The sequence below is a fragment of the Ferrovum myxofaciens genome, from assembly GCF_000735045.1.
GTDB lineage: Bacteria > Pseudomonadota > Gammaproteobacteria > Burkholderiales > Ferrovaceae > Ferrovum > Ferrovum myxofaciens.
This window is the reverse complement of the sequence record NZ_JPOQ01000044.1, coordinates 1-46,874: the sequence shown is the minus strand read 5'-3', so window position 1 is coordinate 46,874 and position 46,874 is coordinate 1. Positions and strand designations below refer to the sequence as shown.

Sequence of the window (46,874 nt, the reverse complement as noted above, 5' to 3'; positions counted from 1 at the left end):
GGTGCTCGATCCGTCTTTCGTCCCATTATCTCCCCCCGTCCTTTATGGTTTTGACCAAAATTTCTCTCGATCATTGTACGGGAGGGAATTGTATTACGTAAACCTTTTAATGATATTTACTACTAGAGATTCAATTTTTTGGTTGATATTTTGCCACGCTGGATTGGCGCGGGCCATATGGCCTTGCAAAGTGCCAAAGGGAGTTGGTTCAGGCGTGAGATGGAAGGGGATATGATTGGCCTCCATCCCTGAAGTCGAAAATGTTACCAAAATCCCCAAAGAGTGGGAACGGATCAGTTGATGCAAAACTTCGACGCGGGATTCTTCGAATTGGGATGGGATATACACGATATTTCCTCACGGGGATCAACCAAGACTATAACCCCAACTCGCTCAATCCGGGGTGCCCATCAGGGCGACGCCCCAGGGGCCAGAAGAATTTTCTGTCATTGATCTGGATGGGCAGATCGTTGATGCTGGCCAAGCGGCGCACCATGAACCCCTGCTCATTGAATTGCCAGTTTTCGTTGCCATAGGAACGAAACCAATGACCCGAGTCATCGTGCCACTCATAGGCAAAACGCACAGCCAAGCGATTCCCCGAAAAGGCCCAGAGTTCCTTGATCAAGCGATAGTCCAATTCCCGGGCCCATTTTTGTGTCAGAAACTCGCGCACCTGATCACGCCCGACCGGAAATTCTGCCCGGTTTCGCCATTGCGTATCTTCGGTATACACCAGCGCAACCCTTTCAGGATCACGACTATTCCAGGCATCCTCCGCCAGGCGAACTTTTTGTCTGGCAGACTCTTCCGTGAAGGGAGAAAGGGGTGGTTTTGTTTCCATCAGAGGGCTCCAGTTTTGATATAGACAGGCGAAAGTCTAGTCAATGTAGACAGACTTGTCTACAATCATGGTCATGAAGCCAAAAAACGATAAGCAATCAAAGCCTCCTTTGGGGGCTCGCGACCGCATACTGCAAACCGCACATAGCCTGTTTTATCAGGAAGGCATCCGGGCTACGGGGATCGATCGCATCATTGCCACAGCCGGTGTTACCAAAGTCACTTTCTACCGGCATTTCCCCAGCAAGAACGATCTCATTCTCGCTTTTCTGGAATTCCGGCATCAACTTTGGATGGAATGGTTTTCAGCGGAATTGCAGCGTCATGGTGGGCATCTGGAGGCGCTGATTCCAACTTTAAAAAGCTGGTTTGAGAGTGATGGCTTTCGCGGATGTGCCTTTATCAACAGCACGGGGGAACTGGGAACGGTACTTCCTCAGGTGTTGGAAATGACATGTCATCACAAGCGCGACATGACCGAACTCATTCAAGGATTGTTGCCGCCATCCCCCAACACAGACAGGGATGCACAAGCCATCGCCCTGGCCGTGGATGGGGCCATCATTCATGCGCAGTTTGAGCCATCGCCCGAGACTGCTTTGCAGAATTTTGGTCGAATTCTGGAATTACTCGGAAATGCAGGAAACAACCAGTCTCAGAAACTCTCAAAAGTGGAAAGTATTGGGCGCTGATTGCGCTACTCATGCCTCAAATTTCCCGTCCGGTTTTTTTCGATGAAGTTCCCCCCCTACCGAGTCTCTTCGTAGACCTGCAAGTTGCAGGCTTTATAACGGGAGACAAAAATGGCGTCGGACGCAAAACCCTCAAGCCCATCGAACCCCTACCTGAATGCCAGAAGGGAATGGGATGAACGATACGGAGACCAGATTGCCAGGGCAAAGTCTTGGCGCATGGCAGCATTCTCCAGTCTGGCCGTAGCTGGCATCGCCGTGGTGGGAATCACCATCATTGGCTCACAGAGCAAGATCAAACCCTTTGTGGTGGCCATAGACAAACTGGGTGATCCCATTGCCATGGCACAGCCAGTGACCGGAAGCGCCATTGACCAGCGCATCATCGAGGCCCAGTTGGCCAACTGGGTATGGAATGCCCGAACTGTCATCCCGGATCCGGTTGCACAAAAGAACTTGATCGATAAGGTCTACGCTATGACGAGCTCATCGGCAGCGGCCTATCTGAACCAGTACTACTCCCAGCATTCACCCTTCGGCGACTTCACCGTAAACGCCCAGGTCAACAGCATCCTGCCCATTAGCAAAGACACCTGGCAGATCTCCTGGGAAGAGTCTCGTTATCAAAACGGACAGCCTCAACCAGTCCAGCACTGGAAGGCCAACATTACCACCGGGATCGACCCAAAACTGGGGGAAACCCCACAAGTAAAAATCAACAACCCACTGGGATTATTCATCAGGTCGGTTTCGTGGACACAGGTTATCTAAGGAGAATTCGTATGTCACTCAAGATCAAATCATTCGCCATTCTGGCGATGCTGGCAACCGGTGGAGCCCTTGCCGGACAGACCCCCATGATCACCAGTCAGGATATTTATGAAACTCAGGATCCTGTCCCACTGTCAGATCGGGCGACGCACGAGGCAGCCGATACCTGGCTAAAGTCAGGGACCGCACCGAACCTAGTGGGGACCAACGGAAAGGTCATGTACCCCTATGGTCAGAGTCGCCCCACCATCACCTGTGCTCCCCTCCATGTTTGCGTGATCAACCTCCAGCAGGGCGAACACATCACCAACATCAGTATTGGGGATAGTGTCCGGTGGCTGGTGCAACCCGCCGATGCCGGTGGGCAGCCTGTTCTTGTGGTAAAGCCCACGGTGGCCGGTCTGGTGACCAATCTGGTCGTAACTACCAAAGAAGGTCGGGTGTATTACCTCGGTCTGGTCAGTGATAAAAAATATTATGTCCCGGAAGTGGGGTTCTACGATCCGCAGCAACTGGTGATCACCATACAATCTCAGGCGGTGCAGGATGCCGATGCCAAAAAGAATGTGGTGGCCACGCTCGGGACTGTGGATCCGTCCAAACTGGATTTTGACTACTCATGCAAGTCTGACGATGAGAAAGGAATCAAACCCATACGGGTTTTCGCGGGCAGCGGACACACCTATCTGCAAATGCCCTCTGACATGAAGTACGGTGATGCCCCGGCGGTGTTCAACATGGTCGATGGCAAAAAGACTGAACTGATCAATAGCCGTCTCGTCAACGGATACTTCATCATTGACGGGATGCCCAGACAGTTCAAATTGGCCACCGGAGTTGGGGATGATGCAACCACCACCTGTGAACATAACACCCACAGCGGATTCTGGAATTAAGGGGCGATCATGGGGAACGAACAATTCGACGAAAAACTTCTGAAAGAGGATGTCGCCAAACAGAAGATGACGACTCGCACAGAGCCGAGACCGGCCAGCAAGGGACTGAGTAAATCACTGAAAAAGGTTGCGGTCGGGGCTGCGGCCGCAATTACCGGAGCAATTGTTTTCGGGATCATGACTGCGGGAAATAAAGGATCAAAATCAGAACAGGCAGACACCTTGCAAGCGTCTGATGCAGGTCAGACGAAACCGGCAATCACAACATTTATGCATAATGGATCACGAAAACAAGCCGCCGAGTCTGGCATTCAGACTGTCGATGGAAGCGGTTCGGCAACAGCAGTCCCCAGTCCCGGACCAGATCACATTGCCACTGGGCTCGGGAAGGGTCCCTCCGATCGGGGGTTGGGTAATAGAAACCGGAAAGAACTGACCGAAACTGAAAAGTACCGGAAATGGAAGCAGGAGCGGTATTTCAAATCTCTGGAAGACGCAGACATGGTCGCCCAAAAGGCGCAGGAAGCCAAACCGGTGGCCAGCAACGACAATATGCGCGGGAACGAAGGGAGTGCTGCGGGAGTCCCAGCTGCGGGGCAACAGCCCGGCTTCCTGAGTGTTTCCGATGGGCTGAACAAGTTGCAGGACATGGCGATAGCCAAGGCTGGGGCTCAGGAAACTGGCGCGAATAGCCCCCAAGGGGAAAACAAGGCTTTCATGAAGGACCAGTCGAAAGAGCAGACCGGGTATCTGGCGGATACCGTACACGCGGCGGCTGGCCAGCACGAAATCTTTGCGGGGTCAGTCATCCCAGCGATTATGCTCACCGGTATTGACAGCGATTTGCCGGGGACAATCTCCGCTCAGGTTCGCCAAACCGTCTACGACAGTCTGAACCCTGACATCGTCCTCATCCCGCAGGGGGCTCACCTTGTCGGTCAATACAGTAGCGGTGTCCAGTATGGACAAAAGCGGGTACTGGTGGCCTGGTCACAGTTGATTTTTCCGAATGGATCCACCATTGACCTGCGTGGAATGTCAGGCACTGATGGAGAGGGGCAGGCAGGATTTAATGACCTGGTGGATAACCACTTCCTCAGAATATTCGGTAGCGCTTTTTTGCTCAGTATACTTGGGGTTGGAGCCCAACTGTCCCAACCACAAAATTCGAGCATTCTGATGGCACCGACCGTGGGTCAGCAGGCAGCGGGAGCCATGGCCCAGGAATTGAACATTGTGGGGACTAATCTGATGAACCAGAATCTGAGCATCCAACCCACTCTACAGATCCGGCCTGGCTATGCCTTCAATGTCCTCGTGAACAAAACGATGATCATGCCGAGTTATGAGTGAATAGTGTGGAATTCTCGTGTCCAAAAAACGGTCGTTTACTGGACACGCGCCTTGTGCGCGCTCAATGGCTGCCAAAAGCGCGTCAGTCTGTTAAAATTCTCGTTAATTTTTCAACGTCCGGTAACTGTTCATGAATCAACGAATCGGCTATGCCCGTGTTTCGACCGATGACCAGAACCTGGACTTACAGCGCGATGCTTTGCGCTTGTCGGGGGTTGAGTCCGTTTACGAAGAGGCGGCGAGCGGCAAGACAGCGGCTCGGCAGGAGCTTGGTCATTGTCTGAAGGCGCTGCGAGCGGGCGACACCCTCGTGGTGTGGCGGTTGGATAGGCTAGGGCGTAGTTTGCCGGACCTTGTGCACATCATCGCCGGGTTGGATGAGAAGGGGATTGGCTTCGAGAGCATCACCGAGAAGATCGAGACCTCCAGTGCGGCCGGGAAGTTGATTTTCCATGTGTTTGCAGCGCTGGCAGAGTTCGAGCGCAACCTGATTCGGGAACGCACTCGTGCCGGCTTGGCCGCCGCACGTGCGCGAGGTCGTTCCGGTGGACGCAAACCGAAGCTGGATGCGCGACAGATCAGGGAGATCAAGCGTCTAATGTCTGATCCGACCATCCCTGTTGGCCAGATCGCGGAACGCTACAAAGTCTCACGAACAACCATTTATAAGGTGGCTCCCCGTATTGGCGTTTCGGCTGGTGAGTCTCAGCAGGACGCAAGCGGGATGAAGTCACACAGGCAAGATGCTCCATGAATGCAGTAGAAATCGAAGAAGCAATATCGGATCTGGCCTTTCAGCCCTTTGATGCGGCTGAGTTCCCGTTCGCATTCCTAGCCGCTTTCGGCAATAAGGACACGGCACTCAAGCGCCTGCGTACTGGCAACAACAATGCCTCGGATGTGCCTGGCGGCGTACTCCAGCGCAACAATATCCATATCGCCGTGTGCGATGAAGGCACAGTGGGTGTTTGTCTCAAAGCGTTGCGTGCCAGCCCAGCCACTACGAAAGCCAAGTCCAAGTTCATCCTCGCCACCGACGGGCAGACCCTTGAGGCCGAAGATCTGGCTGGTGGCGAAACCATTGCCTGCGCCTTCCCGGACTTCCCCAACCATTTTGGCTTCTTTCTGCCGCTGGCCGGTATCTCCACCATCAAGGAGATCAAAGACAACCCCGTCGACGTGCGCGCCACCGGGCGCCTGAATAAGTTGTACGTCGAATTGTTGCGCGAAAACCCCGACTGGGCACAGGACTTCCGCCGCGCCGACATGAACCACTTCATGGCCCGGCTGGTGTTCTGCTTTTTTGCCGAGGACACCGACATCTTCAGTGGCGAAGGGCTGTTTACTCACACCATTGAGCAGATGAGCGAACGCGATGGCTCCAACACCCATGAAGTGTTACAAGCCATTTTCCGCGCCATGAACATTAAGGTTGCCGAGCGCGCCAATGCCCAGCCTCGGTTGCCAAACTGGGCCAATGGCTTCCCCTATGTCAATGGCGGCCTATTCTCCGGCAGTACCGATGTGCCGCGCTTTACGCGCATGGCACGCACATATCTGCTGCACACTGGCGGCTTGAACTGGAAACAGATCAACCCGGACATCTTCGGCAGCATGATCCAGGCCGTGGCCGATGACGAAGAACGCGGCGCATTGGGCATGCATTACACCAGCGTGCCCAACATCTTGAAAGTGTTGAACCCATTGTTTTTGGAAGAGCTGCGCGCGCAGTTGACTGAGGCGGCTGATAACGAGCGCAAGCTGCTAAACCTGCGCCGCCGCATGGCGCGCATCCGCGTGTTCGACCCGGCCTGCGGTTCGGGCAACTTCCTGGTCATCGCCTACAAGCAAATGCGCGAGATCGAGGCAGAAATCAACCTCCGCCGAAGAGAATCGCATCTGGGCAGCGAGATTCCGTTGACTAATTTCCGGGGCATCGAACTGCGCGACTTTCCGGCGGAGATTGCCCGCTTAGCACTTATCATTGCCGAATTCCAGTGCGATGTGCTGTATCGCGGGCAAAAGGATGCACTGGCGGAGTTCTTGCCGCTGAATGCGCAGAACTGGATCGTCTGCGGTAATGCGCTGCGGCTAGATTGGTTGAGCATCTGCCCGCCCACGGGTACGGGCGTGAGATTTCTTGCCGATGATTTATTCAGCACACCACTTGATCAGACGGAAATCGACTTCGCGAATGAAGGTGGCGAGACGTTCATTTGCGGCAATCCGCCATATATTGGGGACAAGAAGCAAAATGAAGAACAAAGAGACGATTTGCATAGCATCTTTGGCCATCGCTGTAGTCAATGGAAGTCACTCGACTATGTATCAGGCTGGTTCATAAAGGCCAATGATTACGCCAAAAAAACAGAATCCGCTAGTGCTTTTGTTTCGACAAATAGCATCTGTCAAGGGCAGCAGGTTTCAATTTTATGGCCGTTAATATTTGCTGCCGGAAGAGCCATCCGTTTTGCTTACACAAGCTTCAAATGGTCTAATTTGGCCAGTCATAATGCTGGTGTCACGGTTGTAGTTATCGGGCTGGCAGATCAATCGATAAAAAATAAGAAGATTTTCCAAGAAGGAACAGATGGTCAGATTTCTGTTAGAGATTGCGAAAATATAAACGCATATCTGCTTGCCGGTCAAAATATCGAAGTTGTTAAATCGAGGCAGCCAATATCTTGTATATCCACAATGACGTTAGGAAACGTTCCGTACGATGGCGGTAATCTATTAATCGATTCATGTGATCTTGATAAGCTGGGATTAAATCAATACCAAAGAAATAAATTCGTAAAACGATTTTATGGTTCTGCTGAATTTATTCGTGGCATAGAACGCTATTGTTTATGGATCGAAGATAGCGACCTCGAAGAAGCATTGCGTATTCCAACAATTGCAGAGCGCATAAACGGTGTTCGCCAGATGCGTTTAGCATCAACGGATGCTGGAACAAATGCGTTAGCTGCTAAGCCTCATCAAATGCGCGAGATGAACATAGGCCAAGTTCAAACCATCGTTGTGCCGCGCGTAAGTTCTGAAAACAGGCCCTACCTGCCTGTTGGATTAGCAGATCGAAATACGGTTATCGGCGATAAAAATTATGCAATTTATGACGGCCCACTTTGGAATATGGTGCTTATTGCATCACGTTTGCACTGGGTTTGGATTGGGACAGTTTGCGTTCGATTAAGGACAGACTTTTCCTACGCAAGCACTATAGGCTGGAACACCTTTCCCGTGCCGCTGCTTACCGAGCAAAACAAGGCTGACCTGACCACCTGCGCCGAGAACATCCTGCTGGCGCGCGAGGCGCATTTCCCCGCCACCATCGCCGACCTGTACGACCCGGACAACATGCCGGACAACCTGCGCCACGCCCACGAGCGCAACGACGAAGTGCTGGAGTGCATCTACATTGGTCGCCGTTTCAAGAACGACACCGAGCGGCTGGAAAAACTGTTTGATCTGTATACCAAGATGACGGCGGCAGTTAAGGCTGCGCCGGAAGCAAAACAGAGAAAAACGAAGTGAGAGTTTTGGGATTTCAGATGTGGGAGCCTTTTCGCAAAAATCTGATAGCGGAACATCGATTTTATATTGAGCAAGCACGCAAACGCCTGTTGTCCCAGTTTGAAAACATAGGCGCTGAAGCCGACAGAGCCGCCGAAGAACATTTGGCCAAGATGTCGGTTCGTTTTAACCCCAATATTCATGATGGCTCGGAATTCTACGAGACAGCGCATGATAAGGTTATCGAATTCTATCAGCTGTTGAGTGACATGCATGAGACTACTCGCCTGAGTGTGATTGCTGGAATGTTCCACCAGTGGGACAAAAAACTTAGGGATTGGATCGTGCGAGAGATGCATCACTGGCATCATGGAGAAAATGCAGCTAGGTCTATCTGGAAAGCTGAGGTCCCAGAGATTATGAGGCTTCTTGTGGCGTTTGGCTTCAATGTGAAGTCGCTTCCTTCCTATGAGCGGCTGGACGCAATGCGTCTTGTGGTCAATGTATTCAAACACGGCAATGGTCGATCATTCGATGAACTGAAAGAATCGTTTCCGGAGTTCATCTCTAATCCGCTTGGCGGAGATGGTGATTGTCAGTTCTTATTTCATTATTTGGACCATACCGACATGAAGGTAACGGATGCGCATCTGGATCAGTTTTCTGAAGCAATTTTGGATTTCTGGAAAGATGTTCCGAAAGAAATCTTTTTATCCGAAGAGTTGAATACTCCGAAGTGGTTTGAGAAAGAGTTCCAAAAAGATTTGGGCTGAGGCGTGACCCAGACAATAATTAACGAAGTCACCATGTCGTTGGTGATTTTCACCAAGAGAGCGTAGATCATGAGTGATAGTCCCATCAGTCTGAACCAACCCCCCGAGGGCTATGCCGATTGGTTGGTTGACCTAAAAACCCGCATCCACACCGCTCAGCAGAGTGCCACGCTGGCGGTCAACCGTGAACTGGTACTGTTGTACTGGCACATCGGGTGCGATATTCTGGCGCGGCAGGCTGCACAGGGATGGGGGGCAAAGGTGACCGAGCGTCTGGCGCATGATTTGCGCGCTGCTTTTCCCGAAATGAAAGGATTTTCGCCGCGCAATCTTAAGTACATGCGGGCATTTGCCGAAGCGTGGACTGATGCCGAATTTGTGCAACAGGCTGTTGCACAATTGCCATGGGGCCACAATTTGGTCCTGCTGGACAGGTTAAACACAGAGGCAGAACGCCGCTGGTACATCGCAAGGACCCTTGAGCACAACTGGTCGCGCAATATCCTGGGGATGCAGATCGAAACCCGCCTGCTGGAGCGTAGTGGAAAGGCGGTTACCAACTTCTCGGCCAGTTTGCCTAAACCGCAATCTGATCTAGCCCGAGAGTCGGTGAAAGACCCATATCGTTTCGACTTTCTGGGTCTGACCAACGAGGCGCAGGAGCGCGAGATCGAAAACGCCTTAGTGAAGCATGTCACCGAGTTCCTGCTGGAGTTGGGCGCGGGCTTTGCGTTCGTCGGGCGGCAGGTGCTGCTGGATGTGGGCGGTGACGAGTTTTTCATCGATCTGCTGTTCTATCACCTGAAATTGCGCTGCTATGTGGTCATTGAACTCAAGGGAGGCAAGTTCAAACCCGAACACTTGGGCCAGTTGGGTTTTTACCTGACTTCCGTGGATCGTCAGGTAAAAAGCGAGCAGGACAACCCAACCATTGGGCTATTGCTCTGCAAGAGCAAAAACAAGATCGTGGCCGAATATGCCTTGGGCGATAAGACCCAGCCCATGGGGATTGCCGAATATAAGTTGCTCGAATCCCTGCCTGCCGAACTACAAACCAGCCTGCCCAGCATCGAACAGATTGAGCGCGAACTGGCGGACAGCAGCGCATTCACGGAGAACGATCCAGAATGATGAACCCTACCAACGTCTATACCGTGCCTTCGGTGTCCATCACTACGGCACGCACCGGTGCATCCAGCAAGGCCAACGAACTTGGGATGCGCGCCATGCAGGAACGCGCTTACGCCAAGCGCGGCGAACAGTATTTGCTGATCAAATCGCCACCTGCATCGGGCAAATCCCGCGCATTGATGTTCATCGCGCTGGACAAGCTCAATAATCAGGGTTTGCGGCAGGCCATTATCGTGGTGCCGGAGCGTTCCATTGGTGGTAGTTTTGCCGGTGAACCTCTGAGTCAGTATGGTTTCTATTGGGATTGGCAGGTAGCCCCGCAGTGGAACCTGTGCAATGCCCCTGGCGTGGACGAGCCACGCGTGGCCAAATCCAAGGTGGACGCAGTGCGCAAATTTTTAACAAGTACCGACAAGGTGCTGGTCTGCACCCACGCCACCTTTCGCTTTGCAGTGGAAGAGTTGGGCATCGAAGCGTTCGACAACTGCCTGATCGCTATTGACGAGTTCCATCATGTCTCCAGTAGCCCGGATAACAAGCTGGGTAGTCAGTTGGGCGCGTTTATCGCCCGCGACAAGGTGCATATGGTAGCCATGACCGGCTCCTACTTCCGTGGCGACAGTGAAGCTGTGTTGGCCCCGGCTGATGAAGCCAGATTCGATACGGTCACTTACACCTACTACGAGCAACTCAACGGCTATGTCTGGCTCAAGTCGCTGGACATCGGCTATTTCTTCTACACGGGTCGTTATGTTGATGCCATCGCCAAGGTGTTGAACCCGGAGTTGAAAACTATCGTCCACATTCCCAGTGTCAATTCGCGCGAAAGCTTGCAAGACAAGGAGCGCGAAGTCAATGAGATCATGAGCGCACTGGGAGATTGGTATGGGGTTGACCCGGCCACAGGCTTCCATCTGGTAAAGGCAAAGGATGGACGTATCTTGAAGTTGGCCGATCTCGTTGATGACAGCGATGCAGTCAGGCGTTCCCGCGTGTTGGCTGCGCTGAAAGACCCGGCGCATAAAGACAACCGCGACCACGTCGATGTCATCATCGCTCTGGGCATGGCGAAGGAAGGCTTTGACTGGATCTGGTGCGAACACGCACTGACCGTTGGCTATCGTAGCAGCTTGACTGAGATCGTTCAGATTATTGGCCGTGCCACCCGTGATGCCGTGGGCAAGGAACGGGCGCGCTTCACTAACCTGATCGCCGAACCAGCGGCCGAGCAAATCGCTGTGGCCGAGGCTGTAAACGATATGCTCAAGGCCATATCCGCCAGCTTATTGATGGAACAGGTGCTGGCTCCGCGCTATGAATTCACCCCGAAGGACGCCGGACCGAAGGAAGGCTTTGACTATGGTCCCGAAGGCTATCAACTAGGCCGCACTAACATGGGCGTGAATGAACGCACTGGCCAGTACCACGTGGAAATCAACGGCCTGACAGCACCGCAAAGCCCAGAGGCTACGCGCATCTGCAAAGAAGACTTGAACGAGGTGGTCACGAGTTTTCTACAGGACAAATCCGTGCTGGAGCGCGGCCTGTTCGACAAGGAAAACACCTTGCCAGAAGAGCTGACCCAGTTACACATGGGCAAGATCGTGCGCGAGCGTTACCCAGGCCTGAGCGAAGCCGACCAAGAGGCCATTCGTCAGCACGCCATCGCCGCCATGAACATTACCCAACAGGCCAAACTGGCGTTAGCCCAAGTTGATGCCAACGGTAGCGATTCTACGCAAGGCAGTACGGCTTTATTGGATGGGGTGCGCAAATTCGTCAATGTGCGTGACTTGGACATCGACCTGATAGACCGCATCAACCCTTTCGATGCCGCCTACGCGGTACTGGCGAAAACGATGGATGAAAAATCATTGCGCCAGGTACAGGCTAGCATTGCAGCCAAGAAGGTGAGCATTCCCGAAGACGAAGCCCGCGAGCTGGCAAAACGTGCCTTGCAGTTCAAGAACGAGCGTGGCCGCCTACCCGACATCAATTCTGCCGATGCATGGGAAAAGCGCATGGCTGAAGGCGTGGCCGCATTGGCGCGTTACCGTGCACAGGCCAAGGCGGCACAGGCTCAGGGGGTGTCCGGCAATGGCTGAGATGAACGATGACGAACTGCTGGATGCGCTGGGGGTAGAAGTAGTTTCTCTCAACCTCTCCAGCCACACCCCGCGCGAGGAACGTATCATCGCTGGTTTCGAAGACATCCTGCGCTTCCATCAAACCTATGATCGCGTCCCGCTGCATGGCGAAGGCCGTGACATCTTCGAACGCTTGTATGCCGTGCGCCTGGACCAACTGCGTAAGTTGCCTGAAGCACACACCCTGCTGGCCGGACTGGATGGCCCCGGTCTGTTATCTGGCACGGCAACGACTCCGACAGATGTGAATGACATGGACGAAGACGCTCTGCTGGCCGAACTCGGTATTGGTGATGAACCTGCCGACCAGAACGACATCACTGTGTTGCGTCATGTCCGCTCTACCATTGATAAGCGTGCGGCGGAAGAAATCGCCGACCGCACGCCTTGTGCAGATTTTGACAAATTCCAACCACTGTTTGAACAGGTGGAGCGTGAGTTAAAGGCGGGCCTGCGCAAAACATTGCGCTTTGGGCGCGATGCAAGCATTGCCAATGGAAACTACTTTATCGTTGGTGGACAACTCGCTTATGTGGCTGAAATAGGTGAAATGATCAAGACCCAGAGTGGACATGACGATGCGCGCTTGCGAGTGATTTATAGCAATGGCACGGAAAGCAATTTGTTACTCCGTTCGCTACAGCGTGCGCTATACAAGGACGACACAGGCCGCCGCCTGACCGATCCAAACTTGGGGCCACTGTTTGGTGATGCGCCAGAACCAGACGACATCGAAACCGGAACCATCTATGTGCTGCGCAGCCTGTCCAGCCACCCATTCGTCGCCGAACACCGTGAACTGATCCACAAAATCGGTGTGACCGGCGGCAAGGTGGAAATCCGCATCGCAAGCGCGGAAAAGGATGCTACCTATCTGTTGGCTGATGTGGAGGTAGTCGCTACCTACAAACTGCACAACATAAACCGCATCAAGTTGGAAAATATTTTCCACCGATTATTTAGTGCAGTACAACTCGACTTGACCATCGAAGATCGCTTTGGGCAACCGGTCAAGCCAAGGGAGTGGTTTCTGGTACCGCTCCACGTGATTGACGAAGCGGTTCAGCGCATTCGGAATGGGTCGATCACCGATGTGGTCTACGACCTAAAGAGTGCACGACTGACCGGGTCGGCCAAACTCGGCAGCGGGGGACAGATCGAAAATATAAACAAAAAGTAAGCGATAACTGAGCAGCGTTATATTTTCACAGAAGGATTTTCTCCATACCCCCCGGTTTTGACAGGGGAGAAAGGGTGGTGAATCATTCCGAGAGATCAGGCTCATTACCGCGCGGATTATTGTGGGATTTGGTCGATGGAATAATCAGGGTCCTAACAGATGGTCTGCCGCATGGGGAGAAATTCGTCCCAAATGCAAAAAAACAGCGATTGATCACCGACCGGGCACCAGAATAACGGCGAATAGCCGGAATCATGGATTCGGTAATTGGCAGCTACCGCCTCTTTGCTGCTGGATGAACTGTCTTTGGTACAGAGGCGGGTTTCTGAGTTGAGCGGTTACTTGGCACGCCCATCCACCGACAGGAGGTCGGCCATTTCGCCAGTTCGCTTGCCAACGTCTTTCGGTCAGCAACGCATCGGCTACCAGACGCTCAATCGCCAACTAAGACGAAAAGCAGTGTGATATATTATCAAAGCGTAGATGGCTATATCAATGGGAGCGGCGTGGTTGAGCACACCTATCAAATACTTGCCTTTTGAATATCTGACCGATTTGCGCACTATTCCAAAACGTACTGAAGCTTTTCAAGGAAAGGATAATTGCCATGATGGTTACCAAGAATGTTTGTGCCCAGGACATTGCTACTCAAAATATGGCCATGGCGGACACGATATGGCAGCGTGTCGATAAAATCGATCTGACAGACGTCAGAAAAAAGTTGATGTTGGATGGTTCGGCACAATGGACGTTGGAAGCGGTGAAGCAGGCAGAGTCCTTTTATCGCCACTTTTTGGTGTTACATGCCTTGCATCCGAATGAAGACCTTGTTCCCACCAAACAGATTGATGAGTTTTGGCATCAGCACATTCTGGATACCCGCAGCTATGAGCAAGACTGCGAATTTTTGTTTGGACGTTTTCTCCATCACGATCCGTATTTTGGCATCAACGGCGACGATGATCGTCTGCGCAACAAACAGGCTTTCACTTGGACGCAGGCGCTTTGGCAATCCACCTTTGGCGAGCCTTTGCTCGGTGAGGCTAATCCCTGCAAATCCACTGACTGCCGTTAACATTGAGCAGGGTGGCGCATCACAGGATGGTTTTACTTGATGTGCCGTTATAAATGCGCAGGGCAAGAAGTGTTTGCCCTATCCAAATTGTAAAATTGGCACAGCCTACCACCTGACAGGGAGAATGTCATGGAGTTGTATGAGGCTAGTCAGCGTGGCTATAAACACAAAAACCTCATTTTCTGGATGGCGATGATCAAATCGCTGTCACGTCCTCTTGATAAACAAGACATTGTTCTGGACTTTGGTTGTGGCAGCGGCCTGTTTCTACAGTTGCTTTATGAATGCAGTCCGTATGGTAGTGGTTATGGAATTGATCTTGATGCAGCCGCCATTTCTCAGGCCAATCAATATTTGCAACAACGCACCGAATTCCCGATAGCCTATCTACAAACAAGTGCTGAAAAATTATTGCAAACACTGCCGCAGTTGAGATTTGATGTGATTTTTTCCCAAGAGGTCTTCTGGATGAATGAAGACCTTCTGTCCATCGCCGAATCTTTGTTAGCTTTGTTAAAACCTGGCGGTCGGTGCTATTGCACCATTGGTTGTCATGCAGTAAATCCCGTTTGGCCTTTCCGGCAGAACCGGATTCTGGACGAAGGCTTGAAATCCCATACCCATCATCTGGATGACATTGCGCGTATCTTTTCCAATGTCGGGTTTGCTGTGGGCATGAGGCGTTTGCCGCTGGATGGGTTCGTGATGTTTCATCCGCAGGCCACGACGTTGAATGCAGGATCTTTTACGCAACTGGTTTCGAGTATATACGACCACAAGATGCTATTTTACTTTGGTAAAACAGGACAGGTGGCAGAACCCGAAAACATTCACGACTGATATGACCGTTTTAATTCTTGAACCCGATGTGCAGGATGATTTAAGACACGCATTGTCCCTCTTGCCCGAAACGCGTGTGGATACCAAAGACGATGCTGACTTGAAGCGTGCATTGAACACGCTACCAACAGCGCTGTTGACACAGCTTAATCCTGTTTTTGAATCCACCATGCAGGTTTTGCGGGACAACGCTTACGTGCAGCTTCGGGGCTTCCCTCTTGGCGCGGATGCCCGTTCGATTCTGCTGATTGGCCATGCACTGGGTACGGTATTTTCTGATTTGAGCCACCAATTCGCTCTGGTGAACGAGGCAATGCCAAGTCTAAATGCGCGCTTGCAGGGTAATCAAACGGAGCCACTTTTCTTACACACTGATTTCGCCATGCTTAACCAGCCACCGGCCTGTACCATAATCCAGTGTGTGGAGCCGGATCCGTTAGGCGCACCTTTTGGCGAAAATGGCGTGGCCGTGGCACGCCACATCATCTCACAGTATTACGGAACAGAAAGGCTGGCCTTAGTATTAAATACCCTGCTGCCCTTTGCAGGGAAAAAACCGGATGGCAGCAATGTGCTGACTATGCGTCCGATTATGGAAATTCTTCCTGATGGTGAGCCTCGGGTGTGTTTTCATCCGTCACGAATCCATTATGGATTCCGTATGCGCAACGAAAAACCACTGCCACTAGAAACCGAGGCACTCATTGTTTTTCAAGAGATGGCTCAGCGTGTTCGTCTCGGTTTGCCGCAGACCAGTGGCGATATTCTTATTGTAAACAACCATGCAGCGCTTCATGACAGAGCATTATGCAGTCTCTCCTTATCAAAAAACGGCTTGCGCGCGCGAATCTCACGCATCCTTTTTGTGCAGGATTTCAAAGAGAATGTAGGTTGGTGATGAACAAAAAGGAAATTATATGGGCGGCACACAGCCGAGGACTGCATGATGGATTCATCAATTTCTGGATGGGTATGCTTGACGATGTACTCGAGGATTCTACGCAGGAGCGGCGTGTCTTTGAATACGGGGCGATGAATGCCCGGTTTCTCGAATTTCTTGAGATTGCGCTTGTTGTCAAAGAAGGAAAAGGCATTGTGATGCAAGCGGATGATCGGGAGCAACACCATGTCTGGTCTCGCGGCGTGGGACAGAATTTGTCATTCACCACTGAATCAAAAGTTGCGGCCGTACAAAACTTTGATATTGGGTTTTCGCAGGAAATTTTCAGTTTGATGCCCGATCTTACAGAACATGCACGCCGTATTTGGAATATGCTCTCACCTACAGGGGTTTATTACGCAACATTTGGTTGGCACAAAGACAACCCTTGCAGTGCTAGGCAAGCAGCGTTGCGGCAACGTAAAGACCAGCCTTTTTATTCATACACACTTGATGAGGTGGTTGAAGTCTTTCATGGCAAAGGTTTTGAAGTGGGAGTGAAGCGTCTGACGTTGCCGTATTTCATGATTTACGATCCGCAGGTCACGCCTGCGCGTTATGGCAGTGTGGGCGATATGATCAGTTGCCTTCAGGATCATAAAATTTTATTTTCCTTTCGCAAATGGGAAAATGCTCATGAATGATATGGCCATCCGTGTGAGTCACGCTGTTCAGAACAATTTGAAAGACATCTCGGTAGAGATACCTTTCGGACAACTGGTCTGCATTACTGGCGTATCCGGCTCGGGCAAATCAACATTTGTGGAGCACTGTATTGGCGAAATAGCACAGCATCGCCATCTGGCACTGTCTGGTAAAAATCTACCTCACCTATATAAAGAGACGTCCTTCAGCGCCGAAGTACCTTTTGTATCTTTAATCAAGCAGGGTGTATTGGCGACTTCCGACCGTTCTGTTGTGGGTACGGCGCTAGGCATCATACAAAAACTGAGAGAGATTATTGTTCCCTGTGCGGAAATACGTGATGTTCAAGGACGAGTAATTGGACCTTTGAACGCCCATACTCTGGTGCAGTGGTGTCAACAGCAACACCCTGAAGCCAGGCTGTCTTTGGCTGTGTGCCTAGAACACATGGTGCTTGGGGCGGCATCCCGTCACATCAAACCGGCACTGGCAATCTTTCCTGAGTGCCGGATTCAGGTGACTGATGCAGAAACTCCATATGAATATGGCGATGTGCAGACTGCAGAAAAATACCTAGGCAGTGTGTTTCGCAAACACAAGGATATTTATGCAGTTCTGCCCGACCTTTCAGCTTGCCACGGGGGGCAACTGGGAGCCGCATTCGACAGTGCTACGGAAAGCTATCCTGGTCACGACTTGATTCTGGTGGTGGAAAACCAATCGCAAATTGAAGTAATTAACCTTGCCCATGCTTTGCTTAGACCCCGAGAACTACAGGTGTATTGCAAGCCATCCGAGACCTTGCTGTCATTCAATTCACATTCGCAGATTTCTGGGCAGTGTCCTGTTTGCAAAGGCATAGGCAGACAAATTTCCATTTTGCGTGAAGCGGTTTTTTTGGAAAACGAAATGCCGATTACCGGCGGCGGTTTGGGTCTTATTTTCAATCAAAAAACTGATGAATATCTCTATTTTCCAGCATTATGTGATGAAATTCGGGGGGTGTTAAGCACAAAAGGTGAAAAGCTGAATGCGACTTGGGAGCAACTTCAGTTTGCTACACAGGAAATACTGACAATGGGTTCGGCTGAGGCTTTTCAACCACTTAATGTTGAGGGTAAGGAGAAAGGAAAAAGGAAACCTTTCTCGGGAATCACTCAGCGCATTCAGGGCAAGCTCAATGGCAGTTCGGGTGCAGCACAAGGGCTGCACCATTTGCGCCATGAACATGCTTGTTCGGCCTGTGGCGGCACCCGCCTAAACCAGGCCGCGCGGGCTGTCTATTTTGCCGGACGCTCCTACCCTGAGTTAATCAATTTAACCCTGTTCGAGATGCAGGATTGGTTGCATGGCTTGTTGGAAAAGAAGGCATTTCAAGCTGCTGACTCTGTGATTTCTGCGTTGTTGAAAGTGTGCCGCAGTTGCGTTGATGTGGGCTTGGGGCATCTACAATTGAGTCGGGCAACAAACACGCTCAGCGGGGGCGAAGGGCAGCGTTTGCGTATTGCCCGTGATTTGTGGGCTAGGCTGGATCATGCCTGCTATGTGATAGACGAACCCACACGAGGATTGCATACCCAGGATGTTCTCGGCGTATTCCGAGCCCTTGACAAACTACGCACACCGCAAAATTGCGTTTTACTGGTAGAACATAATCCAGCTTTGGTTTCCCATGCTGACCGCGTGATCGAACTGGGGCCACAAGGTGGTGCGGGCGGTGGTGAGGTGCTTTATGACGGTCCGCCAGCGGGCTGCTCATTGCTGGACAACTTTCTTGCCCCTTCGCTGCTTGCTGAAATAGGTGAGTCAACGGGCTGGATTGTGGTTAAGAAAGCCAACTTGCGCATAGTGCTTGATCAGTCGTTCAGGCTGCCATTGGGCCAGATGACTTGTTTTACCGGCGTTTCCGGCTCTGGAAAGACCACGGTGGTGGCGGGCGTGTTGCTACCTGCACTGGAATTGTTGCAAAACGGTCTGGGACGTGTGGTGTCACAAACAGGCGAAGTGGTTTGTGAGGGTGTTGAATCATTTCGGCTCGTCTATCTTTCGCAATCGCCACTTGGCGGAAGCTACCGGTCGCGTGTCTTGACTCATCTAGGTTTGGGGGACTTGTTCCGGGACTGGTTTTGCGAGACCTCCGGTGCGGTTGGAAGTGGTGTTACTGCCTCCCATTTTTCTTCCAACACCCTAGAAGGTCAGTGTGCGACCTGTGAGGGGCGCGGACGTGTGCGGCAGGGTGCCGCCAATGACGAAGTATGTCCCAGTTGTTGTGGCAGCGGCTTCAACCCGGAAGCCGGTTTTTTTCGTGCGCATGAGTGGAGCATCACGGAGTGGATGGATTGCAGTTTTTCAGAGTTGGGGCACAGACAAGAATTGCCCGCAATCATTTGTTATGCGGCGGCGCGCGCCGAAGAGCTTGGCTTGGGGCATTTGACGCTGGGAAGGCCCGTGCCAAGCCTGAGTGGCGGCGAGTGTCAGCGGTTGCGCATAGTCAAGGCACTGCTTGATGCAGGCGGCCATAGAAATACTGAAGTTCAGCAACACTTGGTGGTGGTAATGGATGAGCCTTCGGCTGGGCTGCATCGTAGGGATGTGCAGCATTTAATCATGGCTCTGAAGAATAACATCACCGATAAGGGGCATACACTTCTGCTGATTGAGCACAATTTGCAATTAACAGGCCACGCAGACTGGATAGTGGACATTGGCCCAGGTAGTGCGGCTCAGGGGGGAAAGGTAATGTTTTCAGGCAGCCTAGGGGATTTTCTGCAATCCGGACTCAAAGTCTCACCAACTTATCTGGCACTAAAGGGGCTGCTTGCCAGTGAGTTTCATCACGCCCCTCATTATGCTCAATTGTTGACCCATCCGAGTGGTGTCTTAGCGCAGCAGGAATCTGTTGCTAGATTCAGACAATATCTTCAAGGAAAAAGCGAGGATTTGGATAATGACGTTGTCATGAATCAGGTTGTTGCGCCAGCCTATTCATTTGAGGCGAGTACCTTGTCCTCCCGGACTTTCGCCCGTACCACCCAATTGGATACCGGGTTGTTCCAGATGTTTGCAGCAGAATCAGGCTGTACTCGGCATCCGATTATGCCGAGCATTGAGGAATTGAAAAACCAGGCATTGGATTTGTTACAGGCCGGGTGGCGTATTGGCTGGTTTCCATCTCCTGCCGGGTATGAAGTCGCCACTTGGTCAGACGTAGTGGAAAATATCAAAACACACATAAAGTGCAGGGAAGGGATATGGTTTGATGGTCAGCGCATATGCGCTAAACCTCCCTATGTACGGCAGTCCCTCAAATTGGATAGCCTGCGCTTGTTATTGTCATCAAATCTGGCACCTGCCGAGGCGGTGAATCAGGCGCTTGCCCTCGGTAAAGGCTGGGTGTCTCTGGTGTGTGTCGAAACGGGTGAAGTACGGGATTTATCCATGCGGGCCATTGATTACAAGAAATTGCGTCTGGGTGCACGCTGGCAAATTCCTCAAATATTTGATGCTGCTGCGCCACTTCATGCCTGTCCTCTATGTCATGGCAAAGGATTTATTGAATCCGTTGACCAAAATCTCATATTTAAGGACAAGAGGAAACCTCTGGACAGCGACGACCTGTTTCACCCCTATGCGCTCGAAGTCCTCAAGCTGGATCGTCGCCAAGTCCTGCTACCTGCTGCCAGATGGCTCAAAGAGTCGGCCTTGACAGACCTGACTGTTCCCTTGAATATTATGGAGCCTGAAGTGGCTGCTGCATTCTGGTTCGGCTACCCTTATAAGGCCTTTTTAAAAAAAGGGGGGCGCAAGCATGTGACGGGTGACTGGGTTTGCTGGCGGGGCATTAACCAATCGGTGTTGTTGAATATGTGGAAATGCTCATCCCGACAATGGGCTGAAAAAGTCAATGTCTCACGATCTGCAATACTTTGTCCTGAGTGTGAATGCAGTGGCCTAGGTTGGGAAGCGCGACAAAGGGTGCTTGCCGGTGTTTCCATGCAGGACATTTATCTTCACTATACAGCCAGACAATTACAACTATGGCTGAGGCAGTTACACCTGAAGACCGGGAAAGGCAGGAAGATTCAGCAGGCACTTGGATTGCTGATAGACCATATGATTGAAACAGTTGGATGTGATTTCAGGCTGTTTGAGCAATTAATTCACCTTCCTGAACGGGTGCAAATGGCAGCTCTGTGCCGCTACCTGCATCACAACGCCCTGATCAATACCACTATATATTTGCACGCTCCTGCCGGATTGACTGACAGTCAGATCAAAGAAATGATTGGCAAATCTGCTGTTTCAGCATTGATGAAACTTGTGTTGGTTTAGCGCCTGAATTTAACTCCGTCCGGATTTGCATGCGTACTATCAGTTTGGATTGAATCGCTGCTGCTTTCGTAAGCACGTCCGAGGGCTGCTTTGCAAGTTGGAGCGGACGGTGTTTTGAATAGAGTTGAACGTCGGCAAGGCCGAGCAGTGTGAATTGGCCTTCAGGCAGGTTCCGAAGTACAGCAGCCGTTCAAATGACAGCGCAGTTGGGTGGACGTGTGACCGCAATCAGGTTCTCTGCTGTCGGTGCCCTTCGCAATTCCACAGACGGCTACCGCCTCATTGCTGACGGATGAACAGTCATGGGTTCAAAGGCAGGTATCCGAGTTGAGCGGACGCTTGGCGCGTCAACCCACGGACTGGAGGTCGGCCATTCCGGTCTTTGGGCCTGAGCCGAACGAACGACAACGATCTGACAGTCAGCAGACCGTGGTACCGCCAAGCCGTTGAGGGTGAGTTTCCCCACCTAATGAACTCATACACTCGACCCTGCGCTGTCCGCAGATCCGATTTCTGCCGCTGTAACCTCAACGAGCAATGCGTAGTCGATAGGGGCATGCGCCAACTAACAGAACCTCTTGCTCTTCTGATAATTGCCAACTCATATTCTAGGATGGTCGAACATGACGAACGACCCCGTTGCCACGGAGTTCAGCAGTTGGCTTGAAGGCCATGTCGCGGCGGAGGCAGTGGGCAGCACGAATGACTAGGCTACTCTGGCGACGACCTCCGCTATCCGCTCCGGGTGTGTCAACTGGGGATTGTGACCGGTATCGGCAATAACCGTGACTGGGCCGTTCCAGAGATGCAACAAGGGATCCTGCGCGCCTACGATCAAATGGATCGGTATTTGTTTCAGTTCCGATAGCCATTGGCGGAAGCGTGCGCGTTCCGACTCGCCGCTCGCTTGCGCCAGGCGGGTGAACGTCTGGACACGCACGGACGGGCGTTCCAGCGACGTGAAGGCGCTGGCGATCGATACGTGGTTTAGACCATCGGGATGTATCTGGTGAGCGAAGGTCGTCTTCGGCAGAAGGCGAAAAAGCAGCCTGCCCAGTGAAGACACCCGCAGCAGCATTGGCGGTCGTGCCTGCAGGAAGAAAGGTGACACCAGCACCAAGGCCTTGACCTTGTCCGGGTGGCGGCGCGCAAATGCCAAAGCAATGCCCGCACCCAGCGAGTGGCCCACCAGAACGGCAGGCTCGGTCACCAGCCGATCCAGCCAGGCTTGACCGATGGCTTCCACCGTTCCCGAGCGTCCCATCCCCGGTAGGTCCGGGATGATGGCGGGATTGTCTAGGTGGCTGCGAACGGCATCCCAGCTGTCGCCATTAAGGGGTAGGCCGTGCAAATAGACAATGGGGGTGCCGTCGCCGGGCAGGCGCTTGACCCATTGCCCCCGTTCGAATCCTGCTTGGGCAGGTTCATGGCCTACGGGATTTGATCGATACGCGCCGGAACCGAAGTCGGCGCTGACCAATTTGGCAATCCAAGGCGCCAGGTTGCGCGTCTTGATCAGTCCATCGATTCCCATGCGCTGCGCCAAGACCTGTGCGGGAACGGTGTCGTAGCGGTCTTCCGCCAGGAAGCTCAAGGTCTCCTTGGCTCCGGGAAGCAAGGCGGCAGGCAGCCGTTTCAACACGCCGGTCGAGACAAAACGCTGTGGCACGGGCACGCCCAGAATGCTGCCCACCAGGCGCAACAAGTCGTGGAGTCGGGGGGTGTCCGGGTCCAGCAGCCAGTACTGGCGGTTGGCGGACTCCGCATAGTCGAGTATTCGGGCCGCGAATTCCGCAACATAGTCGACGTGGCACAGCGGTATGAAAGTATCGGGATTGCCGGGCAGGGCAGGCAACCGGCCGTGAAAGAGTTGCTCGACCATCTCGCCGATTCCGAGGTACTGGGTGGTTTCGCCGTCTTGGCTGTCGCCAATTACCGCCGCCGGGTTGAGGGCGGTCCATGGTAGCCGTAAGCGGGTGCATTCGGCGATTAGGTGCCGGTGAGCGATGCGCTTAGAGGCTTCATATCCGCCCAGCCGCCGGTACCATGCGGTTTCGTCGCCTGGTTCGTCGGCGGCAATTCGGTAACCGCCGATCCAGACGAAGCGCTGCAGCAAAGGAAGACGCGCAGCCCAGCGCACCAAGGACTCACTGGCGTCGACGTTGATGCGTTGTGCTTGAGTTGGCGCCAGGTTCCAGGCAAAGGCCGCCGCCAAATGGAACACGACTTCGATGCTGGACTCGGCTGGCGACAGCGCCTGTTCGAAGCGGATGATGTTCTCTAGATTGAGGTTCACGAAGCGGATGTCCGGCTCCCGCAGGCCCCGCCGAGTCAGCCAAGTGCGATAGCCGGCTTCCTGCTGTGCGACGTCGCGTAGGGCGGCGATCACCCGATGTCCGCGCCGGAGCAGAACCGGTACCAGCCACTTGCCGATAAAACCGTTGGCGCCTGTAACTAGTATTGTTTTCGGTTCGGTTTGCAAGGACAGCATAGATACCTCCTGATTTATTAACTAGACCGGTCTATATATTAGTTGGTCAAAAAAGGTCTCATTGATCGGACATCGCGGGCACCTCCTGCAGCCGCGTTACCAGCATGCGGCAGATGGTTCGGAGAGGCTGAACGCTGCGAGTAGCCCGGGCCAAAATCAGGGCGCCTTCAATCGAAGACAGGATCATCAGAGCATCCTCGCGAGCTCGTATCGCTGTCGCACCATGCCGTTTCAAGGCGGTGGCGATGGCGTCCAACCAGTCTGCGTAGGCCTGTTCGCAAGCACGACGCACTTCTGGATGCTCATCGCCCACCTCCAAGGCAACCGTGGCCACCGGGCAGCCTTTTTGGAAATCCGACGCTTGCAGCCGTCCCTCCAACTCGCGCGCGACAAATTCAATGCCCGCGGCTGCCGAGGGTGCCTGAAAGCATTGCTGCATCAGCGCCCCAATCGCCTGCGATCCCATTGCGAGCGCCTGCGCCACCAATTGGTCCTTGCCACCAGGAAAGTGGAAATACAAAGATCCCTTGGGGGTGCTGCTCTCATTGAGAATCCGTTGCAGACCGACATTGTGAAAGCCGTGCCTCTCGATCAGATTGAGCGTGGCAGCGAGCAGCCGTTCTCGAGTTTGTTCGCCCTTTCTAGCCATGACGACAATTATAGACCAGTCTATATATTATTTGCAATAGTCGATTCTAAGTACCCATCTAATTTTTGACGATTTCAGCCAATAAATCTCCCACCGCGATGGTGATCGGAGAGGGAGATGGGGCCGGGTAACCATTCGAAATCGCGTGCGACCCGAAGGCGGATTCGATTGCCCGGTCGAGGTTCAATCAACTGAAGTCGGTCAAGCCGGAGCAGACGGAGAAACCCGACCGTCAGCAAAGGGCGCGATGTGTGAGCTCGGTGGAAAACGAAACTGCCGTTCAACGGGCTCGTAGGCCGAACGGCGGGAAACCGGCGCACTGCCGACCGATCAGAAGCACGCCGTCAACATCGGCTCAGGCCGAGCAGTGTGAATTGGCCTTCCGACCGGTTTCGAAGTGCAGCAGTCGTTCAAATGACAGCATATCTGGGTGTACGTGTGACCGCAATAGGTTCAGAGTTGCCATTTCAGCAACAAACCCAACCAATTGAATTTTTTTAAGGTCTGGCTCAAAAGTCGAATTCCAACTAGGACGGGCCATGAATCAGCCTCGTTCGAGCAAAAAAAAGTCCGCCCAACCTCAGGCGGAATCGTACAGACCCGGCTCAACCTTCTGACGAACACGCACTTCTAGTTCGATGGGTAATGAGATGTTTATCGACATAGTTTTCTCCCAGGCCGCAGGGGGGGATGTGAATAACATTATGGCAGTTTCTGCCATAAATTGCCGATATCCAGAACCATGGCTGGCGAGGCCGTGAGAGATTGTCAGTGGTGTTATGCATACTTGTGGAACCAAGCTTTATCCACCCTCTACAATTCCACATAAGTCGTGTTTTGACTCCTGTTTAGGTGTTTTTCTTCCCTGTGGACTCGCTGCCGAACTGCTTCTCTCGTAATGCCCAGGAACTTTGCAGCATCCCGTCGGGACAGGACATTGCAGACGATATGGATGGATGTCTGGGGCTTGTCGGGCTTGCTCTTGCCATGACCATTGAGAGCATATTCCCTTTCCTCCCGATCCAGACGATCAATCAGTTGCTGTTCCACCGATTGAACCCGAAGATAATTCGGGGCCATGGCATCTCCTTCCACTTCATCCGGAAGCGGGTCCGATTCGCGCCAGCGGCGCACGAGACCCCATAGCCTCCCCATGATGTATTCCCGAACAGTTCCCAGGATCGGGTTGTACAGACTTTTTCCGGTCGTAACTTCAATGCACATGAGGTATAGCTCCTGCCGGATATCCTCAACCGGCAAGATGCAACACCTGGAAAACTTATGGGCCTCACCCCGCAATTCCTGAAACAGTTCATCAGCAGTGAGCATCGACCAACTCCTCAATCACCTGAACAAAGTTTTTCTGCAAATCACTCAGCCGTGATCCTTGTGCCACTTTCTCCCCAGACCCCGGAATAAGTTTCTCGCAAATCCGAACCGGCAGTTGAATGAGAAAACCCGTTTCTTCGCTGTTCACGGGAGCACGCCCGCTCCGTGCCTGGGGATTCTTCACGCCTGAAGCCATGACCATTTTCATCTCTGGAAAATCTTTTTCCGCTGTCTCCACGAATTCAACCGAAGTCTGACAATCCTGTTTGTCCACGGGTGGTAAAGGGATGCTTGACTGGCGTTTACCTGCCAATTTTTGTACCTGCTGTTTGGCAGATTCACATCGAGGCCAGGTGATCGGTTCTGTCGAATCCAGAACGATTTTCCGCGCTTCTGGCTGTAAGTTCTTGAAGCGTTCCCAGGCATCTGCGCTATTCAGCCGCCCCCCCTCGATCAACGCCCGTGCCAAGGGGTCCCGGGCAATCGACAGCAGGTTGCCTACCCATCGTTCGTTCTTCGACAAGGCCCGGCTGATACTTCCCGGTTCCATTCCAGCCTCTTTCAGACGCAGGACGACTTCGACGTACTCGTTCAGCCCAAGATCAATCCGGTGCAGGTTTTCACACGCCTGAAGCACCACGGCCATGTTATGCGCCGGGAGATTGTAGACAATCGCATTGATCATTGCCCATCCCAACCGATGGGCCGCCCGCAACCGGCGTTCGCCATAGACAATCATCCAGTCCGAACCTGAACGGCGTATCCCGATGGGCTGTAACTGGCCAACCATGTCCATCGATTTCGCCAGGTCTTCCAGGGCTTCCTCGTCAAAATTGCGACGAGGTTGTGATTTGTCCGACCGGATCCGATCAATGGGAGTTTTTTGAAATTCGCGTTCACTGTCAGCGGCTATGCGCTCGTTTTCAAAGCCAATCAGTTCCATCATGCCCTCCGTTGTGTTTGTTTTTTCAGCTTTTCGATTTCGATCTGAATCCGTGATCGAAACTCCGGCATCGATTCCCCCCGTAGCGGAATAACCCCAAGGGTCTGGCCCATGGCCAAGGTCCCGGCCTCGTTGTTCCACCAACCCGGTGGCCCTCGCTGAATGCCTGATACGCCAGGGCTGGTCATGATTTCTTCGATGATTGGGTGCAAATAGCGCGGCGGAATTGAACCTTTCGGTTTGCGTTGCCGGGCGATAGCCACTGCCCAGCGTGCAATCTGAGCTGTCACGCCTCGTTCAATCCAGTCCCTGGCAAGCGGATCGTGGGTGGTGATTTTCACGCCCAGTGCCACCAGGTTTGAGACAAGATTTTCTGTGGCAACAGACAAAAGCGCGGCGGGGTTTTCGTCGGCAGCATCCGCGACTGGAGAAAAGTTATCCACAGGTGCTTTGCTGCGCTTTTGGTTAAGTGATGGTTCAGTGATGGTTATGGGTGCATATTGTGCAGGGGTAGGGGGTGACTTATCCACAGGAAAGGGATGCATATTATGCAGGGGTGCATTAAATGCAGGGGTTGGCCAGTTGGGAGGAGCGGTAATTCGATAGACGCTACTTCTCCCCGATCTCGATAGCCGCATTAAAAAACCATCGACCTCAAGTTGTTTCAAACAGTCGTAAACGGCCCGTTCTTTCAGGGAGCACTTTGAACCAATCATGCTGATCGACGGATAACACTCCCCCTGGTCATTTGCGTTATCCGCCAGAGCCAGAAGCACCATCTTTCTTGCCAAAGGTAAAGTTGTTTTCCACACCTCAGTCATGATTGCAATGCTCATACAACCCCCCTTGAGGGAATTTTCAGTTTGTGGATCCTTGAGTTAAGGGCATTGACCAATCCTGTTTTTTTTCGGGCCATATCAAATGCCAATCGTCAGGGCGCAGATCCTTTCGTGTTACAACCCCTTGACTTATTTGCTCAATTAACACGCATCGTTCCGGACTTAGCAGTTGCCCCTTGCTACAGGCTTTACGGATATATCCTATTGATGTGTTACAAGCGTGTGCAAGTTCGTCTTTCTGAGATACTGATAGCGTGCGTAGATATGCGAGGAGGATGGGTTTCATAAAAAATCTTCCCGTGATTAGAAACAACGCGAGTTTACCTTAGGGTAAACTATAAATCAATACCCGAAGGTTATTTACCTTCCGGTACATAAAGTGGAAAATCAGCAAATGGATAAGTATGAAAGTCGTAGACTCCGTCTGATAGAACTCCGCGATACCCGATGCAACGGGAAAGCGGTGGAGCTTGCGCGCAAACTTGGTCGAGAGCCCTCCTATGTTTCCAGAATGATCTATCCCGAAGGTAAAGCCGGAAAAAAACGCATTGCTGACGAGATGGTCGATGTAATTGAACAAGCTTTCAACCTTCCGCATGGATGGCTAGACATTACTCGACTTTCCGTAGCCGAACCCGCTACCAGTTATCCCAAGATCCATAATTTTGATGAACCGGCTGTAAAGAGCGCTTGTTTCGCAGGTATAGTTCATGGCGACGAATCCGGGTATATAGAAGATTCTGAACCCCCAGGATTTGTCTGGCCGTCTGGAAAGCAACGCTATACCTTAAAAGTTCGAGGGGATTTTTTAGCCCCAAGAATCAAGAGCGGTGAGTACCTGGTCATCCACCCGGAAAATCAACCAATCCCCGGTGATGATGTGTTGGTTTTCCTGAAAGACTGCCGAAAAATGATCAAGGAATTTCTTTACATTCGCGACAGTGAGGTCTCTCTAGGCTCAATAAACAATAACCAAAAGAATGTTTGTGTGCCTCTTGATCAGATAGAGAAGATGCACCAGATTGTGGCAGTCGTTTCGCGCGGAGGCGAATTTCAGGAGTAGAAAACCGGTCGTCGTAAATTCCCATCATTACCCGGAAATGTTTACCCGAAGGTATTGACATAGAGTTTACCCGCAGGGTATTATCCTTTCACCTGTCCCCAAGGGTGCGAAGATGACTGCTGACCGCTGTGACAACACACTCGAATCACAAGTACAAGAACTCTACTCGGTCTTGTTGAAGGTATGGGTCGAAGTCATGGATTTCCCGCCCCAAAAGCCACTCAGCACTGATTCATACCTCCCCCCCGCTATTCACGATGAAATTTTCCCGGTTCTGGAGAGGGTCAATCCGGGACTGCGCTTAGAATTGCAGGGAAAATGAACTTCGTATCTGACAAACCCGCTTTTCTTGGCTCTGATGATCTCAAGGTACTGACCGGATATAGTCGCCCATCGTCCCAGGAGGGATGGTTAAAGGCTCATGGATTCAATGTGGCAAAAAATGGGGTCGGGCGTGTCGTGCTGACTTGGGAGGCCGTGATCCAGTGGCAACTTGGGAGCCGCATAAAATCCACTCCAACTCCTGAATGGAGTAACATCCGGTGATGCGACACCGCGACAGACAGAGCCAGACCGGATTGCTTCCTCGCATGGAGGCCAGACGGTGGAAGAATGGCACAATTCAATACCGCTATCGTATGTCAGATGGGCGATGGATTGCTTTGGGTAACGATAAAAACGATGCGATCCGAAAAGTATTAGATTTGTCGGGGGAGTCGCTGGACCTTGGGACAATCAACGCTATTTGGCGTGAATATCGAGAATCCAAAGGATGGCTGAGTCTGGCTGAACTCACACGCAAGGATTACGAAGGGTCATCAGTGGCACTTCTTGGCGTGTTTGGGCGTATGCAGGCATCTGAAGTCAAAGCCAGCCATGTGGCCACATATCTTGACAAGCGAAGTGCTCCAGTGCGTGCGAATCGTGAGATAGCGCTACTTTCAAATCTAATGCAACTTGCGATCAGGCGGGGAATAGTCGAAACCAATCCTTGCAGGCAGGTGAGGCGTAATCGAGAGACTCCGAGGACTCGAGAGATTCGTCCGGACGAATTGCGGGATTTTCTGGCATGGTGTCAGAAGCAGGGAGGTCAACGGGTGATAATCGCTGCCATGGCTGAGTTCTGCGCTTTAGTTGGGAGTCGTAGGGCCGAGTTCCTGAAACTGACATGGCCTCAGATTAGCGGCGGCGAGATTCGGCTTCAACGCGCAAAACAGCGTGGGAGAGTGGTAGTTGATGTTGTGACTGTCACAGGAACGCTTTCATTACTTCTGGATCGACTACGAGGGCTTGCAGCTGATTCTCGGGTTGGTTATGTTTTCCCAACCAGAGATGGGAATGCTTATACCGACCATGGATTCAAGGCGCTGTGGTCAAAGTTGGTCAAGAAAGCAATGGAAGAAAAGGTGGTTACAGAGCGTTTTACCTTTCATGACCTGCGTGCTTACCATGTAACGCAGTATCGGAAGCAATCCGGAATGCTGCCGGATTTGCATTCAAACCCGGCAACCACGGCAAGGGTTTATGACCGAGCCAAAGAGGTGAAAAGACGGGGACTCTAGCGCAAAAAATCCCGTGACGGGATTTTTTGCGGGATTTGTAACTGTAATTCTATACAGCAAAAATTTCTAACCGATTGATTTATTTGGGGTGACGGATGGGGCTCGAACCCACGACAACCGGAATCACAATCCGGGACTCTACCAACTGAGCTACCGCCACCACTGCTTGAAAAGGCAAGCCGGAATTGTAGCATGCTGTCTCGGAGTTTGCTAGTCTCTGGAGATTTCAATCGTTGTACGATAATTCAAGGAATTCTTATGACCAAGCCCCTTACTCCAGAACACTCAACTACTTCCTCCATTTTTCCCAAGACTGCTTCGAGTATCGATATTCGCGAGGGGGAGGGGGTGCGGACACTGCATTTCGGGTCCGAATGGGTGCAAGGGGCCATGCGAGTGGCCCGTCCTTGGGCTTTGGAATTGGAATATACCCGCGCTATGATTTTTCCTTTGATTTTATGCGAGGAAACGCCAACTCGAATTCTATTGATCGGATTGGGGGCCGCATCCTTGCTCAAGTATTTGTATCGTCATTGTCCCCATGCCCACCTGACGGTGGTGGAAATCGATCCGCGCGTGGTACAAGCAGCGCGTCAGTTTTTCCGTATGCCGGAGGATTCAGAGCGAATCACGTTGGTGGAAGGCGATGGTGCGGACTTCATGAGTCAGGTCAGCGAAACTTATGACCTGATTCTGGTGGATGGCTTTGATGCGCGCGCGCGTGCAGGACGGTTGCAGGGGGAAAGGTTTTATCGGGATTGTGGACGAGTCCTGAGCGCACACGGTTTTCTATGCGCCAATTTATTGACCCGTCAGCGCGGTTATCGATCGGCCTTGAGTGCCTTGAACGCCATTTTTACCGAGCGAACCCTGCATTTTCCTACGCTGGATAGCGGCAATGGTGTGGTTTTGGCCAGTGCGGAGCCGCAGGGTCCCTGGTCTTTGGTGGAGTTGCGGGCAAGGGTTCTGACCTGGAAAAAAAATCATGCCCTGGATCTGGGGCGTCTTCTCGCCCGCATCGAACAACTTCAGTCCGGTGCAAGCGGGATGCTGAGACTGGGTCAGTGATCAGAAGCCGCCGTGCTGTTGGGCCACCATGCAAAAGATTACGGGGATGGAGAGCATGGTATTGAAGCGCGAAGTCAGCAGGGCAATCCGGGCTGCTTTGGGTTTTTCAATGATTTCCACAGGGACGAGCCCGAGTGCTTTTTTCTGATTCGGCCAGATGATGAACCAGACATTGAAAGCCATGATGAACCCCATCCACATGCCCAATCCGATGGGCACGACTCCTTCGCGCAGCATCAGAGCCTGCATGACATATCCATTCATGGAGGCCAGCCCCAGACCCATGATGACGGTGGCCAACGCGGCCCAGCGAAACCAGAAAAGGGCGGCTGGTGCGATGATCTTGGAGATAGCAGGTTTCTGTTCGTCCGGGATCTTGGACATGGAAGGAATCTGGACGAAATTGAAATACCACAGCAGACCGATCCACATGATGGCCACAGTGACGTGGAGCCAGCGAAAGGCAAAAGTCCACCAATTGTGGGAAAGGAGGTCTAGGTTGCCCCCTCCAAGCATGGCCAGGATTAGAGCGAGCAGGATAAAACCCGCGCTGACGGTACGGCCCAACGATTGGAAAATGATACTCATGACCAGCTCCTGGAGTGTGAAGTTTTTATGACGGAAATCTTTTCCCGTCTGTTGGGATGGGGGAAGATACCACATCTATAGAAAATTACGTCAAGATACGGTGGTATTCGATACGGCAGGCGTCTCTCGACATGATTCAATAGTCCCTCTGCATGAAGGAGGAGGGGGATGAGAGGGAAATGGACGGGTCGCCCGAAGCATGAGGAACCGCCTGACGGCACTCCTCCTATTGTCAATCCCCGGGTGATACAAGCATGGTTTGAAGTGCAGGGGGCGGCGCTGGTAGAGCGAAACCGCTGGTTTCTGATCAGTTTGGTTCTGGGGTTGGGGTTATTTCTGAGCGGTATCGCTTTGGTGCTTCTCCTTCCCTTGAAGGCAGTGGTGCCCTTCGTTCTGGATCGCTCGGAAAATGGGGCAGTGGCTGTTTCCAATACCCATGTTCAGGTATATCACCCGGCGGAGTCTGAAAAGCGCTACTTTCTGGCGCAGTGGGTGCGTCAGTTGCTGACCCTCGATCCGCACCTGACCCCTGTGTACCTGGCGGATGCTTATCAATTGACACGAGGAAAAGCGACGGTGGAATTCACCGACTGGGTGCAGCGCAACCAGCCAATGGCCGAGTTGCGCAAAGACCCCACTTTGACCCGTACCGTAGCGGTGTCCAGTGTATCGCTTATCGAGGATGAAGCGGCTCTGTTGCGTGTCGTGACGGAACGGCGCAATGGCGGAAATCCCATGGCACAGCGCGAGAAATTCATTCTGACCTTGCACTTTTCCGTGGTGGCTCCCGAGCGCGAGGAGGAAGTTCTGAAAAACCCGGCGGGGCTATTCATCACGCACTTTTTGGTGAATACGGATTTGGAGCAATGAATGAATGACCTGCCCTTCAGGAATCTCGGTTTTTTCGCGGTGGTGAAAAAGCGTATGTTCCCATGGTCCGGCGTGATGGCGATGGGTTGGGCAAGGGCAGGGTGGTGTCTTTGCGCTTTATTATTGACTCAAGCGGCAGATTCTGATCCTGTGGGGCCGACTCGTACACAGGTACAAGTTTATGATTCGGAAGTTCCAACGGAAATCCTCACCGTCCCCGGGGTTCCTACAGACCTGCAGTTGGCTCCCCATGAAAAAATCACGGGATTGGCTCTGGGGGATACCTTGCAATGGCGCGTGGAGGAATTGCCGGGGCATCTTTTTCTCAAGCCGTTGCGTCCTGACCTTTTCACGGCGGGGACTTTGGTAACCAACTTGCGCGTCTACTCCCTGGTTCTGCGCAGTACTACCCCCCAGGGACCCTGGGTTATGCGGGTGCGGTGGATTTTGGACGAAGAAAAATCCCTGTCTTCTCCATCGGGGAAAACGATTCATCCCTTTTCTCTGATTCCACGGCGCGTGCATACCCATTACACGATCAAAGGAGATGCGGAATTTCGTCCTCTGGAAGTGTTTGACGATGGACGTTTTACTTGGATTGACATGGGACACCCCCAGGTACTTCCTGCCGTCTTCATGGTCGATGCCGAGGGTTCCCGACTGGTCAATTATCTGCTTCATCCCCCTTATTTTGTGGTGCAACGACTGATGCCGCGTTTTCTGCTCAAGTTGGGTGGAACCGAAGTTGAAGTGATCAATCCGGATTATGGCAAGTCCTCCGAAGCGCAGGGGGAGGTGCCAGAGCAAAAACCATGAGAGAAAAGGAAACCATGGGTGTGGCACAGGTGGGCGTGGAAAAAAATATCCGGCCAGAATCAGGCATCGAGTCTGCACCAGACGCAGAACAATCCGGCCTCTGGGAAGAGGCACAGGAATGGACAAAGGGAGTTCCGCCAGGCAGGGTTCGTCGCCATTTGCACTGGTGGGTGGCTGCAGGATTGGGGTTGGCGGTGGTACTGGGGTTCGGGGTTCAGGCTCTGGTCGGTCGGGTAAGGGCAGCATCATCGCCATCCCTCGATGCCCAGACTGTCGTCTTGGGACAGGCCCCGGCGGTCAGTACATTGCAGCATGAATTGGTGCGTGAGCAGATGGCCGACCCTGGACCGCCACCGCCGCTGGTGGATGATGCGGGAGAAAAAGCCCGTCAGGCTGAGCAGGAACGCCAGCATCAGATCGAGTTGGCCCGTGTCCAGCAGGCAGCCCAGATTGCTGCCAGTCCAATTTTGGCCATTGGGGGGCCAGTGGCTCAGCCGGTTCCGCTTTCAACCCCTGCACCGGGCAGTTCATCTTCCATTGCAGAGCCCGGTTCGGGGATGGGCATCCTTCCCGGGAGTGAATCCGTCCCACCCAACATCCCTTCTCTGGGCTTAGGTCTCAATGGGGTAGGGGCCTTACCTGCTCTGACAGGGATGGTGGCTTCGCCCTGGAATCCAACCCCGGCCATACCTGGAGCAGCACCCCAAACTCCTCCGGCAAAGGTGCGTTCACGCCAGAACACGACTCCTCTGGAACCGATCCAGCCATCCAATCATGCTCTTGTGCTGGAGGGAACCGTCATGCCAGCGGTTTTGATTACCCAGATTAACAGTGATTTGCCCGGATTGATCACGGCCCAGATTACCGAGGATGTATACGATTCCATTGATGGAACCCTGCTGGCCATTCCCAAGGGCAGTCGGCTGATCGGGCAGTTTGCAGCACACATCTTGCCGGGACAGGAGCGTTTGATGGCCTCTTTTCATCGCCTCATCCTGCCCAGTGGGGTGAGTTTTCAGTTGGAGGATATGGTTGCTTCTGATGACCAGGGGCAGTCAGGCATGCAGGATGAGGTAGATAATCGATTCTGGAAACGTCTGGGCGGGCAGTTCATGACGGCCGGACTGGCTCAGATCATTGCCCAGCCAACGGGAGGAGTGACCGTACTGGGGGGCATGGGCAACAACCTGACCACGGATGCGGCGGGTCAGATTCTGGTGAATACCGCCAGCATCGGTTTTGCCGGACAAGCGGCCATCGGTCCGGTGATCATTATCAAGAAAGGCTATCCTTTTACCCTGTTGGTAAACCGCGATATGGACTTTGCTTCCCTGGCTTCCGCTTCAGCAGAAATGTCCGGTGCCCCTTCTACGCCCTGAGGGAGAAAGGTTTCAATGGCGGTGTGACATCGCCATTCTGGGCACGCTGGCGCAACGCATGATCGATCAAAACAAGGGCCATCATGGCTTCCACGATGGGTGTGGCACGAATGCCGACACAGGGATCATGACGTCCGGTAGTCTGAACTTCTACGGCTTGCCCCAGGCGGTCGAGGGAACGACGGGGTAAGCGAATACTCGATGTGGGTTTGATGGCCAGGTGTGCAATGAGATCCTGTCCCGTGGATATCCCGCCCAGAATTCCGCCCGCATGATTGCTTTGAAACCCCGCTGGCGTCATTTCATCACCGTGTTCCGTGCCTCGCTGGGTCACTACGGCAAACCCGTCGCCAATTTCCACACCTTTTACGGCATTGATGGACATGAGGGCATGGGCAATGTCTGCATCCAGACGGTCAAAGACGGGTTCGCCCCACCCCGCTGGCAGACCGCTAACCACCACGCTCAGACGTGCCCCCACGGAGTCTCCCGACTTGCGCAGATCATCCATGAAGGATTCCAGTTGAGGGACGAGATCCGGGTCCGGGCAAAAAAACGGGTTTTGGTCGATGGCGGTCCAGTCTTTGGCTGTGATGGGAATGGGTCCCAATTGGGACAGGTACCCGCGAATAGTGATGCCGTAACGCTGTGTCAGCCACTTCCGGGCAACGGCGCCAGCCGCCACCCGTGCCGCTGTTTCTCGGGCGGAGGAACGTCCTCCGCCGCGATGATCGCGCAACCCATACTTCTGTAGATAGGTGTAATCGGCGTGACCAGGACGGAACTGCTGGGCGATTTTATCGTAATCACGACTGCGCTGGTCTTCGTTATGAATCACGAGGGCGATGGGCGTGCCCGTGGTAACCCCTTCGAAGACACCAGACAGGATCTGTACCTGATCTGATTCGCGACGCTGGGTGACATGACGGGAGGTACCGGGTTTGCGTCGGTCCAAGTCAGGTTGAATGTCGGCTTCGCAGAGGGGCAGTCCAGGCGGGCAGCCATCAATTACGGCACCCAGCGCGGGGCCATGGCTTTCCCCAAAGGTCGTGACACAAAACATTCGCCCCCATGTATTACCGGCCATACCCATTCCCCGCACAAAAGTTGAATCTTAGCATGGAGTTTCGTGGGGAGGTCCCGTCGAGTTGCATTGCGTCTGATGCACTCGCAGAATCTCTCGATTCAGGGGGAATCCGAACCGCGCTGTTCGGTGACCGATTTCTTTTGAAGAGCACCTGTTACGCCATATTGAGAGAAATGCAACTGGTAGTGGGCAGGGTCCGGCAACGTGATTCGTACCCGTCCTCCCACCGGCAGAGTGAGTTTGTCCCGCACATGACCAAAGGGTAGGTTCTGCAACAAGGGAATGGGGACTAAGTGTTGCAGATAATCTACCACCTGTTCCAGGGTATAAGGTGCTGCCGAGGCGTGGGTAGGTTCGCAGCGGTTGAACTGGCCCCACAGGATGGCACGTACCGAATTGAATACGCCCGCATGGTACAACTGCATCAGACAGCGCTCGATGATGTAAGGCTCTTCATTCACTTCTTCGAGGAACAGGATCCCTTCCTCTACCTGAGGCAGATAGGGCGTTCCCACCAGGTGAGCCACCAAGGACAGGTTGCCACCCCACAGGATTCCTTCCAGTCCGTTGCCGATCTGGTGGCGTAGGCGCAGTCCGGCTGCCCCCTCATGAATAGTGAAAGGCAAACGAATGAGGGGGGACGAGTGGGTTTCATTTTGCAGCAGGGGTAAAAAATGATCCTGGTGCAACGCACTTCGATGTGGATGTCCGAAATCGGGGGCGGCCATGGGGCCTGCAAAGGTGACCAGCCCCGTTTTCGCCAGTACTGCCAGATGAAGAGCCGTGACATCACTGAAGCCGATGATGGGTTTGCGGGCCGTAGCGATGGCGTCATAGTCCAGATGCGGCAGTAGGCGGGTCAAGCCATAGCCACCACGAGCAGCCATGATGGCATCCACTTTGGGATCACGGATCAGTTCATGAAAGTCTTCCAGTCGTTCGGTATCAGTTCCTGCAAAATACTCGTGCCGGTTGCGAATATGGGTTCCTTCGCGCACATTCCAACCGTGTTCAGAGAAATACAGGATGGCCATTTCCAAGGCTCCGGGCTCGGTCAGGAAGCCGGAGGGCGCACATAGACCCAAGGTAGGGTTGGGCGGGAGTAAATAGGGTAAACGTGTGTTCATGGCACAAATATAACGTGAAATTCATTGGTCGTCATCGGGGCTTGGACAATCCTTTTACAGTCGCCATTCTTGAGAGGGTAAATTGCCTCGAGTTTTCTGACCCTTGGTCGTTGTGTCATAATAACCCGTTCAGTGGAGGATCTTGGTAATGACGGCTCAAACCCTTTATGACAAGTTATGGCGGGCTCATGTGGTGCGTGAAGAAAGTGACGGTACGACGTTGTTGTACATTGACCGCCATCTGGTTCACGAGGTGACCAGTCCACAGGCCTTCGAGGGCCTGACGCTGGGAGAACGTCCCTTATGGCGGGGGCAAAGTATCGTGGCCACTGCGGATCATAATACGCCCACTGTCACCCAGACGGAAATTCATGATCTCGTTTCGCGCCTCCAGGTGGAAACTTTGAGCCAGAATTGTCAGTCATTCGGAGTAACACTGTATCCCATGGGCGATCGGCGTCAGGGTATTGTGCACGTCATGGGACCAGAGCAGGGGGCTACCCTGCCGGGCATGACGGTGGTTTGTGGAGACTCTCATACCAGTACCCATGGGGCTTTTGCTGCCTTGGCTTTTGGCATCGGCACCTCCGAAGTGGAACATGTCATGGCCACCCAGACCTTGGTGGCGCGCCGCTCCAGAACCCTGCGTGTCACCGTGGACGGGACACTGCCGGAAGGTGTGACGGCCAAGGATGTGGCGCTCTACATCATTGGTCATATCGGCACTGCCGGAGGCACAGGATATGCCATCGAGTTTGCGGGGGAGGCCATTCGGGGTCTCAGCATGGAAGGGCGCATGACTCTGTGCAATATGGCCATCGAAGCGGGAGCCCGAGCAGGTTTGATCGGTGCTGATGATGTCACCTTTGCCTACCTGAAGGGACGTCCCTACGCTCCGTCCGATGCTCAGTGGGGCCAGGCCGTCACCTATTGGCGCACCTTGCACAGCGATGAGGGGGCGGTGTTCGACAAGGAAGTCACTTTGTCGGCTCAACACATTGAACCTCTGGTGACCTGGGGTACTTCGCCGGAAATGGTGGTGAGTGTGACAGGGCAGGTGCCCGATCCCCGTCTGGAAAAGGACCTGGTGCGTCGCCAGAGCATGGAACGGGCCTTGATTTACATGGGGCTGATCGCCAATACGCCCATGATCCGAATTTCTCTGGACAAGGTGTTTATTGGTTCCTGCACCAATTCCCGCATCGAGGATCTGCGTGCAGCGGCAGCGGTGGTGAAGGGCAAGCATGTGGCGGCCAACATCAAATTGGCCATGGTGGTTCCAGGTTCTGGACTGGTCAAGGCGCAGGCCGAAGCCGAGGGGTTGGATCAGATATTTCTCGAGGCGGGTTTTGAATGGCGCCATCCTGGCTGTTCCATGTGCCTGGGTATGAATGAGGACCGTCTCAGTCCGGGGGAACGTTGTGCCTCTACTTCCAACCGGAACTTTGAAGGACGGCAGGGCACGGGCGGACGTACCCATCTGGTTAGCCCACAGATGGCTGCTGCCGCAGCCATTGCGGGACATTTTGTCGATATTCGGGAGAACTTTTGATGCGCGCTTTCACCCCCCTGAACGGTCTCGTGGTGCCCCTTGATCGGGCCAATGTGGATACCGATGCCCTCATTCCCAAACAATTTCTCAAATCCATTCATCGTGCTGGTTTTGGTCCCAATCTGTTTGATGCCTGGCGTTATCTGGACGAAGGCCAGCCCGGACAGGACAATCGTTTGCGCCCCCTGAACCCTGAATTTGTCCTCAATCAACCCCGCTATCAGGGGGGGCAGATTCTCCTGGCGCGGGAGAACTTTGGTTGTGGTTCAAGTCGCGAACATGCACCTTGGGCGCTGGATGATTATGGATTTCGGGTGATCATCGCTTCCAGTTTTGCCGATATTTTCTTTAATAATTGCTTTAAGAATGGATTGCTTCCAATTGTTCAAAAAGAAGAAATAGTTGATTTCCTATTCAAGGAAGTAGAGGCTGCTGAAGGCTATCGATTGCAGGTGGATTTGTCTGTACAGACCTTGACGACCCCGACTGGAAAAATTTTTGAATTCGCTGTGGATGGGTTTCGTAAAGAATGCTTGCTGCGCGGATTGGATGAAATCGGGTTGACCTTGCAGCATGCCGATGAGATACGTGCCTATGAAGAACGCCGGGCCAAGCAGGAGCCTTGGATTTTTGCCTGAAGGTGTCAAGCGTTGTGGATTTACGGGAAAAAAGATCGATTTGACTGTCTTGACGACTAATTATCGATAATCCATAATACGTTTTTTTGGTTTCGGGTTTTCCTGTCATGTGGATCGTTCGTCTCGCCTTGCAACGCCCCCATACTTTTCTGGTGATGGCGTTGCTGATCGTGCTGCTGGGGGTTTTCAGCATTCGTCGCACGCCCACGGATATTTTGCCCAATATCAATATTCCGGTGGTGTCGGTGGTGTGGAATTATTCGGGCATGCCGCCCCAGGATATGGCCGACCACATTACCTCGTTTACCGAGCGGGTCGCCACCACCACGGTCAATGACATCGAGCATATCGAGTCCCAGTCATTGAATGGGATCGCGGTGGTGAAGTATTTCTTTCAACCTCGGGTCAACGAGGATCTGGCTGTCGCTCAGATCACTGCCATTTCTCAGACCCTTTTGCGCCAAATGCCGCCGGGCATGACTCCCCCATTTATTCTGGCCTATAACGCGTCCAGTGTGCCGGTCATCCAGTTGGCACTGGACAGTTCACGCTTGACGGAAGGCCAGTTGTTCGATTTCGGAAACAATTTCATTCGCACTCAATTGGCGACTGTGGCAGGCGCATCTCTTCCTTATCCCTATGGCGGGCAGATGCGTCAGGTGCAGGTGGATCTGGAACCAGCGGCATTGAGGACTTATGGTTTGTCGGCCAATGATGTGACGCGTGCCCTGGCCACTCAGAATCTGATCGTTCCGGCCGGAACGGAAAAAATTGCCCATTGGGAATATGTGGTGAAGTTGAACGCCAGTTTCCCCGATATTGATCAGTTGAATGGTATCCCTTTGCGTACACCCTCTGGGGCACTGATCCATATTCGGGACGTGGCCCATGTCTATGATGGAGCGCTCCCGCAGACCAATGTGGTACGAGTGGACGGACACCGAGCCGTGTTGATGAGCGTGCTCAAGACCGGGTCGGCATCCACCCTGACGATCATCGACAGCATCAAGGGTCTCATGCCACAGGTGCGGGCAGATATGCCCCCGGGTATGCATATCCATACCACGGGAGATCAGTCCCTGTTTGTGACGGCGGCGATCGATGGGGTGGTGCGTGAAGGGTTGATCGCAGCGGCTTTGACGGGGCTCATGATCTTGCTTTTTTTGGGATCGTGGCGTAGTACCCTGATTATCACCGTTTCCATTCCTCTTTCCGTACTGGTGTCCCTGATTGTGTTGTCGTGGTTGGGCGAGACCATCAATATCATGACCCTGGGCGGCTTGGCCTTGGCCGTGGGAATTTTGGTAGATGATGCCACGGTGGCCATTGAGAACATCAACTGGCACCTGGAGCAGGGTAAAGATACAGAAACGGCTATTCTGGATGGTGCGCGTCAGATCGCCATGCCCTCGTTGGTGTCCACCCTGGCCATTTGTATCGTCTTTATCCCCATGTTTCTGCTCACTGGGGTAGCCCATTACCTTTTCGTGCCTTTGGCAGAAGCAGTGGTATTTGCCATGTTGGCCTCTTGGATATTGTCCCGGACTCTGGTACCGACCTTGGCCAAATACTGGCTACATCAGGAACATGGAAACTCTGCGCGACATTGGGGTGCCGTTATCCAGCAGCGTTTCGAAGCAGGGTTCAACCGTTTGCGTGGGGCTTATCATGTCCGTTTGGAAAAAGTGTTGCGCGCCCGTCCGCGTCGTTTTATCGTGATCTTCTATGGAGTGGTGGGGTTGTCGTTCCTGTTGTACCCGTGGATTGGGGAGAATTTTTTTCCAGAGGTGGATGCAGGACAGATCAAGTTACACTTGCGTGCCCCCAGTGGGACGCGTATCGAGGACACGACGGCTTTATGTGACTTGGTGGAACAAGATATACGGCGTCATGTGGGGAAGCAATTGGATGCCCAAGTGGATGTGGTGGGGTTGCCCTACAGCGGGATCAATTTGTCTTACAGTACCTCCGCGCCCATCGGACCGGGGGATGCGGATATTTTTATTACGTTGAGTAAGGGGCATACGCCCACCCCGGAAGTAGTGCATGAGTTGAGAAAGGTATTGCACCAGGATTTTCCGACCATTTCCTTTGCTTTCCTGCCCGCAGACATCGTCAGTCAGATCCTGAATTTTGGCTTGCCTGCCCCTTTGGATGTGCAGATCTCGGGGATTCGTCTGGCAGAGAACCGAGTTTTTGCCAATCGTTTGCTGGCCCAACTGAAGACGATCCCGGGGGCCGTAGACCTGCGTATCCAGCAACCCTTCGACTATCCTCAGGTGGAGGTTGAAGTGAATCGTGATCTGGCCGAGACCTTGGGATATACGGAGCAGGATGTGGCCAGTAATCTCATGACATCCCTGTCCGGAAGTTTTCAGACGGCACCCAGTTTCTGGACCAATCCAAAAAACGGTGTGCAGTACAACGTGTCGGCACAGATGCCGCAATACCGTCTGCAGTCGGTGGGAGATTTGGGCCAACTGCCTATTACTGTGGCCTCGCCCATGGTGCCCCCGCAAATCCTAGCTAACCTGGCCACTTTTCGCCACGGCGTAGGGCCCGCCGTGGTCAGTCACTACAATGTGAAACCTGCCATCGATATTTTTGGGGCGGTTCAGGGAACCGATTTGGGCACGGTGGCGAAACGCATTCGGGAAATCATTCATGCAAACCAAAAGTATCTGCCCAAAGGGACACAGGTGATCGTGCGCGGACAGGTGCAAACCATGCATGATTCCTTTACCAGTCTGGAGTGGGGTCTTTTGAGCGCTATCGTGCTGGTGTATTTGCTCATCGTGGTGAATTTTCAGTCGTGGATCGATCCTCTCATCATCATTGGCGCTTTGCCTGCGGCTTTAGCTGGGATTGTGTGGATGCTGTTTCTTACCCACACGACCTTATCGGTTCCCGCTTTGACGGGGGCCGTGATGTGTATGGGGGTTGGAGCGGCCAACAGTATCCTGGTGATCAGTTTTGCCCGCGAGCGGGTAGCGGAGGGACTGTCGGCGCTGGAGGCGGCGCTCGAAGCGGGAAGTACTCGTTTACGACCGGTGCTGATGACGGCCCTGGCCATGGTCATCGGAATGCTGCCCATGGCTCTGGGACTGGGGGAGGGCGGAGAGCAGAATGCACCTTTGGGGCGTGCCGTCATCGGAGGATTATTGTTTGCCACCGTGGCGACCTTGTTTCTCGTGCCCGTATTGTTTAGTTTGATTCGTTCCAGACGTTCGGTTTCCTCAAGGACTATGTCATGATTTCCTCTCGTTTCTTTGGTGGGTTGATTTTTCTGGTAGCGGTAGGAGTTGCGGCTTGGGGTATCATGAGCCGTTTGCACGCTCAAACGGCCCTGGCCCAGTATTCGATGGCAGATGCTCAATGGCAGGTGGAGGTGACCCATGCCCTGCCGGAAAGTCATGTGCCCGATCTGATTCTTCCTGGCCAATTGCAGGCCTGGACGGAAACTCCGATTTATGCCCATACCTCAGGGTATCTCAAACACTGGGCGGTGGACATCGGGCAGAAGGTCAAGGCTGGCCAAGAAATTGCCGAGATCAGTACCCCGGATATCGACGCACAGGAAGCACAAGCCGAGGCCGAGATGCGAACGGCGGAGGCCAATGATGAACTGGCGCGTGTGACGGCGCAACGGTATGCAGCCCTCCTGCCCACCAAAACCGTATCGCCTCAGGATGCAGACAATAAACGTTTGGATGCGGAAGCCAAGAAGACGGCACTGGATGCGGCACGGGCCAATCTGGAACGACTGCATGCACTGGACCGATTTAGGAAGATCGTCGCTCCTGTGGACGGGATCATTACGGCACGCAACGTGGATGTGGGCACTATGATCGATAGCGGATCAGCCAATGGCAAGGCAACAGAACTATTCCATCTGGCAGATGCACGGCGTCTGCGGGCCTACATCCCGGTTCCGGAAGATGAGGTTTCATCTCTTCCGGCGGGTGGAGCGGTCAATATCGAGGCCCGTACTTTTCCGGGGCGGATCTGGAATACTCAATTGGTTCGCCATGCCCAGGCAATCGATCCCATCAATCATACGGAGTTGGTGGAACTTAATCTGGAAGGCGGAATATTATTGCCAGGCAGTTATATAGAGGTACATTTTCCTCGCCATGCTGCGAAGCAATCGGTGACTTTGCCGGCCAATACCCTGGTGTTTCGTGCTAATGGGACTTCTGTGGCCGTAGTGAACGAACATCAAGTGGTATCTCTGAAACCCGTTATCGTGGGACGGGATTTGGGTGAGCGCATCGAAATTCTGGCAGGAATCAGTTCGTCGGATCGGGTGGTGGTGAGTCCCCCTGATTCTCTGGCCGATGGCGTGACAGTTGTCGCCCGTGAGGCTGGCGCACTTAGGAAAATACCATGAAAAAGGTTCTGATCGCAGGCCTGTTCTTTGGGTTGTCAGGTTGCTCCTTCGCGCCTACCTACACCCGCCCTGACCTGCCCACTGCATCCCAATATCAGGAGAAAATGGTAGAGGATGGGCACTGGGTACCTTTCAAAGCCACAGAGACCTCCCAAACCTGGTGGAAAGTTTTTCATGATCCGGTATTGGACGATCTGGAGCACTCGGGATTGGTGGCCAACCAGAATTTGTTGGCGGCCTTGGCTCGTCTGGATCAAGGACGTTCGTTAGCACGCGAGCAATGGGCCAATCTATGGCCCATGATCGGAGCTGCGGCGACGCACCAGAAGACGAAAATTTCCGAACATACCATGATCTTTCCAGTACAAAACTATCCTGCATTCCAGACCAATCAAGTTCAACTGGATCTGAATTACGAGTTGGACATCTGGGGGGCATTGCGCAATGCTGCCCATGCCGCCGATGCTCAGGCCCGTGCCAGTGCCGACGATCTGGCTACCTTGGCCTTGTCTACGGAAGCCGAAATTGCATTGGATTATGAATCGTTGCGCGCGCTTGATGTGGAATTATCCGAGACGGAACGACAGGTGAATAGTTGGTCTGATAACCGTGCGTTGACAACTGTATTGGTGACGGGGTCCGAGGCCGCCATCCCGGATCAGGCACAGGCTGATCTGAATTGGCAGATGGCACGCCAGCAACTCAATGAACTGCGTCTGCAGCGTGAACGGATGCAACATGCCCTGGCTCTGTTGGTGGGCTCAAATCCTGAGGAGTTCCACATTACCCCGGTGGAGGCCGAATTACCCACCCCTTTACATCCCGTTCCAGGGATGCCTTCGGTCTTGCTGGAACGACGTCCTGATGTGGTCAGTGCCGAAGAGAAGGTGAAAGCTGCCAATGCCAATATCGGGGTGGCCAAGGCTGCATGGTTTCCTGTCTTTAATTTGACAGGATACTCGGGTTATGGAAATACGGGTTATGGACCTTTACTGGTGGCCCCCAATCGTTTATGGTCTTTCGGTCCTACCTTGTCGTTGCCTCTGTTCAATGGAGGGCAGATCGCGGCGGCCAACGACTTGGCACGGGCTCAGTGGGAAGAGAGCGTGGCCAATTATCGAAATACCGTGTTGGGGGCGTGGCGTGAGGTGGAAGATCAATTGGCGGCCCTGCGCGAATTAGAAGAAGAAGCCGAGGCTGCTCATGGAGCCAGCGAGGCAGCGCAGCAGGCCTTGGAACAGGCTCGTCTGCGCTTTGAGGGAGGGTTGACCAACCGTTTCGAGGTATTGCAGGCTGAGCGGACTGCGGCTCTAACCTTGACCGGAGCGACTCAATTACGCTTGCGGGCCTTGGCGAGCAGTATCGTTCTGGTCAAGGCGCTGGGTGGTGGGTGGTCAGATTTGGATTCTTCTGATTCGGAAAAATCCCCTGCCCCTGCGGGAGTGCATTCCTGATGTCTCAACCTTTACCGCGCCGTTGCATGCGTGACCAGATTCGCGATCGCTTGCTGGAATGTATTCTGGAGGGGACCTATGCGCCAGGACATCGTTTTGTAGAACTGGATCTGGCGGCGGAATTCCAGGTCAGTCAGAGCCCCGTTCGCGAAGCTCTGCGTGAATTGGAAGTGATGGGTGCAGTGGAGTCCCTGCGCTACAAAGGGACCCGTGTACGTTCCCCTAATCCGGTGGAGATGGCCGAAGCCTATGTTTTGCGGGCTATCTTGGAACAGCGTTCGGCAGAATTGGCCGTTCCCTGCCCACATGCGGTATTGGATTCCCTGCGTGCCGATCTTGCGTCCTTACACGAGTCGGCTCAAGACCGTGATGTGACCCGTTACAGTCGACATGCACTCAATTTTCATCGAAGCATCGTGGTGCAGTCCGGCAATCATTTGTTTCTGGAAGTATGGGAAAACGTCCAGACGCGTGCACGCTTGCCTTTTGTGGCTCAGCACCTGTCCGCTGAGTTGTCCTCCTGTGCTGCCGATCACGACGCCATTCTGGCGGCCCTTGAAAAGGGGGAAGGAGCCTTGGCAGGAAGATTGGTGCGCGCTTTCATGGAATCCTTGCTGGCTAAACTACCGCGCTGAAAGGTTCTGCCACCTGACGAGTTTTACTTTATAATCGCGGTCTGGAGAGGTGGCAGAGTGGTCGAATGTACCTGACTCGAAATCAGGCGTAGGTATATGCCTACCGTGGGTTCGAATCCCACCCTCTCCGCCAATAAAAAGTTCTAATTACATGATTTTGTTATAGTTTTAAGGTATTATAATTTATTGGTATGCCATCCAGTATGCCGTTAATTGATGGCTTTGCTTGGACGACAGTGGACGACAGTGGACGATAGCAGTTTAAAGTCCCCTATAGGGGATCCGTAAATCCCTCGCCTTTAGGCGACAGGGTAGAATGTGGGGATGAAAGATTATAAGGCTGGCAGCCATACGATATGGGACTGAAAATATCATTTGGTGTGGATTACGAAGTACCGGTATCCGGTGCTGGTGGGGGATGTTGGGGCGAGGACGAGGGAGTTGCTGAGGGAGATATGTTGAAGCATGGAATTGACGATCTATGCGGGGGCGGTGAACCGAGATCATGTACACATGCTGATAGGGATTCCGCCCCATATATCGGTATCGAAGGCGGTGCAGTACTTGAAGGGGAAGAGTTCGCATAAGTTACTTGCGGAGTTTCCGGGTCTGAAGAAAAGGTATTGGGGGCAACATTTGTGGGGTAGGGGATATTGGGTGGAATCGAGCGGGAATGTGACGGATGAGGTGTGGAAGAAATACATTGAGGATCAGAAACCAGAGGAGCCGGATGATAGTTTCAAGGTGGTGTGAGTCGGCGAATGCCGACACGAGTACCGGCTTGAGCCGTAATTTTAAGCCCTCGCCTTTAGGCGAGGGTCGTTAACAACCTTGCCTTATCCCCGTATAAACTCTTGATGGTTTCGCCTGAAATTACGTCTGCCAAGGAGCGGTCGAGACGCTTCACAATCGTAGCAGCAAATTCTTACGTTCTTCGGACCGAGCCATCCCCATGAGCAATATCCGCAGAATTCTCAATATCAAGCCGAACGAGTCGAAAACGGTAATTCTGCGGATATTGCTCATGGGAATTGATTCCAAACCCGAGGATCAGCAGCCCTTGGCGGTTGCGAGTTTCGACGGTTTCGGCAGCAGTTCCGGCCAACGTTCGCGGCCAGTCCGCTGATCGCTGTCGTTGGACGAAGCCGCTATCGCGGAGAAATGTTCCCCCCCAATTTGATTAGTTGACATAATTCCTCCTCGTTCCCGCAAGGGTTTTTTGCACTTTATCACGAGGATCATGATTATGACATACGTATT

At 53.1% G+C, this 46,874-nt stretch carries 42 protein-coding genes, 2 tRNA genes and 2 pseudogenes; 32 read left to right on the top strand and 14 right to left on the bottom strand.

What is annotated here, in order from left to right; translation table 11 throughout:
• Nucleotides 1-93: 93 nt before the first annotated feature.
• Both IV91_RS0107340 and IV91_RS0107335 read right to left on the bottom strand, forming a co-directional pair.
• A complete protein-coding gene (locus tag IV91_RS0107340) occupies nucleotides 94-348 on the bottom strand; it encodes an FMN-binding negative transcriptional regulator (RefSeq protein ID WP_031597243.1) in 255 nt (84 codons plus the stop codon).
• 28 nt (nucleotides 349-376) lie between these two features.
• Nucleotides 377-844, bottom strand: a complete 468-nt coding sequence (locus tag IV91_RS0107335) for a nuclear transport factor 2 family protein (protein WP_031597241.1) — start codon at nucleotides 842-844, stop codon at nucleotides 377-379.
• A 73-nt stretch (nucleotides 845-917) separates the two neighbouring features.
• On the opposite strand from IV91_RS0107335, the gene IV91_RS0107330 reads away from it, so the two are divergent.
• The 17 genes from IV91_RS0107330 (at nucleotide 918) to IV91_RS17870 (ending at nucleotide 21,584) form a co-directional block, all read left to right on the top strand.
• Nucleotides 918-1,535, top strand: a complete 618-nt coding sequence (locus IV91_RS0107330) for a TetR/AcrR family transcriptional regulator (RefSeq protein ID WP_051862277.1) — start codon at nucleotides 918-920, stop codon at nucleotides 1,533-1,535.
• A gap of 111 nt (nucleotides 1,536-1,646) precedes the next feature.
• Complete coding sequence (locus tag IV91_RS0107325) at nucleotides 1,647-2,306, top strand: VirB8/TrbF family protein (protein ID WP_031597237.1); 660 nt, start codon at nucleotides 1,647-1,649, stop codon at nucleotides 2,304-2,306.
• An 11-nt stretch (nucleotides 2,307-2,317) separates the two neighbouring features.
• On the top strand, nucleotides 2,318-3,202 hold the full coding sequence (locus tag IV91_RS0107320) for a TrbG/VirB9 family P-type conjugative transfer protein (protein WP_084189978.1): 885 nt from the start codon (nucleotides 2,318-2,320) through the stop codon (nucleotides 3,200-3,202).
• 9 nt (nucleotides 3,203-3,211) lie between these two features.
• Complete coding sequence (locus IV91_RS16780) at nucleotides 3,212-4,555, top strand: TraB/TrbI/VirB10 family type IV secretion system protein (protein ID WP_051862271.1); 1,344 nt, start codon at nucleotides 3,212-3,214, stop codon at nucleotides 4,553-4,555.
• Nucleotides 4,556-4,685: 130 nt separating this feature from the next.
• Entirely contained in the window at nucleotides 4,686-5,309 is a 624-nt protein-coding gene (locus IV91_RS0107310; RefSeq protein WP_035417399.1) for a recombinase family protein, read from the top strand.
• On the top strand, nucleotides 5,306-8,092 hold the full coding sequence (locus tag IV91_RS0107305) for a class I SAM-dependent DNA methyltransferase (protein ID WP_031597231.1): 2,787 nt from the start codon (nucleotides 5,306-5,308) through the stop codon (nucleotides 8,090-8,092). The genes IV91_RS0107310 and IV91_RS0107305 overlap by 4 nt, the downstream gene beginning before the upstream one ends.
• A 17-nt stretch (nucleotides 8,093-8,109) precedes the next feature.
• A complete protein-coding gene (locus tag IV91_RS0107300) occupies nucleotides 8,110-8,844 on the top strand; it encodes a hypothetical protein (protein ID WP_031597230.1) in 735 nt (244 codons plus the stop codon).
• A 69-nt stretch (nucleotides 8,845-8,913) separates the two neighbouring features.
• Nucleotides 8,914-9,975: a PDDEXK nuclease domain-containing protein gene (locus IV91_RS0107295; protein WP_031597229.1), complete on the top strand. Its 1,062-nt coding sequence runs from the start codon at nucleotides 8,914-8,916 to the stop codon at nucleotides 9,973-9,975.
• A complete protein-coding gene (locus tag IV91_RS0107290; RefSeq protein WP_031597228.1) occupies nucleotides 9,972-12,080 on the top strand; it encodes a DEAD/DEAH box helicase in 2,109 nt (702 codons plus the stop codon). Before IV91_RS0107295 ends, IV91_RS0107290 begins: the two co-directional genes overlap by 4 nt.
• Nucleotides 12,073-13,302 (top strand): GIY-YIG nuclease family protein, encoded by a 1,230-nt coding sequence (locus tag IV91_RS0107285; RefSeq protein ID WP_051862269.1) that lies wholly within the window; start codon nucleotides 12,073-12,075, stop codon nucleotides 13,300-13,302. The genes IV91_RS0107290 and IV91_RS0107285 overlap by 8 nt, the downstream gene beginning before the upstream one ends.
• Nucleotides 13,303-13,569: 267 nt before the next feature.
• Nucleotides 13,570-13,767 (top strand): hypothetical protein, encoded by a 198-nt coding sequence (locus tag IV91_RS17875; RefSeq protein ID WP_150112416.1) that lies wholly within the window; start codon nucleotides 13,570-13,572, stop codon nucleotides 13,765-13,767.
• 142 nt (nucleotides 13,768-13,909) lie between these two features.
• Nucleotides 13,910-14,377 carry a glycine-rich domain-containing protein gene (locus IV91_RS0107280; RefSeq protein ID WP_051862267.1) on the top strand — a complete coding sequence of 156 codons (468 nt, stop codon included), beginning with the start codon at nucleotides 13,910-13,912 and terminating at the stop codon, nucleotides 14,375-14,377.
• A 129-nt stretch (nucleotides 14,378-14,506) separates the two neighbouring features.
• Nucleotides 14,507-15,217, top strand: coding sequence for a class I SAM-dependent methyltransferase (locus IV91_RS0107275; RefSeq protein WP_051862265.1), 711 nt, complete (start codon nucleotides 14,507-14,509; stop codon nucleotides 15,215-15,217).
• 76 nt (nucleotides 15,218-15,293) lie between these two features.
• Complete coding sequence (locus IV91_RS0107270; RefSeq protein WP_160171539.1) at nucleotides 15,294-16,115, top strand: TauD/TfdA family dioxygenase; 822 nt, start codon at nucleotides 15,294-15,296, stop codon at nucleotides 16,113-16,115.
• Nucleotides 16,115-16,801 carry a hypothetical protein gene (locus tag IV91_RS16775; RefSeq protein WP_031597218.1) on the top strand — a complete coding sequence of 229 codons (687 nt, stop codon included), beginning with the start codon at nucleotides 16,115-16,117 and terminating at the stop codon, nucleotides 16,799-16,801. Before IV91_RS0107270 ends, IV91_RS16775 begins: the two co-directional genes overlap by 1 nt.
• Nucleotides 16,794-21,134, top strand: coding sequence for an excinuclease ABC subunit UvrA (locus tag IV91_RS0107260; RefSeq protein WP_150112415.1), 4,341 nt, complete (start codon nucleotides 16,794-16,796; stop codon nucleotides 21,132-21,134). The genes IV91_RS16775 and IV91_RS0107260 overlap by 8 nt, the downstream gene beginning before the upstream one ends.
• Before the next feature lie 246 nt (nucleotides 21,135-21,380).
• Nucleotides 21,381-21,584: a hypothetical protein gene (locus tag IV91_RS17870; RefSeq protein WP_150112414.1), complete on the top strand. Its 204-nt coding sequence runs from the start codon at nucleotides 21,381-21,383 to the stop codon at nucleotides 21,582-21,584.
• A 256-nt stretch (nucleotides 21,585-21,840) separates the two neighbouring features.
• On the opposite strand, the gene IV91_RS0107255 is transcribed toward IV91_RS17870, so the two are convergent.
• The 7 genes and pseudogenes from IV91_RS0107255 to IV91_RS19695 all read right to left on the bottom strand — a co-directional run bounded on the left by IV91_RS0107255 (nucleotide 21,841) and on the right by IV91_RS19695 (nucleotide 27,671).
• Nucleotides 21,841-23,625, bottom strand: a complete 1,785-nt coding sequence (locus IV91_RS0107255) for an alpha/beta fold hydrolase (protein ID WP_031597215.1) — start codon at nucleotides 23,623-23,625, stop codon at nucleotides 21,841-21,843.
• Between the two features lie 58 nt (nucleotides 23,626-23,683).
• Entirely contained in the window at nucleotides 23,684-24,274 is a 591-nt protein-coding gene (locus tag IV91_RS0107250; protein WP_031597213.1) for a TetR/AcrR family transcriptional regulator, read from the bottom strand.
• Between the two features lie 77 nt (nucleotides 24,275-24,351).
• Nucleotides 24,352-24,489 (bottom strand): annotated as a pseudogene (locus IV91_RS19700) (transcriptional regulator); the annotation flags it as partial.
• Between the two features lie 598 nt (nucleotides 24,490-25,087).
• Complete coding sequence (locus IV91_RS0107245) at nucleotides 25,088-25,603, bottom strand: hypothetical protein (protein WP_031597211.1); 516 nt, start codon at nucleotides 25,601-25,603, stop codon at nucleotides 25,088-25,090.
• On the bottom strand, nucleotides 25,590-26,549 hold the full coding sequence (locus IV91_RS0107240) for a ParB/RepB/Spo0J family partition protein (RefSeq protein WP_084189975.1): 960 nt from the start codon (nucleotides 26,547-26,549) through the stop codon (nucleotides 25,590-25,592). The genes IV91_RS0107245 and IV91_RS0107240 overlap by 14 nt, the downstream gene beginning before the upstream one ends.
• Nucleotides 26,546-27,382: a helix-turn-helix domain-containing protein gene (locus IV91_RS16770; protein ID WP_051862263.1), complete on the bottom strand. Its 837-nt coding sequence runs from the start codon at nucleotides 27,380-27,382 to the stop codon at nucleotides 26,546-26,548. Before IV91_RS16770 ends, IV91_RS0107240 begins: the two co-directional genes overlap by 4 nt.
• A gap of 22 nt (nucleotides 27,383-27,404) precedes the next feature.
• Nucleotides 27,405-27,671: a transcriptional regulator gene (locus IV91_RS19695; protein ID WP_084189973.1), complete on the bottom strand. Its 267-nt coding sequence runs from the start codon at nucleotides 27,669-27,671 to the stop codon at nucleotides 27,405-27,407.
• A 108-nt stretch (nucleotides 27,672-27,779) separates the two neighbouring features.
• On the opposite strand from IV91_RS19695, the gene IV91_RS17185 reads away from it, so the two are divergent.
• The 3 genes from IV91_RS17185 (at nucleotide 27,780) to IV91_RS0107215 (ending at nucleotide 30,010) form a co-directional block, all read left to right on the top strand.
• On the top strand, nucleotides 27,780-28,448 hold the full coding sequence (locus IV91_RS17185) for a S24 family peptidase (RefSeq protein WP_031597207.1): 669 nt from the start codon (nucleotides 27,780-27,782) through the stop codon (nucleotides 28,446-28,448).
• 318 nt (nucleotides 28,449-28,766) lie between these two features.
• Complete coding sequence (locus IV91_RS0107220) at nucleotides 28,767-28,994, top strand: DUF4224 domain-containing protein (protein ID WP_031597205.1); 228 nt, start codon at nucleotides 28,767-28,769, stop codon at nucleotides 28,992-28,994.
• Nucleotides 28,994-30,010, top strand: coding sequence for a tyrosine-type recombinase/integrase (locus IV91_RS0107215; RefSeq protein ID WP_150112412.1), 1,017 nt, complete (start codon nucleotides 28,994-28,996; stop codon nucleotides 30,008-30,010). The genes IV91_RS0107220 and IV91_RS0107215 overlap by 1 nt, the downstream gene beginning before the upstream one ends.
• Nucleotides 30,011-30,094: 84 nt before the next feature.
• On the opposite strand, the gene IV91_RS0107210 is transcribed toward IV91_RS0107215, so the two are convergent.
• Nucleotides 30,095-30,170: transfer RNA gene (locus IV91_RS0107210), tRNA-His, on the bottom strand.
• 98 nt (nucleotides 30,171-30,268) lie between these two features.
• Between IV91_RS0107210 and IV91_RS0107205 the strand changes: the two genes are divergently transcribed.
• Nucleotides 30,269-31,078: a fused MFS/spermidine synthase gene (locus IV91_RS0107205; RefSeq protein ID WP_084189971.1), complete on the top strand. Its 810-nt coding sequence runs from the start codon at nucleotides 30,269-30,271 to the stop codon at nucleotides 31,076-31,078.
• On the opposite strand, the gene IV91_RS0107200 is transcribed toward IV91_RS0107205, so the two are convergent.
• Nucleotides 31,079-31,666 (bottom strand): urate hydroxylase PuuD, encoded by a 588-nt coding sequence (locus IV91_RS0107200; RefSeq protein ID WP_031597200.1) that lies wholly within the window; start codon nucleotides 31,664-31,666, stop codon nucleotides 31,079-31,081.
• Nucleotides 31,667-31,834: 168 nt separating this feature from the next.
• Here IV91_RS0107200 and IV91_RS0107195 point away from each other — a divergent pair, with 168 nt between their 5' ends.
• The 3 genes from IV91_RS0107195 to IV91_RS16760 are packed head-to-tail and all read left to right on the top strand — an operon-like array spanning nucleotide 31,835 to nucleotide 34,731.
• A complete protein-coding gene (locus tag IV91_RS0107195; protein ID WP_031597199.1) occupies nucleotides 31,835-32,536 on the top strand; it encodes a VirB8 family type IV secretion system protein in 702 nt (233 codons plus the stop codon).
• Entirely contained in the window at nucleotides 32,537-33,352 is an 816-nt protein-coding gene (locus IV91_RS0107190) for a TrbG/VirB9 family P-type conjugative transfer protein (protein ID WP_031597198.1), read from the top strand.
• Nucleotides 33,349-34,731 carry a TrbI/VirB10 family protein gene (locus tag IV91_RS16760; protein ID WP_031597197.1) on the top strand — a complete coding sequence of 461 codons (1,383 nt, stop codon included), beginning with the start codon at nucleotides 33,349-33,351 and terminating at the stop codon, nucleotides 34,729-34,731. Before IV91_RS0107190 ends, IV91_RS16760 begins: the two co-directional genes overlap by 4 nt.
• Here the strand turns inward: IV91_RS16760 and aroC are convergent.
• Both aroC and IV91_RS0107175 read right to left on the bottom strand, forming a co-directional pair.
• On the bottom strand, nucleotides 34,721-35,818 hold the full coding sequence (gene aroC, locus IV91_RS0107180) for a chorismate synthase (RefSeq protein WP_031597196.1): 1,098 nt from the start codon (nucleotides 35,816-35,818) through the stop codon (nucleotides 34,721-34,723). The two genes, IV91_RS16760 and aroC, sit on opposite strands and share 11 nt — an antisense overlap.
• A 98-nt stretch (nucleotides 35,819-35,916) precedes the next feature.
• On the bottom strand, nucleotides 35,917-36,945 hold the full coding sequence (locus tag IV91_RS0107175) for a S66 peptidase family protein (RefSeq protein WP_051862261.1): 1,029 nt from the start codon (nucleotides 36,943-36,945) through the stop codon (nucleotides 35,917-35,919).
• 148 nt (nucleotides 36,946-37,093) lie between these two features.
• On the opposite strand from IV91_RS0107175, the gene leuC reads away from it, so the two are divergent.
• The 8 genes and pseudogenes from leuC to tnpA all read left to right on the top strand — a co-directional run bounded on the left by leuC (nucleotide 37,094) and on the right by tnpA (nucleotide 46,367).
• The gene (gene leuC / locus IV91_RS0107170; protein WP_031597192.1) at nucleotides 37,094-38,497 is read left to right on the top strand and encodes a 3-isopropylmalate dehydratase large subunit; all 1,404 of its coding nucleotides are present in this window, start codon (nucleotides 37,094-37,096) and stop codon (nucleotides 38,495-38,497) included.
• Nucleotides 38,497-39,135 carry a 3-isopropylmalate dehydratase small subunit gene (gene leuD, locus IV91_RS0107165; RefSeq protein WP_031597190.1) on the top strand — a complete coding sequence of 213 codons (639 nt, stop codon included), beginning with the start codon at nucleotides 38,497-38,499 and terminating at the stop codon, nucleotides 39,133-39,135. Before leuC ends, leuD begins: the two co-directional genes overlap by 1 nt.
• 107 nt (nucleotides 39,136-39,242) lie before the next feature.
• Nucleotides 39,243-42,389: an efflux RND transporter permease subunit gene (locus IV91_RS0107160; RefSeq protein WP_031597188.1), complete on the top strand. Its 3,147-nt coding sequence runs from the start codon at nucleotides 39,243-39,245 to the stop codon at nucleotides 42,387-42,389.
• On the top strand, nucleotides 42,386-43,525 hold the full coding sequence (locus tag IV91_RS0107155; protein WP_035417396.1) for an efflux RND transporter periplasmic adaptor subunit: 1,140 nt from the start codon (nucleotides 42,386-42,388) through the stop codon (nucleotides 43,523-43,525). The genes IV91_RS0107160 and IV91_RS0107155 overlap by 4 nt, the downstream gene beginning before the upstream one ends.
• Entirely contained in the window at nucleotides 43,522-44,979 is a 1,458-nt protein-coding gene (locus tag IV91_RS0107150) for an efflux transporter outer membrane subunit (protein WP_051862259.1), read from the top strand. The genes IV91_RS0107155 and IV91_RS0107150 overlap by 4 nt, the downstream gene beginning before the upstream one ends.
• On the top strand, nucleotides 44,979-45,614 hold the full coding sequence (locus tag IV91_RS15715) for a GntR family transcriptional regulator (protein ID WP_035417394.1): 636 nt from the start codon (nucleotides 44,979-44,981) through the stop codon (nucleotides 45,612-45,614). The genes IV91_RS0107150 and IV91_RS15715 overlap by 1 nt, the downstream gene beginning before the upstream one ends.
• A gap of 43 nt (nucleotides 45,615-45,657) precedes the next feature.
• A tRNA-Ser gene (locus tag IV91_RS0107140) sits at nucleotides 45,658-45,747 on the top strand.
• A gap of 242 nt (nucleotides 45,748-45,989) precedes the next feature.
• A pseudogene (gene tnpA / locus IV91_RS15710) lies at nucleotides 45,990-46,367 on the top strand (IS200/IS605 family transposase).
• A gap of 297 nt (nucleotides 46,368-46,664) precedes the next feature.
• Here tnpA and IV91_RS19115 read toward each other — a convergent pair.
• A partial coding sequence (locus IV91_RS19115) for a hypothetical protein (protein WP_035417392.1) occupies nucleotides 46,665-46,874 on the bottom strand: 210 nt, incomplete at its 5' end.

Coding starts and splice junctions, on each gene's coding strand:
- IV91_RS0107335 (WP_031597241.1), bottom strand. CDS start 844: ATGGAAACAAAACCACCCCTTTCTCCCTTCACGGAAGAGTCTGCCAGA.
- IV91_RS0107330 (WP_051862277.1), top strand. CDS start 918: ATGAAGCCAAAAAACGATAAGCAATCAAAGCCTCCTTTGGGGGCTCGC.
- IV91_RS0107325 (WP_031597237.1), top strand. CDS start 1,647: ATGGCGTCGGACGCAAAACCCTCAAGCCCATCGAACCCCTACCTGAAT.
- IV91_RS0107320 (WP_084189978.1), top strand. CDS start 2,318: ATGTCACTCAAGATCAAATCATTCGCCATTCTGGCGATGCTGGCAACC.
- IV91_RS16780 (WP_051862271.1), top strand. CDS start 3,212: ATGGGGAACGAACAATTCGACGAAAAACTTCTGAAAGAGGATGTCGCC.
- IV91_RS0107310 (WP_035417399.1), top strand. CDS start 4,686: ATGAATCAACGAATCGGCTATGCCCGTGTTTCGACCGATGACCAGAAC.
- IV91_RS0107305 (WP_031597231.1), top strand. CDS start 5,306: ATGAATGCAGTAGAAATCGAAGAAGCAATATCGGATCTGGCCTTTCAG.
- IV91_RS0107300 (WP_031597230.1), top strand. CDS start 8,110: ATGTGGGAGCCTTTTCGCAAAAATCTGATAGCGGAACATCGATTTTAT.
- IV91_RS0107295 (WP_031597229.1), top strand. CDS start 8,914: ATGAGTGATAGTCCCATCAGTCTGAACCAACCCCCCGAGGGCTATGCC.
- IV91_RS0107290 (WP_031597228.1), top strand. CDS start 9,972: ATGATGAACCCTACCAACGTCTATACCGTGCCTTCGGTGTCCATCACT.
- IV91_RS0107285 (WP_051862269.1), top strand. CDS start 12,073: ATGGCTGAGATGAACGATGACGAACTGCTGGATGCGCTGGGGGTAGAA.
- IV91_RS0107280 (WP_051862267.1), top strand. CDS start 13,910: ATGATGGTTACCAAGAATGTTTGTGCCCAGGACATTGCTACTCAAAAT.
- IV91_RS0107275 (WP_051862265.1), top strand. CDS start 14,507: ATGGAGTTGTATGAGGCTAGTCAGCGTGGCTATAAACACAAAAACCTC.
- IV91_RS16775 (WP_031597218.1), top strand. CDS start 16,115: ATGAACAAAAAGGAAATTATATGGGCGGCACACAGCCGAGGACTGCAT.
- IV91_RS0107260 (WP_150112415.1), top strand. CDS start 16,794: ATGAATGATATGGCCATCCGTGTGAGTCACGCTGTTCAGAACAATTTG.
- IV91_RS0107255 (WP_031597215.1), bottom strand. CDS start 23,625: ATGCTGTCCTTGCAAACCGAACCGAAAACAATACTAGTTACAGGCGCC.
- IV91_RS0107250 (WP_031597213.1), bottom strand. CDS start 24,274: ATGGCTAGAAAGGGCGAACAAACTCGAGAACGGCTGCTCGCTGCCACG.
- IV91_RS0107245 (WP_031597211.1), bottom strand. CDS start 25,603: ATGCTCACTGCTGATGAACTGTTTCAGGAATTGCGGGGTGAGGCCCAT.
- IV91_RS0107240 (WP_084189975.1), bottom strand. CDS start 26,549: ATGATGGAACTGATTGGCTTTGAAAACGAGCGCATAGCCGCTGACAGT.
- IV91_RS16770 (WP_051862263.1), bottom strand. CDS start 27,382: ATGAGCATTGCAATCATGACTGAGGTGTGGAAAACAACTTTACCTTTG.
- IV91_RS19695 (WP_084189973.1), bottom strand. CDS start 27,671: ATGAAACCCATCCTCCTCGCATATCTACGCACGCTATCAGTATCTCAG.
- IV91_RS17185 (WP_031597207.1), top strand. CDS start 27,780: ATGGATAAGTATGAAAGTCGTAGACTCCGTCTGATAGAACTCCGCGAT.
- IV91_RS0107220 (WP_031597205.1), top strand. CDS start 28,767: ATGAACTTCGTATCTGACAAACCCGCTTTTCTTGGCTCTGATGATCTC.
- IV91_RS0107215 (WP_150112412.1), top strand. CDS start 28,994: ATGCGACACCGCGACAGACAGAGCCAGACCGGATTGCTTCCTCGCATG.
- IV91_RS0107205 (WP_084189971.1), top strand. CDS start 30,269: ATGACCAAGCCCCTTACTCCAGAACACTCAACTACTTCCTCCATTTTT.
- IV91_RS0107200 (WP_031597200.1), bottom strand. CDS start 31,666: ATGAGTATCATTTTCCAATCGTTGGGCCGTACCGTCAGCGCGGGTTTT.
- IV91_RS0107195 (WP_031597199.1), top strand. CDS start 31,835: ATGAGAGGGAAATGGACGGGTCGCCCGAAGCATGAGGAACCGCCTGAC.
- IV91_RS0107190 (WP_031597198.1), top strand. CDS start 32,537: ATGAATGACCTGCCCTTCAGGAATCTCGGTTTTTTCGCGGTGGTGAAA.
- IV91_RS16760 (WP_031597197.1), top strand. CDS start 33,349: ATGAGAGAAAAGGAAACCATGGGTGTGGCACAGGTGGGCGTGGAAAAA.
- aroC (WP_031597196.1), bottom strand. CDS start 35,818: ATGGCCGGTAATACATGGGGGCGAATGTTTTGTGTCACGACCTTTGGG.
- IV91_RS0107175 (WP_051862261.1), bottom strand. CDS start 36,945: ATGAACACACGTTTACCCTATTTACTCCCGCCCAACCCTACCTTGGGT.
- leuC (WP_031597192.1), top strand. CDS start 37,094: ATGACGGCTCAAACCCTTTATGACAAGTTATGGCGGGCTCATGTGGTG.
- leuD (WP_031597190.1), top strand. CDS start 38,497: ATGCGCGCTTTCACCCCCCTGAACGGTCTCGTGGTGCCCCTTGATCGG.
- IV91_RS0107160 (WP_031597188.1), top strand. CDS start 39,243: ATGTGGATCGTTCGTCTCGCCTTGCAACGCCCCCATACTTTTCTGGTG.
- IV91_RS0107155 (WP_035417396.1), top strand. CDS start 42,386: ATGATTTCCTCTCGTTTCTTTGGTGGGTTGATTTTTCTGGTAGCGGTA.
- IV91_RS0107150 (WP_051862259.1), top strand. CDS start 43,522: ATGAAAAAGGTTCTGATCGCAGGCCTGTTCTTTGGGTTGTCAGGTTGC.
- IV91_RS15715 (WP_035417394.1), top strand. CDS start 44,979: ATGTCTCAACCTTTACCGCGCCGTTGCATGCGTGACCAGATTCGCGAT.